This is a genomic window from Desulfovectis peckii (genome assembly GCF_055391705.1).
Genome location: NZ_AP042409.1, coordinates 2,245,950 through 2,303,620 on the forward strand (window position 1 = coordinate 2,245,950; position 57,671 = coordinate 2,303,620).

A 57,671-nucleotide genomic window follows, 5' to 3' on the forward strand; every position below is an offset into this window, starting at 1 on the left:
GCAATTTTCTCTACCAAGCGCGCCTTATTAACTTGGTAAGGTATTTCAGTGACAATAATGGCTTTTTTACCTTTACCGATCTCTTCAATCCGTGTTTTTGCCCTGATTATTACGGTCCCCCGGCCGGTTTTGTAGGCCGACCAAATTCCTTTGCGGCCCATAATTTTTGCGCCGGTTGGAAAATCCGGCCCTTTAATCACTTGCATTAACTCATCAATACCGACATTAGGGTTTTCAATCAGTAATTTTACTCCGTCAATAATCTCACCTAAATTATGGGGAGGAATATTTGTCGCCATGCCTACGGCAATACCGGCAGATCCGTTTACTAATAAATTAGGTATCTTAGAAGGCAATACAACAGGCTCTTTTGTTCGCCCGTCATAGTTTGGCATAAAGTCAACGGTTTCTTTATCAATATCTCTGAGCATTTCTAAGGCGATTTTAGCTAAGCGTGCCTCCGTGTAGCGCATTGCTGCAGCTGAATCGCCATCGACTGAACCAAAGTTGCCATGACCGTCTATTAATGGGTAGCGGATAGAAAAATCTTGAGCTAACCTAACTAAGGCGTCATAAATAGCAGCATCTCCATGGGGGTGAAAATCGGCCATCACTCTACCGACAATGTTAGCACATTTGCGATAACCCTTCTCCGGAGACAAGCCCAGTTCGTGCATGGCAAATAAAATACGGCGATGTACCGGTTTTAATCCGTCCCGCACATCCGGCAAAGCCCTGCCCACAATGACACTCATGGCATAGTCTAAATAAGACTGGCGCATTTCTTTATTAATGTCTATTGGTACAACTTTTCCTGTTAATTCAGGCATTTTTTCACCTCATACTAAGCAAGGTACAATTATTTAAATATCCAAATTTCTAACTTCTTTAGCGTTTTCATGAATAAACTCTCTTCTTGGTTCTACTTTGTCTCCCATTAACATGGTAAATATTTTATCTGCTTCCACTGCATCAACTAAATCCACTTGCAATAATGTACGAGTATCCGGATTCATTGTAGTTTCCCATAGTTGATCAGCATTCATTTCCCCTAATCCTTTATAGCGTTGAATGGTGATCCCTTCACGGCCAATTCGATTTAATAATTTTTCTAATTCTTGATCGGAATAACAATAATGTATATTCTTCCCTTTCTTCACCTGGTATAACGGAGGCTGGGCAATAAACAGGTAACCGTTTTCAATTACCGGCCTCATATATCTATAAAAGAAGGTTAATAAAAGAGTTCTAATATGAGCACCATCAACATCAGCATCCGTCATGATAATAATTTTATGGTAGCGTGCTTTTCGTATATCAAAATCATCACCTATGCCGGCACCCATAGCCGTAATCATAGATCTAATCTCTTCGTTGTTTAATATTTTATCCAGACGTGCTTTTTCAACATTTAAAATTTTCCCTCTTAAAGGCAATATAGCCTGAAAACGCCTGTCTCTTCCTTGTTTTGCCGATCCGCCGGCAGAGTCACCCTCAACGATATATAATTCAGAAACTGCCGGGTCCTTATCCGAACAATCGGCCAACTTTCCCGGTAACGAATTGCCTTCCAACGCACTTTTACGCCGCGTCAATTCCCTTGCCTTTCGCGCTGCTTCTCTTGCTCTGGCGGCAGCAATGGATTTTTCTAAAATTTTCCTGGAAACGGACGGATTTTCCTCTAAAAAAGTAGCTAAACTTTCAGCTGTAAAAGATTCAACTATGCCTCTTACTTCACTGTTTCCCAGTTTTGTTTTTGTTTGCCCATCAAATTGAGGTTCAGTAACCTTGACACTAATTACAGCAGTCATACCCTCTCTGATGTCTTCGCCTAACAGGTTACTTTGATTTGACTTTAAAATATTATGTTTACGTGCATAATCATTTAAAACCCTGGTTAAAGCGGCTTTAAGGCCAATTTCATGCGTACCGCCGTCAGTAGTTCTAATATTATTGGCATAAGAAAACAAGGTTTCTGTATAAGATTCGCTATACTGAATGGCTAATTCTACATGAACGTCATCTTTTATACCGTTAAAATAAATCGGTTTACTATGTATAACCTTCTTATTTTTATTTAGCTCTTTAACAAAATCAATAATACCGCCCTGATATTGAAACTTCATTTTTTTATCAGTGCGTTTATCGTGTAATACAATTTTGATACCTCGGTTAAGATATGAAAGTTCCCTTACCCGTTGGGCAATAGTAGCGGCATCAAATTCCAATTCCTCAAAAATAAGGTAATCAGGCTTAAAAGTTATCTTGGTTCCGGTATGCTTACTACTGCCAACTACTTCTAATTCTGTTACCGGCACTCCCCTTTTAAAGTGCTGCCGGTATGTCTTATTGTTTCGGTACACTTCTACTTCCAACCACTCGGAAAGAGCGTTGACCACTGATATACCGACGCCGTGTAGACCCCCGGAAACTTTATAACCTCCACTGCCAAATTTGCCACCGGCATGTAAGGTTGTTAACACAACTTCAACTGCCGGTTTACCAATTTTGGGATGAATATCAACCGGTATGCCACGACCGTTGTCAGTAACAGTAACTGAATTATCTTCATTTATTTCAACAAGAATATAGTCACAATATCCTGCTAATGCTTCATCAATACTGTTATCAATAATTTCATATACCAAATGATGTAGTCCCTTACTACTTGTGCTGCCAATATACATTCCGGGACGTCTTCTTACGGCTTCCAAGCCTTCTAAAACTTGTATTTCTCCTGCATCGTAACCAGTATTGATGTTAACTTGATCGTCCATATTACCCTCCATATAATCATTCAGAACCATATTATACCATAATAAAACTTATTATCTCAAGTTATACCCAGCCTGCATAAAAATAACCGTGATATACACGGTTCTATTTATCATCACTAATCGTCGCCAGTGACTGTTCGGAGCGCTTCTTTAATGTGTTACATGAAATTGGTGAAAGATATATTTCGTTAGAAGTAATTACAAAAGTTTTTTCCTTTTCATCACCGGTAATAGATTTAACAATCCCCTCATCATCGGCAATCTCTAAAAATTTCCTAGTTGATACTGCCTGCTTAGTACTATAATCCATAATGGCAATAATATCTTTTTTTAACACCATAACATCCCCACCCAAATGGAGAAACATCTAATCACCTTCTTTATTTTCTTGGTCGTTATTAATTATTAAACCTTCTTTTATTCTTATCAACTGATAATCATGATCCTGTAATATTTGGCTATTTAAGTTATTGGTTGTAATAAATGTTTGAATACCTTGTTTAGTTATATTTAAAAGCATCTTTTGTCTTTTTTGATCTAATTCAAATAATACATCATCCAGTAAAACTATTGGCTGCATGTTAAATTCTGTCAGATAAAGTGTCATTAATGCCAGTTTTAAACTCAACACTATAGTGCGCTGTTGACCTTGCGAGCCATAAGCTCTGGCATCTTTACCGTTTATTAAAAAGTTTATATCGTCCCGGTGCGGACCGACAAGCGTTTGGCAACGTCTTACTTCTTGTGGATGCATTTGTTTTAAGACTTGATAAAACCTTTTTTTTAAGGAATCTTCTTCCATGCGCCCATCAATTTTTAAAGAGGACAAGTACTTAATATCCAGCATTTCATAACCGTCAGTCAAGTGATAATAACATTTTTTTGCAATCGGGGCAAGTTTTTTTAGCATGGCCAATCTTAATAATAGGACACTTGTCCCGTTATCCACTAGCTGTTGATTCCACAGCTCAAGCATATCCGTACTTTCTTTAGATGCTTTAATACTTTTCAATAAGTGATTGCGCTGAGCAAGTATTTTGTTATATTTTCCAATAAAATGGGTATAAGGACTGTAAAAAGAACCAAGTTCATGATCTATAAACTTCCGCCTTACTGCCGGAGAGCTTTTTATCAGTTCTAAGTCATCGGGAGTAAACAAAATTACTCCTACTTGGGAAAAATCCCTTCTCTTTTTTTCTACGCCGTTAATTAAATACTTTTTTAAACCGGCTTTATTTAATGCTACCGATTGTTGCCATTTTCGACCTTTGTTTTCCAGTAAGCAAGTAACATTGCAATAATCGTTCTGCCAATTAATTACTTCTTTATCATCATTTGTTCGGTATGAATAGCCTTTTAAGTTAAAAAATATAGCTTCCAGTAAATTTGTTTTTCCCTGGGCGTTCGGGCCGATAATTATATTCAAATTATTATGGGGTGAAAATTCTAAATGCCGGTAATTTCTAAACATATCCGCCCTGATTTTTAAAATTTGCAATCAGGACACCTCTTAACTTATTACTTTAAATTGGCCTACATTTTCAACTTCTATTAAATCGCCCGGTACAATTTCCCTACTCCGCCGCGTTTCAACCTTTCCATTCACTTTTACCTTATGATTTTGTATTAATATTTTACTCTGTCCTCCGGTTGCGGTTATTCCCGCCCACTTTAAAAACTGATCCAGTTTAATAGTATCTTTAATCGCCACTTTATTAAGCAAAAGATTCACCTCTAGGCACTGCGTACCGGCAGTATCAGCGATAAATAGTCATCTTGTTCAATAGGTTTAATTACACCGGGACTTAGCGGTCCGTTTAGCTCAAAATAAATCTCTTCTTGCTCCAGCGCCCGTAATACATCTGTTAAATATCGGGCATTAAAAGCAATTTGTATCGGCTCGCCTTCAAAATATACTTTAATTTCCTCATGAATACCTCCTATTTCCGTACTGGCATTAATTGACAATAGATCCTGCTGTACGTTAAGTTTAATAACCTGGCTTCCAGTTTTTGTAAGTAACGCTGCTCTTTCAGTAGAATCTAACAGTTCCTTAACTTTAATTCTAAACCTGGACTTGTATTTATTGGGAATAACTTGTTCGTAAGCGGGAAACTGTCCTTCAATTAATCTGGATACGATCGTAGTATCTTGTAGTTTAAATAAGGCCTGATTACTGCCAATTGTAATTTTTATAACCTCATCATCATTAGCACTGATAATGCGTGTTAACTCGTTTAACGTGCGTCCTGGGATTATAACATTTGTTGAAGGTAATACCTGATTTAAAGTTAGTTTTTTTAATGCCAAGCGATGCGTATCTGTTGCTACCAGGGTTAACATATTTTCTTTGATTTCAAATAATACGCCCGTAAAAATCGGCCTGTTTTCATCAACACTGGTAGCATACGTTACTTGTTTTAATGTTTCTCGCAATACTTGTGTAGAAATTTCAAATGTAACATCACTTTCTACAGTAGGAAAAGAAGGATAGTCATTGGGACTGAATCCGTTTAGCTTAACTTCTGAGGTATTGTAATTAATTGTTACTATATTGGTGGTATCATCAGAACCCAAATCAATGGGTACGTCCGGCAGCTTGCGAACGATTTCTGTAATGTATTTTGCCGGAATTACCACTGCCCCTTCTTCAATAGTAGTAACCGGAACATAACATTCTATACCTATTTCTAAGTCAGTGGCAGTCATTTTTAGCACATTGCCTTCAGTTTTAAACAGTATGCCGGTTAACACCGGCAAAGGGTTTTTTGCCGATACCGCTTTTTGAACTGTCTGCACACCGTATAATAGATTTTCTTTTACAGTCGTTATTTTCATAAAAGAAAACTCCCTAACAATAAATATTAGTTAATTTGGTAGTAGTAGCAGTAGGGCCTGTGATTATGTGGAAACAGCCCTTAATTCTAGATACTGAACAAAAATTTGTTGTTATTGTTGTTGGTGATAATTTTTTAATACGTTCTAATTAAGTTGTAATTTAAAAAAATTTTTATACGATAATTTTTTAAATATCCCCACCATAAACATACAATTCATTCCGTAACATGTTAATTATATGAATAACTTAATTTTTAATTTTTTTGATAATTTGATTAATTGTATTTTGTAATGTTAAATCCTGCTTTAACTCATTATTAATTTTTTCGCAGGCGTGCAGCACGGTAGTATGATCTCTTCCGCCAAATTCCTCGCCAATTTTAGGAAGTGACAAGTCTGTTAACTCCCGGCAAAGGTACATGGCGATTTGTCTGGGAAAGGCAATTGCCCTGGTTCTTTTTTTAGCTTTCAAATCTTCTAGCTTAATTTTATAGTGATTAGCCACTGTTTCTTGAATTAATTTAATGGTAATTGGCTTTGGCTTACTGGGCGGTAAAATGTCTTTTAAAACATCGGCAGCCATTTCTGCAGTGATCGCACTTTTGGTTAATGATGCGTAAGCAATCACCCTAATTAAGGCACCTTCCAATTCACGTATATTGGTGTCAATTTTATCTGCTATATAGGTTATAGCTTCATCCGGTACTTCCAATCCCTCTAATTGGGCTTTTTTTCTTAGAATTGCTATCCTTGTTTCATAGTCAGGGGGTTGAATATCCGTTATTAATCCCCATTCAAAACGCGAGCGTAAACGGTCTTCTAATGTGGGAATGCTCTTAGGCGGACGGTCACTGGAAATAATAATTTGCTTATTGGCCTCATATAAGGTATTAAAAGTATGGAAAAATTCTTCTTGAGTACTTTCTTTACCGGCTAAAAACTGAATATCGTCAATTAGCAAAACATCAATCTTTCTGTATTTGTTTCTAAATGCTGCCGGATTATCATCTCGGATGGAATTAATTAGTTCGTTAGTGAACTTTTCTGAAGTTACGTAACATACATTGGCACTTCTGTTATTTTGTATAATATAATGACCTATCGCATGCATTAAGTGAGTTTTGCCCAGGCCTACCCCACCATAGATAAATAATGGGTTATATGCTTTTGCCGGTGTTTCGGCAACGGCAAGGGAAGCCGCGTGGGCAAATCTGTTACTGTTACCGACCACAAATGAATCAAAAGTATACTTGGGATTTAGTGGGCTGGATTCAAAATCGATATTAGAATTATCCACAGGTTGTGGACTGCGATTTAATTTTTCCGGAACTTCACTGGATAAAATCAATTGAATATTTACTTCTTTTTGCAAAACTTCTTCAAAAGCCTGTTTAATTAATGGGTTATAGCGTTCATCTAACCAGTCTTTGGAAAAATGATTAGGAACTTCAATTAATATAGTGCCACTGTACCATCCAAGGGGTGTCAGTGATGAAACCCATGTTTCAAAGGAGTTTTTATTTAGTCTTTTTTCTAGTATAGCTAGCACCTGCTGCCAGCTATCCACAACCTCTTGCTTAAGCATACCAACCTCCGGTAGATAATTTAGATATAATTAATAACGCTAAAAAAGCCTCAATTTAGAGGCGTCAAAACAGTTAATCACAAAATTACTCACAGGTTTATACACAGGCTGTTTATAACTTTAAGAAATTACTTGTGAATTATTCATAATACGTAAAGTAATAATAACAAAATTGCCAATAGTTATCAACAACATCTTTAATCCTCTATAAAGTTATTCACAGAACTACTGTGATTCTTGACCTTTTAATTGGTCTTAATATATAATTTATGTGTGTGTGTCTGGAAATTGGAAAATTTCGAGAATTGTATTTGGTAGACCTTACTTGAGGAGGTGTCAGAATGCCTAAGCGTACTTATCAGCCCAAGAAACTTAAACGTAAAAAATTACATGGTTTTTTAAAACGAATGTCCACAAGAAGTGGTCGTAACGTATTAAAGCGGAGAAGAACAAAGGGGAGAAAAAGATTGTCAGCATAAGGCCGCATAAAGTGGCCTTTTCCAATTTATTTTGGTAACCTATTTTAAAAAGCTTATAAAAGTATATAATATTGGGTATGGAAAAAACAAACAGTAAAAAATTTATTTCTTTAAAAAAAAATAAAGATTTTCAAAGGGTTTATCAACATGGTTTTTCTGCCGCAGATCGTAACCTGGTCATCTACAAGCTAAAAACAAGTAATAATGAAACACGTATTGGATTTTCCGTCAGTAAGAAATTCGGAAATGCCGTAAAAAGAAACAGAGCGAAAAGAATATTGAGAGAAATATGCCGGCTAAATTTAGATGTTTTTGAGGATTACCATGATTATATCATAATAGTTCGCATGGCTGCAAAAGACCAGGGTTATCATGAATTGAAATCCAGCGTGTTAAATGTGTTGAAAAAGCTAAACAATTTTAGGGGAAAGAATAATGATTAAAAACCTACTGCTCGCTTTGTTATGGATATACAGAAAAATAATTTCGCCGTTAAAGCCGCCTACTTGTAGATTTTATCCTACTTGTTCAGAGTATGCGCTATTGGCAATTAAAAAATATGGAGCAGCCAAGGGTACAGTTTTAACTCTTAAACGTTTACTGAAATGCCATCCGTTTCATCCCGGTGGGTACGACCCTATTTAGTCCAAGCAGTTATCGGCCATTTAATTTAAGGAGGCGTCTAGTTTGTGGGAAGCGCTTAGAGACGGCATGACTGCCGTTATCGATCTTTTGTATAACTTAACTACAGTAATTGGGTTACCGAGTTACGCTCTAGCAATTATTCTATTGACTGTTATAATTAAAGTTGTATTGTATCCATTAACCAAAAAACAAATGAGATCAATGGTTATGATGCAAAAATTAGCTCCTGAGATTGAAAAAATACAGAAAAAGTATAAAAATAAAGATCCTCAAAAAATGCAGCAAAAAATCATGGAGCTTTATAAAGAACATGATGTAAATCCAATGTCCGGATGCCTACCTATATTAATCCAATTGCCAATTTTAATCGCTTTATATCGGGCACTATTACATTATGAATTTATTAATCCTGCCCATGCGCACTTTATATGGATTGAAACCTTAAAGCATCCTGATCCGTTCTACATATTGCCGGTATTAGCAGCATTGACCACATTCATGCAATCGAAGTTAGTTTCAAATACTTCAAGTCAATTAAATCCTTCTGCTGCCCAAACCCAGAAAATAATGATGTACCTTATGCCCTTAATGATCGGATGGATTGCGACAACGCTGCCGGCTGGTTTATCTTTATACTGGGTTGTATATAATATTGTTAGTGCTGCACAACAATATTATATCAACAGGCAAATCTTGGCTACGGATAAGGGGGTAGCTGAGAATTGAAATCATATGAATTTACGGGAAAAACCGTTGAAGAAGCGCTTCAAGCCGCTGTTAATGAGCTTGGTGTGAGTAAGGAAGAACTCGAGTATGAGATTTTAGAAGAGCCTTCAAAAGGCTTCCTTGGAATTTTTGGCGGTAAACCGGCTAAGATCGCAGTGACCGTTAAGGAGAATCATGTTCAAAAGACGGTAAATTTGATTAATGCTATTGTTAATGCTATGGATTTGCCAGTTGAAACCCAGGTAGAAGACGATGGTCAAGTGATTAAAGTAAACATTCAAGGTGAAGATTTAGGTGTATTAATTGGCCGTCGGGGTGACACACTGGATGCATTGCAGTACCTAGTTAACTTGGCTGTTAATAAAAACACAGAGAAGAGAAGAAAAATTATTATAGATGTTGAAGGATATCGTAAGCGCAGAGAAGATACCCTACAGAAACTAGCTTTTAAATTAGCTGATAAAGCAAAAAAACGTGGTAAAAGTATAATATTAGAACCAATGAACTCTCACGAAAGACGTATAATACACACCGCACTACAAGTTCGCGATGATATTTATACATTTAGTGAAGGAGAAGAACCTTATCGTAAAATAGTAATTGCCCCTAAGAAATAAATAATTTGCCCAGCAGCATTAGCTGCTGGGTTTTTTAAAAAATAATGATATTAATAATAAAAAATTCTAGGAGGCTTTTTAGTGGTTGATGACACAATTGCAGCTATTGCTACCCCATTAGGAGAAGGTGGAATTGGTATTGTCCGGATTAGTGGACCTGAGGCTATAAATATTGGAAAAACTGTCTTTAAAGCCAAATATAATCATAATTGGTTTGACGGTCCCGGCTTTAGGATGGTATACGGACATATTATCAACCCTAAAACTAACGAGACAGTAGATGAAGTAATTCTTTCGTTAATGCGCAAACCGAAAAGTTTTACCGGTGAAGACGTGGTAGAAATTAATTGTCATGGTGGAATTCTACCATTAAGAAAAATACTGGAAGTAGTTTTAAACTGTGGGGCAAGATTAGCAGAGCCCGGTGAATTCAGTAAAAGGGCTTTTTTAAACGGCAGATTAGATTTGGCCCAGGCAGAGTCTATTATTGATATTATTAGAGCAAAAACGGATACCGGTTTAAAAATATCTGTAAATCACTTACAAGGGCAATTATCATCTATTGTTAATAATATTCAACATGATATATTGGGTATATTGGCTCAAATAGAGGCAAATATAGATTTTCCGGAAGATGAAGTAGATGAAGTATCTTACAACAATATTTTAAAGCAAACTAAGAACATAAAGGACCAAGTAGAAAAATTAATTGCTAGTGCAGATACTGGAAGAATTTATCGTGACGGTGTACAAACTATAATTATCGGCCGGCCAAATGTCGGTAAGTCATCTTTATTAAATGCCTTATTAAAAGAAAATCGGGCGATAGTTACTGATATTCCGGGCACAACAAGGGATATTATTGAAGAAATTATTAATATAGGTGGGATTCCGCTAAAAATTATTGATACCGCAGGGTTAAGAGAAACTGACGATATTGTAGAAAAGATAGGTGTAGAAAAATCTAAGGAACTGATAAAAAAGGCGGATTTAATATTATTTATTATTGATGCAGCTGACGGATTTAAGCCGGAAGATCAAGAAATACTGAAAATGATTTGCCAGAACAAAGTAATATTAATTATAAATAAAATAGATCTCCACTATGATCATGATATACAGGATGAAATCGCTAAAAACTTCCCGGAAATTCCCCAAATTGAAGTATCTGCATTATACGGAACCGGAATAGAACTATTGGAACAAAAAATTTCTGAAATGGTGCTGCAGGGACAGGTTAGTGTTGATGATCAGGTATTGGTAACTAAATTAAGACATAAGCAAGCCTTGCAAAAAGCTTTAAGACATCTGGAAGATGTAATTTTAGGTATTGAAGCAAATATACCCCTTGATCTAATTTCTATTGACTTAAAGGCAGCATGGGAAGCCATCGGAGAAATTACCGGTACAACCGTAAGTGAAGATTTAATAGATCGGATATTTAATGATTTTTGCATAGGTAAATGAGGTGTTGAACGTTGTATTATAACGCAGGGACATATGATGTTATAGTTATCGGTGCCGGTCATTCAGGTTGCGAAGCGGCATTAGCTTCGGCAAGAATGGGTTGTCGTACTTTAGTCCTTACTTTAAATATGGATAATATAGCCTTAATGCCCTGCAATCCGGCAGTCGGCGGCCCGGCTAAATCACACCTGGTTAAAGAAATAGATGCTCTTGGCGGCGAAATGGCCCTCAATACCGATCGCAATGCTATCCAAATGAGAATGTTGAATACCGGCAAAGGACCTGCAGTCCATGCCTTAAGGGCCCAGTGTGATAAATTAAGCTATCAAAAAAATATGAAAGCGGTGCTGGAAAAACAGCCTAATTTAGACATTAAGCAACTTATGGCAGAACGTATAGTTCTTGAAGGGGGTAAAATAGCCGGTGTTGTTACTCATACCGGCGCAAAATTCTCTGCCCCTGCGGTAGTAATTACTACCGGCACATATCTTAGGGGTCGCATCATTATTGGAGAAGTGCAATACACCGGAGGACCGAATAATCAATTTGCTTCAATTACCCTGTCAGATAGCCTAAAAGAATTAGGGTTAAAACTTTTGCGTTTTAAAACCGGCACACCGGCGCGGGTAAATAAAAGAAGCTTAGATTTTTCCAAAATGATAGAACAACCGGGGGACAAAACCGTTCATAATTTTTCCTTTATGTCTCCAATCAAAGAAAGAGAGCAAATCTCTTGCTGGTTGACTTATACAAATGAGAAAACTCATGAAATAATAAGAGCTAATTTGCACCGTTCACCTTTATATTCCGGGGAAATGGAGAGTGTTGGCCCGCGCTATTGCCCTTCAATAGAAGAAAAAGTTATTCGCTTTGCTGATAAACCTCAGCACCAAATATTTATTGAGCCCGAAGGCCGTAATACATATGAAATGTATGTGCAAGGTATGTCTACCAGTTTACCTGAAGATGTACAATATGAAATGCTGAGAACCATAAAAGGTTTAGAGCATGTAGAAATAATGCGACCTGCTTATGCTATTGAATACGATTGTATCGATCCCACTCAGCTGAAACCGTCTTTAGAATTAAAAGCAATTCCCGGTTTGTTTTTTGCCGGTCAAGTAAACGGCACTTCCGGTTATGAAGAAGCCGCCGCTCAGGGTTTAATTGCCGGAATTAACGCGGTCCGGTACGTTAAAGATAAACCTCCTTTGATAATCAGTCGTTCAGATGCCTATATCGGAGTGTTAATCGATGATTTGGTTACCAAAGGGACAAATGAACCCTATCGCTTGTTAACTTCCCGTGCGGAATATCGGTTGTTGCTGCGGCAAGATAACGCAGATATGAGATTGACTGAAATAGGACGAAAAATCGGCCTGGTAGATGACAGAAGATGGGCTGCTTTTAATAATAAAAAACAATTGATTGAAGAAGAGATACAGTGGTTAAAAACAACGTCACTGCCCTGCAGTGAGGAAGTTAATAACATTTTATCTTCCGCCGGAACAACACCAATCGAACAAAAAACACCTATTTACACATTACTGAAAAGACCGGAAGTTACATATGATTTAATTTCTAAGATGCCGATAAACCGAGAAAAGGACATACCTCAGGATGTAAAAAAAGAAGTAGAAATATTAGTTAAGTATGAAGGTTATATTAAAAAACAGATTGCTCAGGTAGAGAGATTTAAAAAAATGGAAAATAAGTACTTAGATGAAGATATAGATTATAATTTAATTACCGGATTGCGCAATGAGGCCAAACAAAAATTAAATGCTATCAAGCCGCGATCAGTTGGACAGGCTGCACGTATTTCCGGTGTCAGTCCGGCTGATATTTCGGTATTATTGGTTTGGCTCGAACAGCAGCGTCGGAAAAAAACAGAGGGTTTTGCCGATGAAAAATAACTGCGATATTTTAATTAAAACCTTAATTGAAGGCGGTAAAGAATTAGGATTTGTTTTTTCTGATTTACAGCTGCAACAGTTTAAACAGTACTATGAATTTTTAATAGAAACTAATGCTCACATTAATTTGACGAACATTACCGAACCCCAGGAAGTTGCCCTGAAACATTTTTTAGACTCATTAATATGTTTTAAGGCTTTTGATTTTAAAGGCAGTAAAAAAGTTATTGACGTAGGCAGCGGTGCGGGGTTTCCCGGTATGGTGTTAAAAATATTTAACAACGATTTAGATTTAGTTTTGTTGGATTCGTTACAAAAAAGAGTTGATTTTTTAAACAAACTTATCGCTAAGCTGAAACTGCCCAATATAAAAGCCATCCATGGCCGGGCTGAAGAAGTGGGAAAAAACAATGAACATCGTGAAAAATACGATATTGTTATATCAAGAGCAGTGGCTAATCTTTCTGTACTGGCAGAATACTGCTTACCGCTCGCCGGAATAAGCGGCAGTTTTATTGCCATGAAAGGCCCAAATGTGGAAGATGAAATAAAAGCGGCACATAAAGCAATAACTTTGCTGGGAGGAGAAGTAACTGCAATTAAGGAGTTTTCCTTACCCATTATAAATGATCAAAGAACTATCTTAATTATAAATAAGGTCACCCCTACTCCGAATAAATACCCAAGGAGAGCGGGAATGCCGGCTAAAAAACCCTTATAATAAATAAATATAAAAAAATAGATGCTCAGCATCTATTTTTTTATATAGGTTCACATTCTTGCAGTAATTTTAAAGCAGGAACTAATATAAATAATGTGGAATAGAAGAAAATTAAATCATATTATTTTTAAATTCAGGTTTGCCCTTTAGGTGGTGATTGATTGGCTAAAATAATTGCTGTTGCCAACCAAAAAGGTGGCGTCGGAAAAACTACCACGTCGGTAAATTTGTCTGCCTGCCTGGCTATGGAAGGTAAAAAAACACTGTTGGTAGATATCGACCCTCAAGGTAACAGTACCAGTGGATTGGGGATTGAAAAAGAGAAATTAGAGAAGTGCATTTATAACGTGTTAATTGACGGGATAACCATTTTAGAAGTCAGAAAAAATACAGAAATAAAAGGATTGGATATTATTCCGGCCACTATTCAATTGGCCGGGGCAGAGATTGAAATGGTGGGAAGACTCAGTCGGGAGTACATTTTGCGAAAATCGCTGGTACCGGTAAATGAAATTTATGACTATATTATCATTGATTGTCCGCCTTCATTGGGCCTATTAACCATTAATGCTTTAACGGCAGCAAATAGTTTATTGATCCCTATTCAGTGCGAATATTATGCTTTAGAGGGATTGGGACAATTATTAAATACATTTCAATTAGTTAAAGAAAATTTAAACCCTCACTTAGAAATTGAGGGTGTGCTGTTAACAATGTTTGATGCCCGCACAAACTTATCTATTCAAGTGGTTGATGAAGTAAAAAAATATTTTAAAAATAAAGTTTATAAGTCAATTATTCCAAGAAATGTCCGCTTAAGTGAAGCGCCCAGTCATGGTAAACCGGCAGTGATATATGCTTCTAGATCCAAGGGAGCCGAGCTTTATCGTGACTTGGCAAAGGAAGTGATCGGAATTGCCTAAAAAAATGGGTTTAGGAAAAGGCCTGGCTGCGTTAATACCTGACTATAGTGAAGAGAATAAGAATTTATTAAAAGAAATTAATATTGATGAAATTACTCCCAACCCAAACCAGCCCCGAATAGACATGGATCAAGAAAAATTAAATGAACTGGCTGATTCAATAAAAGAACATGGTGTTATCCAGCCAATTATAGTCAGAAGAATAAAGAAAGGCAGTTATCAAATTATTGCCGGTGAGAGGCGTTGGCGCGCCTGTAAAATGTTGGATTTAAAAACCATACCGGCTATCATTACAGAATACAGTGATCTTAAGTCTACCGAAGTTGCTTTAATTGAAAATTTACAAAGAGTAGATTTAAACCCATTGGAGGAAGCTTTAGCTTACCAAAGCTTAATAAACGAATTTGGCATTACTCAAGAAAAGTTAGCAAAACGGGTAGGTAAAAGCAGATCAGCAGTAGCAAATACCTTAAGGTTATTATCTTTGCCCGATGACATTTTACAAATGCTGAAAAACGGTGATTTAACGAGCGGACATGCTCGGGCATTATTAGCATTAGACGAGGCAAGAAAACAAATAGCGGTGGCCAAAGAAGTTGTAAATAAGCAGCTTTCGGTACGGCAAACAGAGCGACTGGTTAAAAAACTAACTGAACAAAAACAAACAGGCAATGAAAAAAATCAGCCGCAAGCTAACCCGGAATTATTATACTTACAGGATAAATTACAAAATATTTTCAGTACTAAGGTACAAATTAAAACTAATAAAAAAGGCAAAGGTAAATTGGAAATTGAATTTTATAATCAAGATGATTTAAATAGAATAATCGATATTGTACTTAAGATGCAATCAGGTTAAAATGTTTCACGTGAAACAATGTAAGTTTGTTTCACGTGAAACATTTTTATTATCTTAATTAATTACATAATTTGGAGTGAACAATATGCTGGGGACAATAGTAAACGTAGGGGCAATTACAGCAGGGGCAACACTAGGGATGTTTTTTAAAAAAGGTATTTCTGAAAAAATGCAGGATACCATCACAATGGGTATGGGCTTAGTTGTTGTACTCATTGGGTTGAAAACTGCATGGCAAACGCAAAACGAGGTAATTTTAATTATAAGTATTGCGGTAGGAACGCTAGTGGGCGAGTTACTAAAAATAGAAGAAGGATTAGCAAAAGTCGGTTTGTGGTTAGAATCTAAGGTAGGTGGACATGAGGGCAGTGTAGCCAAAGCATTTGTATCCACCAGTTTAATTTACTGCGTTGGCGCAATGGCCATCATGGGAGCTATTGAAGACGGATTGACCGGCAATCCCCAGATACTGTTTGCTAAATCTGCAATAGACGGCATAATGGCCATAGTATTTGCCTCTACCTTGGGAATAGGAGTATTGTTTTCAACAATTCCGGTGTTTATCTATCAAGGTTTAATTACCCTTTTTGCCGGGTATTTAAAAACAATTCTATCTGAAGCAATGATTGCTGAAATGAATGCCGTTGGCGGTTTGTTGATACTGGCAATAGGGATAAATATTTTAGGTTTAAAAAAAATAAAGGTTGGTAATATGTTGCCGGCTATTGTATTTGCAGTTTTGTTTGTTTGGATTAAAGCAAATTATATGTAAAATATATATATTATTGTGGGAGGCATTAACCGATATGTTTCAGCAAATAGATCAATATGCCGATATTTTATTGTTGGCTGCCGGCGGGTTGCTGCTATTATCTATAACTAGTCAAATAATACTGTTTTTTAAATTTAACCAAATAAACCGCAATTATAAAAGACTTACCCGCGGTGTTACTAAAAAAAATCTAGAAGAAGTTGTTTTACAATTAATAGATAAAGTAGCAGAAAATAATGATAATCTGGAAATAATTAATAACAAACAAAAAGAAATCTTGGCTCAATTAAATAAATGTTTAAAAACACCGGAAATAACCCGCTATAATGCCTTTGAGCAAATGGGCAGTGACTTAAGTTTTACAGCAGCTTTTTTAGATAACGAACTTAACGGCTTGATATTAACCAGTATTTATGGGCGGAATGAGTCAAGAATTTATGCCAAGCCAATTAATAAAGGAAAATCGGAATATCTTCTTACACCGGAGGAACAGGCGGTTATAGATGGTTTTATGCAAAAAAAAAATCTACAAAACTAAAAAAGGGGCGTGTCTAGTGCGGCACGCCCCTTTTTTTAACCGAAATCGCAACATGTAACAGTGAGGAGAACTTTTACATTATTTTGCTTGCTGCGAAATAGCCTCCTTAGTTTGTTTAAATTCCGATATAGTGGCTAACAAACCGTCTTTAATTAAATCCGCCAGCTTCATTACCAAGCTCAACCGAGTATTTTGTAAAACTAAATATTCCATAAAACCGCCTACGTTAACAATGCCGGTGATGTGTATGTCTCCGAAACTGGGCAAACTTTTTTGTACACCTGCCCCTGGTTTAAGTGCCCCGGTGGCAATATTTATGTAACCTACACTTTCCAACTGACCAAGACAGGCGTCAATAGCGATAATTATCGCGTCTTTATGAGTTTTCATAATTAGTTCTAACTTTTCTTCTAAATTTCTGGCGTGCACCGGGTCTTCTAAAGTGCCATATACATGGTAAAAATCTTGCTCCACCTCATTTAATTTACTTCCGACTAGCGGCCCCAAGCAGTCTCCGGTTGATCTGTCAGTACCAATACAGATCACAACCAAAGGACGTTCATAATTAAACCCCAATTTTAATAATCTATATGTTAAATCCCAACTAAACTTATTTATAATTTGAGGATCTTGGTAGTAAATTTTTGTCTTTGGTGTAGCGGTATACTTCTCTAACTGATTAACAACGGACATAATTAGTTTCCCCCTCAAATAAATCAACTACTATATTTATGCCCGAAACAGCGGTGAAATATTCCTCTAACTTTTTTTGGTCAGTGGGAGGTGTAAAATGACAAATAACCTCGTGATGTTTTTAAAAATATTTGCACTATATATCGGTGCAGTCATCGGTGCCGGGTTTGCGTCCGGCCAAGAAATTATGCAGTTCTTTATCGGCTATGGAATTAAAGGTATCGGTGGGGTAGTGGTGGCTGGTTTACTGTTTGGCTATCTAGGAATGGTAATTATGTATCTGGCTACAAAATTGCAAGCAACAAACTATCAGCATGTACTTCCCTTATTAATGGGAAAGGGTGCGGTAATATTTGATGTTTTAAGTTTATTGATGCTGATTGGCGGGCTGGGAGTAATGTTTGCCGGCAGCGGTGCCGTTCTGAATCAATTTATCGGCGTGCCCAACTATATTGGCGTGACTGCCGCACTGATCATAACCTGTGTGGTAATTTACGGCGGTGTAAACAGAGTGCTCTCGGCAAACTTGCTGTTAGTGCCTATTAAATTATCGGTGGTAATATTTATATCTGCTTTAGCGTTAATTAAAAGCGGCGTAAAGCCGGATCCGGCAGTAATTAATTTTAATCATTCCGCGGTAGCGGCAAATTGGTTATGGGCCAGTATACTATATGTTTCTTACAATATGGTAGTGCCGCTGGCGGTTTTATCTACCACCGGAAGAATTGTATCTGTAAAAGTCGGCGTTTTGGCCGGCTTATGGGGCGGCTTGGTTTTAGGTTTAGCCATTGGTTTGGTTACTACTGCCGGTTTATCATTTTATCCGGAAATTTTTCATTATTCAGTTCCCATGCTGTATCTTGTTAGCTGTGTAGCTCCTTATTTTGAAACTTTCTTTGCCTTGCTGATTTGGCTGGCCATGTTGACAACGGCCATTGCCGATGCTCATGGTTTTGCCAGTCGTGTAGCACCCCAAGGAGGTAAATATTACAAAATTTGTGGGATTGGAATTTGCTTTGCCGTTTTACCCTTAACTCAATTTGGATTTGCTCCTTTAGTGCAAAAACTTTATCCTCTTTTTGGATACTTAGGATTGATTTTAACGGTTACCTTGTTGATTACACCTTTTATCAAGGCAAAAAAATTAATACCATAAGATAAATCTAGGCAGGACTTTACTGCGGTTAGGGATAATGTATAATTGTTATAATATACCAATTACAAAGTTTAAAAGGAGTGAAAATTCATAAGCTGGCTGGATACAGTTATTATATTAATTATTGCTTTTTCCGCTCTGCGCGGTTTTTTTACGGGCTTTATTCTTTCATTGACTAAATTAATAGCTTTTATTATTGGTTTGTATGTCGCTTTTAAATTCTATAAAGTATTTGCCGACTACTTAATTGTTGTTTGGAATTTAGACGGTATGATGCAGCCGTTGGTAAAACCGGCACTGTCTTTTTTGCATCCCGCAAGGGAAAGTAATACAATAATGTTAAACAGTGACAATATCAATATTTATATATCCCATCACTTAATTGGTATCATTTCCTTTATACTGTTATTTTTGGCAACCTATTTTTTTATTAAATTATGCGGCAGGCTGTTAAACGGAATTTTTAACGGGGGAATTCTTGCTCCCGCCAATCGCCTGGGCGGGTTTATAATAGGTGCTGTCCGTGGCTTGCTGCTGGTTTTACTGCTTATGATCATACTGATACCGCTACAGGCACCAATTGGTTTAGTGGGCGGTGAAACGGCACTAATGCAGGCTGTTAATCAATCGTCACTGGGTAAGTTTTTGTGGCAAATCATTTCTTCAGCAGAACTGAAATTAAATTAACTTAATACATTAACTTTTCTATACAATAGGTAATAATAATTACAAATTTAGATATATGGAGGTAAAAAATGCAGATAAAACACCCGGCAGAACAATTGACATATCGCCGGCAAAATGCCTGGCAGAAAATTAACGGTAACTTAAAAGATGAAATTTTAACTTTTAATGAAGGCTACAAAAAGTTTCTTGATTTTTCAAAAACTGAAAGAGAGACAGCCTTACAAATAACTGCCGAGGCGCAAAGCAGGGGCTTTATACCGCTAAATGAAACCGGCAGACTGCAGCCCGGCAGCAAAGTAATGTTAAATTATCGCGATAAAGCTGTCATGTTGGCAGTGGTAGGGACAGATCCAATCGATTTAGGAGCAAATATCATCGGTTCACATACTGATGCCCCCCGATTAGATTTAAAACCACACCCTCTGTATGAAAAAAGCGGTTTAGCACTGCTTAAAACCCATTACTACGGAGGAATTAAAAAATATCAATGGTTGGGGATACCGCTGGCATTACACGGAGTAGTAGTGCGGAAAGACGGTATAACAGTATCGGTAGTCATTGGTGAGAGTAGCGAAGATCCGGTATTTACCATTACAGACCTGTTACCCCATTTAGCCAAAGATCAAATGAGTAAAAAAATTACAGAGGCTATTACCGGTGAAGGTCTAAATGTTATTATCGGCGGCATTCCGTTAGCAAATGAGGATGTTAATAATCCCATCAAGTTAGCGGTATTGGACACATTATATAAAAAATTCGGTATGAACGAAGAAGATTTTGTAAGCGCCGAATTTGAAGTTGTGCCGGCCTGGAAGGCAAGAGATGTCGGTATTGATCGCAGCATGGTGGGAGCTTACGGCCAGGATGACAGAGTTTGTGTTTACACATCTTTGCAGGCTATTATGAACACCAATATGCCAAAGACAACTGCGGTAACCATATTTATGGATAAAGAAGAAATCGGCTCCAGCGGAAACACCGGTATGGCGTCGCGAACTTTTGAAAACTTTATGGCTGAATTAACAGCCAGGCTGTTGCCCCAGTACAGTGAACTGGCGCTGCGCAGGTGTCTGGCTAATTCCAAAGCATTATCCGCTGATGTAAATGCCGCTCTTGACCCGAATTATGAGGAAGTAATGGAGAAAAATAACGCGGCAGTATTAAGTCATGGTGTAGTATTAACCAAGTATACCGGTTCAAGAGGAAAATCCCAAGCCAACGATGCCCACGCTGAATTTATGGGATACGTCAGAAATCTTTTAAATGCCAACAATATACCTTGGCAGACCGGTGAATTAGGTAAAGTTGATCAGGGCGGCGGCGGAACTATTGCTTATTTAATGGCGGCATACGGAATGGACGTGTTGGATTGCGGTGTGGCACTGCTGGGAATGCATTCCCCCTTTGAAGTAGCCAGCAAAATAGATGTTTATGCTGCCTACCAAGCATACCATGCTTTCTTAAATAATTAATTTAAGGAAGATGTGGGGAGAGGGAGATAGATGATTCGTTACCAAGTCGGAGATATTGTGAAAATGCGCAAAACACACCCCTGCGGCGGAGATCAGTGGGAAGTGATGCGCGTTGGCATAGATTTTCGCCTTAAATGCACAACCTGCGGCAGGGTGATTATGATTCCGCGCAGTAAATTTGAAAAAAGTGTAAAAAGCATTGTTGTCAAAAAAGAAGAAGAATAATCGAATTTTAAGAGATCTTGCCAATTAGGCAGGATCTCTTCTTGCCTTTGCATTTGCTCTATGATATACTCTAAAAGTTAAATGATTTATCCCCCGCTCCATCACCAGAGATGGGGCCATAGTCCAAGGGAGGAGGTGAGAGGTTTGCGTAGTTACGAATTGGTTATGGTTATCCGTCCCAACCTGGAAGAAGAAGCTTATGAAGCAATTACCGCTAAATTTACCGACCTCATCCAAAACAACGGTGGAGAATTGGTAAAGGTAGATAAATGGGGCAAAAGACGTTTAGCTTACGATATTAAAAAGTTTAAAGAAGGCTATTACGTAGTTGTTGAGTTCAATGCTCAATCTGAAGTAGCCCGTGAGCTGGACCGTGTTTTAAAGATTACTGACGATATTATTCGCCACATAGTAGTGCGCAAAGATAAGTAAATCGGGGTGAGAAAATGTTAAATAAAATAATTTTAATCGGTAGATTAACACGTGACCCCGAACCTCGTTACACTACCAGCGGAGTGGCGGTTACCAGGTTTACTCTTGCAGTAGACCGCCCTTATACTAACCGTCAAGGAGAAAGAGAAACTGATTTTATTGATATAGTTACTTGGCGTAAACTGGCAGAAATTGTAGCAAATAACCTCAGTAAAGGTCGCTTGGTAGCGGTAGAAGGGTCTTTGCAGATCAGATCATATGATGACAGCCAAGGGATTAGGAGAAAAGCAGCTGAGGTAATAGCGGATAACGTTCGGTTTTTAGACAGTCCTAAAGATCGGGATGTTCAACAAAATCAATTTAACGAAGACACTGCTGGTGGATACGCCAGTGAAATAAGTTTTTCTGACGACGACGATGATCTTCCGTTTTAAAAAGGAGGGATAACATGGCCAAGGATCGCCGCAGAGGCAAAAAGCGCGTCTGCAGCTTTTGCGAAGATAAAATTGAAGTAATTGATTTTAAAGATGTGCCGCGGCTTAAAAAATACATCACTGAACGGGGTAAGATTTTACCTCGGCGCATTTCAGGGAACTGTGCCAAGCACCAACGTATGCTGACACTGGCTATTAAAAGAGCCCGCAACGTTGCACTATTACCATATACCGTAGAATAAAAAGGGAGCATGCCGCTCCCTTTTTTGATACCCTAAGACTTACACCACTCATGTTTGATTTTACATATAAATAATAAACCTTACATTCGGGGTAACAAATAACAAAAATGCCGGGCAGGAAAAACTAACAGCCGGCTAGAATAAAGACTCTTTTAGGGAAACAATTATTATAAGGTTCTGTCTCTTTTGTCAGGGGGTGTAAAAAATGTTTCCGTCACCCAATCATGACAGTAGTATTGCTAAAGGCATTAAGATTATTGAGTGGTTGAAAGCCGATATGTTAGCTTCCCTGGCCGCATTATTTAAATCTATGGTTAGGGGAAGCGAAGAAAGAATATTAGATGCACTTTCCAGCTTAATTATTACCTCTTATGTTTTAGGCAGGCGGCTGGGAATTAACTTTTCTCGCATAGATATAAGAATTGAATCTAAATTAAGAGAAGAAATTGATGACGGTCATGAAGTGGAAAAATGGTATGGCGATCTCTCCGAGTTACTGCGCTATATGGTAGATAAGAAGAGGTGACTTTGTTGGCGGATTCCAATGAAACTCGTTCGCTGATAGAAGGTGCATTATTTGCAGTTCTTACACTGCTGATTATAGCTATTGGTCTATACATACCGATGCTGTTTTTTATTACCAGTATGTTAATTCCTGTTCCAACGATTGTAATGGTATGCCGGCATGGATTTAAAAAGGCACTGATGTCATTAATAGTGGCCTTCACTCTTCTTTTTATGCTTTACGCAGATCCCATTATTATTTCCATGCTGTTTATTCAATTTGGCCCAATCGGATTACTTCTTGGTTTGCTTTTTAAAAACCAAGTCAGTGCCGGCAAAACCGTAATTGCCGGTACAATAACCGCAGCCTTAATAACCGTTGTAGTATTGCTGCTTACTTCAACAATTACCGGCATAAATTTATTGAGTATTGAAAATCAGTTAAATGATGCTTTTGAAGAAAGCATTAAGCTTTATCAAGATGCCGGTTTAATTAAAGATGAAGCAACTTTAAACGAGATGAAACAGAATATGGAAACAACATCGCGTACCGTTGCTCTGTTGTTACCCGGTACTTTGGTGCTTAGTGCAATGTTTTCTACACTAATAACTTACTTTTTGGCGCGGGCGGTTTTAATTCGCTTGAAATATTCGGTGACAGCCGTACCTGCTTTCAGTGAATGGATGTTTCCTTGGTATACTCTTTGGGGTATTGTCATTGGCTTGGCATTAATGCTGTTTGGAGATCGCTTTGCTTACGATGTTATTGCCGCCATCGGAAAGAACATACTTTATGTTTTTGGAATGTGTTTTTTGGTGTTGGGCATATCAGTAGCGGCATATTACTACAAGCGATTGCCGATCCACAATGTTATCAAAATAATACTGGTAGTGGTATTAATACTTTGGCCCTTTACCCCGTTATTATTATTGATTGTCGGTATAATGGATCCCCTTGTTGATTTGCGACGTTTAAACAGCAAGACCTCATAGATAAACAACCTTTGAATTGATTGACTTTTCAGGGAGGGTTTCATATTGAAAGTTATTTTGTTACAAGATGTTGCCAAATTAGGTAAAAAAGGAGACGTAATTGATGTTGCCGAAGGATACGGCAGAAACTATTTGCTGCCTCGTGGTCTTGCGGTGGAAGCATCTAAATCTAAGCTAAAAGAATTGGCTGAAATAAAGAAGGCTGATGAACGCAAAAAGAAACAAATTGAGCAAGAAGCCAGGGAACTGGCTGAAAAATTAGATAAAATCAGTATTACCATTGCTGTCAAAACGGGTGAAGGCGGAAAGTTATTTGGGGCCATCAGCAATAAAGATATCGCAGAGCACTTAAATAAGCAGCACGGAATTAAAATCGATAAGAAAAAAATAGTGCTGAAATCCCCAATAAAAAATTTAGGTGAATACCAAATAGCTGTCAAACTTCATCCGAAAGTACAAACGGAATTAAAAGTGATAGTTACACCAATATAAGCCCGGTTTTTAATAATTAACCGGCAAAATGACAACACGTTAATTGACATCCTCCGGCATTGTCGGTTGTGAAAGGAGTAAAACCGGTGAAAAATACAATTTTAAAAAGATTTGTAAAAACTGATATAGAACAAAACGATGACCAATTAGCCAGACAGACTGATATCCTTTATGAGTTAATTTCTAATCTATATGGTGCAGATAAATTGATTTTAAGAGCCGGAAAACTAGATGCCCTCCAACTAATGCGTTCAGACAAGTTGGAGGATAGAGTTTTGGCTTTACAAAGACTGGTTTTTGAAGATCCCACCATTGATGTAATGCCTGAAAGAGAGCAAATTCCGGAAATACTGGATCAGATCAAAGATAATATTGCAGATATAATTGCCCGTCGCACAGTAGAAGAAGATCTGGAAAAAAAGATCAGCGATAAACTGCAAGAGCGTCATGAAGAATACCTGCGCGAAATTAAAATGCAAGTAATTAAAGACAATACCGGGCCGGAAAACGCTCAAACCTTAAAAAAACTGGCCTTGTTAGAAAAAATGGATCAGCAAAAACTGGCTGCCTCGGCAATGAAAGTGTTGCAGCCAACGAACTTAAATGAAATCATCGGTCAAGAACGGCCGATTAAGTCATTGATTTCAAAATTAGCCTCATCATTACCCCAGCATATAATTATTTACGGGCCTCCCGGTGTAGGCAAAACATCCGCTGCCCGTTTAGCCTTGGAAGTAGCCAAAAAAATAAAATGCAGTACCTTCAGTAAAGACGCAAAGTTTGTAGAAGTAGACGGGACAACCCTGCGTTGGGATCCGCGGGAAATTACTAATCCGCTGTTAGGGTCAGTTCATGATCCGATTTACCAAGGTGCCCGACGCGACTTAGCTGAAGGCGGTGTGCCTGAGCCAAAGTTAGGCTTGGTGAGTGAAGCCCATGGTGGGGTTCTTTTTATTGATGAAATCGGGGAACTGGACCCTTTGCTGCAAAACAAATTGTTAAAAGTACTGGAAGATAAAAGGGTATTTTTCGAATCATCATACTATGATCCCCTTGATCCGAATATACCGAAATACATTAAAAAATTATTTGAAGAGGGTGCTCCGGCTGACTTTGTGTTAATTGCCGCTACCACCAGGGAGCCGGAATACATTAATCCTGCACTGCGTTCCCGCTGTGCAGAAATATATTTTGAGCCGTTAACACCAAAGGATATTAAGAAAATAATTATTCAGGCGGCAAAGAAGCTTAACGTGCAGTTAGCCGATCAAGTACCGGAGTTGATTAGTGACTATACCATAGAAGGTCGAAAAGCAACAAACATTCTCTGTGATGCTTATGCTTTAGCAGCATACCGCCATTTACAGGAGGGCAATGAAGAAAACATTACTATTGAGTTAACTGACGTACATGAAGTTGTACAAATCAGCAGGTTAATACCCACGGTAACACAAAAAGCCAGTGCCCATACAGAAGTGGGCAGAATACTGGGCTTGGGAGTTGCCGGCTTTTTGGGGTCGGTGATAGAAATCGAAGCCGTGGCCTTTCCTGCCCGCATTGCCGGCCAAGGCAGTATCAGGTTTAATGAAACTGCCGGCAGTATGGCGAAGGATTCCGTATTTAATGCCGCATCAGTAATTAGAAAAATTACCGATGAAGATATTGCCAACTACGATTTGCACATCAATGTTGTCGGCGGCGGGCGTATCGACGGACCTTCTGCCGGTGCTGCCATAACTTTGGCTTTATTAAGTGCCATTAAAGGCTATCCTATACCCCAAAACATTGCCGTTACCGGTGAAATATCCATTCAAGGGAAAATTCGCGCCGTTGGCGGAATACCGGAGAAAATTTACGGTGCCCGTCAAGCCGGGGTGAAGAAAATCTACGTTCCGCAAGAAAACGAAAAAGACGTGCCGACCGATCTTGAAGGGATAATTGTTACACCGGTCAAAACAATAGAAGAGATCATGGAATATGTCTTCAAACAAGATTTAAATAGCATGGTAAGTTAATTAAAGGCGTTGTTGAGGTAATTTTTTTATTGGTACGCAGCTGCGGGTTTTTAAAAACTCGCAGTTTGTATTTTAAAGCCAAAAGACTGAAGTATTGCAAATGCAACAGCCCTTTTTCATTCGCCTAAAATGATAACTGTTTGTAATTTAGCAGGATTTAATCCTTAAAAAGCCAAATACTTAGTGGCCGGCTTATGTATATACAAACCTCGTAGGGAGAGTTACTAATGATTAATAAGATACCACCGCAAAATATTGATGCTGAACAGTCTGTATTAGGAGCAATGCTCATCGATAAGGAAGCGGTATATAAAGTAATGGAAATCTTAAATCCGCAGGACTTTTACCGCGACAGCCACAAGTTAATCTATGAGGCTATTTTACAACTGGTAGATAAAGATACTCCGCTGGATTTGATCACGGTATGCGAGCAACTAAGACAGAATGGCACCTTGGAACAAGTTGGCGGTGTATCTTATATTGCTACATTGGCAACATTAGTGCCTACTGCTGCAAACGTAGAATATTACGCGCGCATTGTAGAAGAAAAATCTTTACTGCGCACTTTAATCCAGCTTTCTAACCGGGTATCTACCATGGGGTACCAAGGCAACGAAGATGTGCAAAGTATGATGAGCATCGTTGAAGAATCTTTAAACGAGCTGTCCCGGCGTCGGCATTCATCAGATTTTACGCCGATTAGCGAAGTATTGATGACCACCTTTGATCAAATTGAACAAATGGAAAAAAATAAAGGAAGTTTAACCGGTTTATCTACCGGATTTATAGACTTAGACAAAATTACCTGCGGTTTACAAAAAAGTGACTTGATCATTCTTGCGGCCAGACCCAGCATGGGAAAAACTACATTAGGGTTAATGATTGCTTTAAACGTGGGCATGCGGTCTAAAGTACCGGTGGCTATTTTCAGTTTGGAGATGTCTAAAGAACAGTTGGTGCAGCGCATGTTGTGTGCTGAAGCTATGGTAGACCAGCATAAGCTCCGTACCGGCATGCTTGAGCAAGATGACTGGAATCGTTTAACTGAAGTTGCCGGCCACCTTTCCGCTGCCCCTATATATATTGACGATACCGCGTCGATTTCTGTCCGTGAGCTGCGGGCCAAAGCTCGCCGCTTACAAGGGGAAAAGGGCCTGGGCTTGATTGTTGTCGATTACCTACAGCTGATGCAGAGTAACAGACGAACAGAAAGCCGCCAACAGGAAATTGCTGAAATATCAAGGGCATTAAAAGGTATTGCTAAAGAATTAAATATCCCGGTTATTGCCATATCCCAGTTAAGCCGGGCGGTAGAACAAAGGCAGGATAAAAAGCCGATCATGTCTGACTTGCGGGAAAGCGGTAGTATTGAACAAGATGCTGACCTGATTATGTTTATATACCGTGACGAATACTACAACCCTGACTCCGAAAAAAAGGGGATTGCTGAAATTATTATTGCTAAACAGCGTAATGGGCCGGTTGGCACGGTAGAACTTGGATTTTTTAAGGAATACACAAAGTTTGTTAATTTAGAGAGACAAGCAAATTAATTTCTTTACTAAACACGTAATATTTGGTATAATTTATTTGTTTTATTAATCACATATTAGATGACAGTTATTGCACAAGTTCTTATTAAGCTTTCTACTAACTCAAATAGCAACTCTATGGTTTGCTTTTGAGTTATTTTTATGTCATTGGGTAAAATACCGGAATAATGGAGCAAACAATAGACAATTTAAATAAATTGATTTATCAGGGGGTTAGGGAATGTCTACCGTAGTTTTAATTGGTGCCCAGTGGGGTGACGAAGGAAAGGGAAAGATAACCGATTTTTTAGCAAAAAAAGCGGATATTGTTGTTCGCTTTCAAGGCGGAAATAATGCTGGGCACACAGTAGTTGTAGATAATGAAGAATTTAAACTGCATTTAATTCCCTCGGGAATTCTTTATCCGGATAAACTTTGCATTATTGGAAACGGTGTGGTCGTAGATCCGGCAGTTTTAGCAAAAGAAATGCAGTCACTGAAAGACCGGGGCGTAGCTACCGCAAAGTTATTGATAGATAATCGGGCACACGTAATTATGCCTTACCATCGCCTGCTTGATGAAGCGGAGGAAGAGCGCAAAGGGGCAGACAAAATCGGTACTACTAAACGGGGTATCGGGCCGGCTTATACCGATAAATCATCACGGGTTGGCTTGCGCGTAATAGATGTAATTGATGAAGAAGATTTTCCGGTTAAGCTGAAAAATAATCTACATAATAAAAACGAGTTATTTGAAAAGTATTACCATAAAACACCGCTAGATTATCAAGAAATGTATCAAGAATACTCGAACTATGCGCAGATGCTGAGAGACTATGCTGCCGACTGCCACGAGATTATAAATGATGCTATAGAACAAGGACAAAACATATTATTTGAAGGTGCACAGGGGACACTGTTAGATTTAGATTTCGGTACATACCCTTATGTAACATCATCCCATCCGGTTGCTGCCGGGGCTTGCCTGGGTGCCGGTGTAGGACCCACTAAAATCGATAAAGTTATAGGCGTGGTTAAGTCATATACCACCAGAGTAGGGGAAGGACCCTTTCCTACCGAATTGCATGATCAATTGGGAGAACTAATTCGCAAGCAAGGCCATGAATTTGGAACAACAACCGGTCGGCCGCGTCGCTGTGGTTGGTTTGATGCCGTAATTGCCCGCTATTCTGCCCGAATTAACGGTCTGAACTATTTTGCCCTTACCAAGCTCGATGTATTGACCGGACTGCCGGAAGTTAAGATTTGTACCGGCTATAATTTAAACGGTGAGATAATTAAAACTTTTCCTGCATCTTTAAAAACTTTGGCAAAATGCGAACCAATTTATGAAACCCTTCCCGGCTGGCAGGAAGATATCAGTAATGCTAAAACTGTAGCTGACCTGCCTAAAAACGCACAAAATTATATACAGCGCATTACTGAATTAACCAAAGTGCCCATTGCTTTAATCAGTGTAGGGCCGAAACGTTCACAAACTATAGTTAACCATGACATTTTTTAAATGCTAAAATGGCGCGCAGTGCTAATACTGCGTGCCAATAAAATATATGCAATAAATAACCAATAGAAAAATTATATAAAATCTATTGCATTAAATGATTAGTTGTGTTATCATATCACTTGTCGTTGATAAAATAACACTAAAGGAATTGAGCCATTAGCTCAGTTGGTAGAGCACCTGACTTTTAATCAGGGTGTCGCTGGTTCGAGTCCAGCATGGCTCACCAAATCGGCCCCTTGGTCAAGTGGTCTAAGACACCGCCCTTTCACGGCGGTAACACGGGTTCGAATCCCGTAGGGGTCACCAATAAAAAAAGCGTGCAAAACGCTTTTTTTCTTTCTTTTAAACTAATTTCTCAAATTTATAGTTTGCATTTTTAATTTGGATATATATAATAAATATTAGACAATGCGGATGTAGCTCAATGGTAGAGCATCAGCTTCCCAAGCTGGGGGTTGCGGGTTCGAGTCCCGTCATCCGCTCCATTTAATCTTAACCAAGGGGCCGTATCATCACGAACTAAAGGTTCGTAGTGATGCGGTTTTTTTAGTTGCTGTAGAGGCAGGAAAGCATGCCTGCCCGTTTTTCTCCTTTGCCAACATTTTGCTTTCTGTCTATTTATTAACAACCCCCTATTTAACTTATTAGGCAGGAACATTGGATTTATTATAGAAAATGGTTTTATAAAAAGTATTAAAAATATTTAGATAATATTTGGGGGTTGACAAAATGCAGGGTTTCGATGCGTGTCCCAAGTGCAGTTGTACAGAATCAGAAAATGCTGTTTACCGGTGCCATCAATGCGGTGAGCACTTTTGTGAACACTGTAAATCCAGAAAGCCCTTTGATTTTATGTTTTACCATTGCCCGCATTGCGGCAGTACAAGCTATAAGTTAGTTGATAAAATAGCGCGCGTAGAAAAAATATAGTGATGTTCATAAACTACAAGGCCTTTCTGAAAACTTGGAAAGGCCTTTATTTTTTTTACCTTTGTTGGCATATATTTGACTTTTAAATGTATTGCATGGACTTCCTTGGTTGCATTATAATGGATTACGGAAAGGGGATGAGTTACTTGGGAAAACACATAAAAACTTTAAATACTAAATCAATGGCTAACACCGTTAAAACCGGCGGTTGTGGCGAATGTCAAACATCTTGCCAATCAGCCTGTAAAACATCCTGTACCGTAGGTAACCAGAATTGCGCAAAGGAAACAAAATAACTTTTACATAACCCGATCCATCAACGGATTGGGTTCAATTTTGTTAAAGGAGATTTATTTATGCTGCATAAGTTTGAATTTGACGGAGACAAGTTGGTATTAGATGTCCACAGCGGGACATTACACCAAGTGGATACCTTGGCGTGGGAACTATTAGATGACATTAACCGGTTGTCTCATTCAGAACTGCTAAATAAATACCAAGCTCGCTATGACCTTACTGAAATTGAAGAGGCCGTTGCCGAAATAAAACAGCTAATTGCCCAAGGCCTGCTGTTTAGTGACGACCCGTTAAAGGGTACTTATGATAAACCTAAAGGGGTTGTCAAAGCCCTTTGTTTGCATGTTGCTCATGACTGTAACTTGCGCTGCCAATATTGCTTTGCCGGACAGGGTCCTTTTGGCGGTGACCGCAGCTTAATGAGTGAAGAAGTTGGCAGAGCGGCCATTGATTTTCTGATTAAAAAAAGCGAAAATCGCCGTCATATTGAGGTAGACTTTTTTGGCGGTGAGCCTACCTTAAACTTTAATGTCGTGCAAAAACTAGTAGATTACGGACGGCAAAAAGCAGCTGAGGCCGATAAAGAAATAAAATTTACTCTTACCACCAATGCTGTGCTTTTGGATGAAGAAAAACAGCAATATCTGCTGGATAACAACATTAATGTAATTTTAAGCTTAGACGGCCGCCCGGAAGTGCATGACAAAGTGCGTGCCAATGCGGCCGGCTGCGGCTCTTACCGTCAGGTAATCAAAAATATTCAAAGTATGGTGCAAAAAAAACCACCGGCCGGTTATTATGTAAGGGGTACTTTTACCAGGCATAACCTAGATTTTAGTAAAGATATCATGCATATGGTAGAAAAAGGCTTTACTGATATTTCCGTTGAGCCGGTGGTGGCAGATCCAAAAGAAGAATATGCTTTAAAAACTGAAGACCTGCCGGTAATTAAAGAGGAGTACCGCTTTTTAACCCGCAAGTTTTTGCAGTTATACAAACAAGGTAAACCGGTTAACTTTTTTCACTTTAATATTGATCTTGACGGTGGCCCTTGTTTGCCTAAACGCCTTACCGGCTGCGGAGCAGGTAATGAATATCTTGCAGTGACACCAAACGGTGATTTATACCCCTGTCACCAATTTGTCGGTATATCGCAGTTTAAAGTGGGAAACGTTTTTAATGACGAATTAAATGAAGCGGTAACTGAGCAGTTTCGACAGGCACACATTTATACCAAGCAGGGCTGCAGTGACTGTTGGGCAAAATACTACTGCAGCGGCGGTTGCAATGCTAATGCTTATTTCTCAAACCATGACATATTAAAGCCTTACCGATTGGGGTGTGAACTGGCTAAAATTAGATTGGAATGTGCTCTTTATCTGCAAGCAAAAAAGCTTGAATTAAATTTATAAAAAACTTTATAACATATTAGCTTGTCGATAGCCGCCGTTTGGCGGCTATGCTTGTCATAAAACCAATTTACCTGCCGTTTTTTTTATGTTATAATAAATTTGTTTTTCCATAGAATTACTGCTCTGGTTGTTGCATACCATAAACAAAGAGAGACTATTTTTTACATTTTAGACATGGCACCGCAAAAACCGAAAGGGGTTGTAATTTTGGCAGACAAGGCACAAGTCGGCGCAAATAAGCTTAAGCCATTAATGCAATTACCTATGAAATGGCGCCTGACGATAGTGTTTGTAATGATAATGGCTGTTTTTTTCGCGTTAAAGGTTTCAAGTAACTCTGTATATGCCGTCAGTGTTGACGGTAAAGTGGTAGCACATGTAGAAAGCAAGGGGAAAGCAGAAAAACTGATTAATCAGCTGATTGACGAACAAACCGCTAAATACCGACAACCGGTAGAACTGATGCAGGATATCGTTATCAGCAAAGAAAGGGCCAAGCTACATAAACTAAGTAGTATTGACGAGCTGCGGGCTATTTTAGAGAATGTATTGGCTTATGAGTTGCAAGGAGCGGCGGTTAAGGTAGACGGCAAAGTATTATTTGCCTTTGAAAGCAAAAAAGTTGCGCAAGATTTTCTGGATGAATTAAAGAAACATTATCAAGTAAAAGAAAATGCCAAGGTAAGCTTTGAAGAAGATGTAAGCATAGAAGAAATGCCGGTGCGTACCGATGAAATTATACCGGTAAAGAAGGCACTGGACAAAGTTATAGAATCGGGTACCAATAATTATTACATAGTTAAAGAAGGAGACACTATCTGGGATATTGCCCTTGCTAATGATTTGACTGAAAAAGAGTTATTGGCTTATAATCCCGGTTTTGAACCGGAATTAATGCAAATCGGTCAAAAAATTAAACTTACTGATAAAGAACCTTTAATCAACGTTGTCAGCATTTTTGAACAGACAGAAGAAGAAAAAATAGCTGCCCCGGTAGAAATAAGGCGTAACAGTTCTATGCTGCAAGGTAAAAGCAAAGTAATTCAAGAAGGTGCAGACGGATTAAAGGAAGTAAAGTATAAAGTAGTAGCTAAAAACGGTGTTGAAACTGAAAAAGTAGTGTTAGCAGAGAAAATAAAAAAGGAAGCGGTAGCCAAAATAGTAGAAAAGGGAACCAGAACGCTGGTTGCTTCCCGTAACTATGGTGGCGGTCGTTTGGCGAAGCCCGCCGGTGGTTATATTTCTTCCGCATTTGGCCCCCGTTGGGGACGTATGCACGAAGGTGTGGATATTGTAGCCGCCTATGGCAGCCCGGTAGTGGCAGCTGAAGCGGGAACTGTTATTCGGGCCGGTTGGTATTCAGGTTACGGTAAATGTATAGATGTTTCTCATGGCAACGGGCTGGTAACCCGTTATGCCCACCTTTCTAAAATTAGCGTTTCTGCCGGTCAAAGGGTGCAGCGCGGACAGATTATTGGTGCGATAGGCAACACCGGTCGCTCTACAGGCCCACACCTGCATTTTGAAGTGCTAATTAACGGCAGACCACAAAACCCGATAAATTATTGGTAATTGAATACTCTACCCCCGGTGAGAACCGGGGGTTTTCATTTTAAATAGAAATGCCTTTCTAAGACCTGTTGTAAATGTTATAATAATAGAGGTTTGAGCCGACTAAAAGGAGGAGGTTTAGTTGTTTTTAAATCGCCGAAAATTAAAAAAGCATACCAGAATAATATTTATAGTATTAGTATTTATTTTATCCGCGGGTTTAATTTTTAGCTCAATGTCGTGGATTGGCTTGCCGGCTCCCACTGTAAATACCGCGGATAGCGATACCGAAAAGACGCAAATGACCCAAGAGGAAATAGAAAAGCTTTTCCAAGAGGAGATTGATAAAAAGCTAAAAGAGCTTGAAGCTAACCCGAAAGATACCGAAAAGATGACAGAATTAGCTAACTTGTACATGTATAAAGGCGATCTCGATAAAGCAATTGAAACTATGCAGAAGTTACTGCAAATAGATCCTGATAATACCAATGCCCGCATTGATTTAGCATCACTGTACTACTCGAACCAAAATAAAGACAAAGCTGTAGAGCAGTTAAATATTGTGTTGGAAAAGCATCCGGAACATGAAACTGCTTTGTTGAACTTAGCTTATATTAATTTTGCTGCAGAGGAATACGGGCAAGCGGAAGAAAATGTAAAGAAAGTATTGGCTAAAAACCCGAAAAACATGCAGGCAACCCAGCTTTATGCCCATATTTTAGCCAACGGGAAAAAAGACTATCAAGCTGCTATTGAGCAGATGGAGAAATTTTTAGAATTAAACGGTTCACAAGGTATGGCTGCCGAACAGGCCAAACAAATTATTGCTGAATGGAAAAAAGAATTGGATAAATAAGCTAACAGGGGCGTGTTGCTAACTACTAAAAAGTGGTTTTGCGACACGCCTTTATTTGTTTATTAATACCGGCTAAGCCTTAGGTTGTATATACCATAGGAATAACGCCAAGGCATTTACGCTCAACAAACATGCCGGCACATATAATTGAACGGGCTCCGCCGCCTCCGGGTGCCTGCAAAACTCGCTAACGCTCAAACAGTCCTCGGCACTTATCCTCCGGCGGCGTCGCTCTTTGAATGCGCCGGCTAAGACAACCTCACCTTTTATTACCACTGGCACTGCTTCTTACTTACCGTTATAATTTTAATTGGTTAAATAGGAGGTGATCATGTGCCGGTAAACAACTTAAACAGCGAATATTCGCCGGTTATCAGCCCAACTGCTTTAGTGTTGCTAGTTATATTTATAATAGCCGCTCTTTTTATTTGGTATTGGCATGGTCACCGTTTTATTGCCGTCATCGGCAGAGAACTGGCTCAAATAAGTACTTCCATTCAAACTGCAAACCAGCCGCAATTAGAAGGGCAGCATTTTATAGTGAAATATCAGCCGGGTGATCAAGAACAGGCACAGTTGGTATTAGATGCAGCAGAAAACTTTATTAAACCTGTAGCTGATAAATTGGCCTATAAACCTAAAGATAAAACTTTAATTGTGGTTTACCCTAATCGAGAGCAATTAAACGATTACTTTGGCTGGCCGGCCAATGAAAGTGCCATGGGGGTATATTGGGCCGGCACAATTCGCGTGTTAGCTCCCCGGGAATGGATTGATGCAAATGATCAACAAGAACTGAGAAAAATTTTTTTTGAATCCGGTCCAATGGCACATGAGATCGCTCATTTAGTAGTTGATTATCAAACCAAAGGAAACTACAGCCGTTGGTTTACCGAAGGGGTAGCTCAGTATGTGGAAATGGAATTAACCGGTTTTAGATTTAAAGACCCGGCCGGTAACTTGAATAAAGAACGCTATTCTATTGAAGAGTTGACAAAAAAATTTGATTACTTACCTAACCAATCATTGGCATATAAACAATCACTGGCTGCCGTTTATTATCTTGCTGATCAATACGGCGAACAATCAATAATAGATATCATGACTTTCTTAAGCTATGGCCTTAGCTTTGACCAAGCGCTGCAAAAGGCATGCGGATTAGATCTACGGAAGTTTGAAAATCAACTAAATAATTGGCTAAATGACAACTGGGAGATATTGGCTTAAAAAACAGACTTGGATTATTAATACTCAAGTCTGTTTTTTGTATTATTGGCAGGAATATAGCGTAACATTAGAGAATAATGGATTGTTTGGCAATAACAAGGAGGGCATAAAACCATTGAAAAAATTAGTTATTAATGGGGGGAAAAGACTGCAGGGCCGGGTTACAATCAGCGGAGCTAAAAATGCTTCCCTGGCCATCATCTGTGCATCACTAATGGCCGACAACCCGGTGCTTTTAGAAAACGTACCGAATATCAGTGATGTTCAGGTTTTGTGCGAAATAATCGGCACTATGGGTGCAAAAGTTAGCTGGCAGTCATCAGATTGTTTATATGTTGAACCCCCTAAAAGCATAGATACAGAAGCACCATACGAGCAGGTAAAAAAGCTGCGGGCCTCAAATTTGCTGCTTGGTCCTCTGTTGGCCAAGTTTGGGGAAAGCAGAGTAGCTTTACCGGGTGGCTGTAATATCGGTGTTAGACCAATGGATCTGCACTTTAAAGGATTGTCAGGTTTAGGTGCTGATATATCCTTAGAACGGGGCTCCATTATCGGTAAGGCTGGGAAACTTATCGGTAACAGAATATACTTGGATTTTCCCAGTGTGGGTGCAACCGAAAATATTATGATGGCTGCCTGTTTGGCCGAAGGACAAACAATTATTGAGAACGTAGCTAAAGAACCTGAAATTGTAGATCTGGCAAACTTTCTAAATGCTATGGGGGCCAAAGTACGCGGCGCCGGTACCGATGTAATTAAAATTGAAGGTGTAAAGCGGCTTTCCGGTTGTGAACGTTACACCATTATTCCCGATCGGATTGAAGCCGGTACATACATGGTGGCCGCTGCCGCTACCCGTGGTGATGTATTGATTGAAAACGTTATTCCCAAACACCTAGAACCGCTGATCGCTAAACTTTGCGAAGCCAATGTCCAGGTGACGGTAGGTGAAGACACTGTTCGGGTGACAGCAAATCAAAGTTTTCGCCCGGTAGATATTAAAACTTTGCCCTATCCCGGCTTCCCGACAGACATGCAGTCGCAAATGATTGCATTCTTATCTACCGTTCCCGGAAACAGTGTAGTTATTGAAAATATATTTGAAAACCGCTTTCAAGTTGCTGACGAACTGAAACGCTTAGGGGCAAAAATTAAAATAGAAGGCCGGATGGCTTTAATTGAGGGAGTGGAATCCCTACACGGTGCTAATGTTAAAGCTACAGACTTAAGGGCCGGTGCTGCTTTGGTAATTGCCGGGCTTATGGCCGAAGGGGAAACGCAAATCAGTAACCCCGAGTATATCTATCGCGGATACCAAAATATCGAGCAAAAGCTGCGTTCATTAGGGGCAGATATCAAGAGTATAGAAGTGGAATAGTATTTTACAAATAGTTAAATAATAATTTACCGGAAACTAAGGGCGCGTAAACTTCGCGCCCTAATTAGCTATGAGGTGAAACCCCTTGCATTTTACCGTTATTGCCGTAGGAAAAATAAAAGAAAAATATTTAAAACTCGGAATACAGGAATACTTAAAACGACTGCAACCTTATGCCAAGCTGGAAATTATTGAAGTTCCCGATGAGCCTCATGCAGAAGGTATATCACCACAAGCTGCAGAACAAATCAAAGAAAAAGAAGCCGTTAAGATAAATCAACGCATCAAACCCGGTACATTTTTAATTTGCCTGGATGCAAAAGGCAAACAATTTACCTCAGAAGAGTTGGCTTCTTATTTAAATAACCTCATGCTAACAGGGAAAAGCAACATAACTATGGTAATCGGCGGTTCACTGGGTTTAAGCAAAGAACTGCTAAAAAAAAGCGACCTGATACTTTCTTTTTCCAAGCAAACCTTCCCACACCAACTAATGCGCCTAATTTTGTTGGAGCAAATTTATCGCTGTTTTAAAATCATTCGGGACGAGCCCTATCATAAGTAAGGGTTTACTATCCTACATGGGAGGGATATGTCAATGCTTCACAAGATACACATCCAAACGGCATACCGCGACCAATTTATTGATATTACAGATAAAGTAGCAGAAGTAATTCAGGAGGAAAAACTGAAGGATGGCGCGGTGATTGTCTATTGTCCGCACACCACGGCCGGTATTACCATTAACGAAAATGCCGATCCTGATGTAACCCGTGACCTGTTGATGCGCTTAGATGAGATTTATCCGCGGAGGCATCCAAAATACCGGCATGCTGAAGGCAACTCGGCCGCTCATCTAAAGGCAAGTACCGTAGGGGCTTCCCAATCCATTCCGGTTGAAAACGGCCAGCTTGTTTTAGGCACGTGGCAGGGAATTTATTTTTGTGAGTTTGACGGCCCACGCAAGCGGACTTTATATGTTAAAGTGCTACCGGGGCTGTAGTAGGCCTCTAACTACTAAACTACTGGCCCCCCGCTAAGAAACATTGCGTATACGAGAACGGGACTATAGGACGCCAAGGCATTTGACCTTATGCTTTCGATTAGCCGGCGCATTCAAAGAGCGACGCCGCCGGAGGATAAGTGCCGGGGACTGTTTGAGCGTTAGCGAGTTCCGCAGGCATCCAAAGGCGGCGGAGCTCGTACAATTTTATGTGCCGGCGTGTTTGCGGAAGGTAGATGCCTTGGCGGCTCTTAAGAAACGTCACATTTACGAAAACGGGCAGGGGAGGGCCCCCTGCCCTTACAGAGCAAAAGGTTAAATGATCGAAAAAAACTGGCCATCTACATGGGAGGGACAAGTATACTTGTCTCCTTTTTTGGTTCGGCGGTATCCGCCGGGGGCAGTCATTGGAGCACAGATTGGCTCTTATGTAAATGCTCATTTCCCAAACCGCATATCTAAGAGCAGTTCTTGGGTTGCTGATCGCAGCCGTTAGCATTGCTTGTAATCGCAGCATCTATAAAATTAGCAGATAAGCATTTTCTGCGGCACTGTTACGAGGAGGACATCACACAGTTGGACTTGCCTTTATTTATCCTAATTATACTACTGGCATCTGTTTTACAAACTGCTACCGGCTTTGGCTTTGCAATAATAGCCACTCCGCTTCTTCTTTTAATCTATGAGCCATTAGAAGCTGTGCAAATCAATTTGATTTTGTCTTTAGTCATCTCTATTGCGATTGCAAACAAAATTAAAAAAGATGTAGATTTTTGCATCCTAAAACGCTTTATATTGGGCAGTGCAGTTGGCTTACCCTTTGGCATAATGTTTTTTTTGTTTTTAGATATAAATAAGTTGAAGTTGGCAGTGGCTTTAATTATTTTACTGTTAACAGCCATGCTGGTGCTCAATTTTCGCATAAAACAAACCAAAGGCAGAGACCTGTTGGTTGGAGGTTTGTCCGGTTATCTAACAAGCAGCATGGGCATGCCCGGACCACCGCTATTACTGTATTTTTCAGGAACGGATACGCTAAAAGAAAAGCTGCGCGGCACTACACTTGTTTATAATTTATTTGCCATTTCAATGAGTTTAATAATGCAATTGATTTTTGCCGGAACCAATAAAACCGTTTGGCTTTCCTGCGGTTTTGCCTTACCTTTAGTGTTATTGGGTTTGTATTTCGGGCAGCTATTATTTACCCGCATTAACCAAAAATTTTTCCGCATACTTACATATTTTATTTTGCTGTTTATCGGAGTATATTTGTTAACCGAAAGCTTAGTATGATAAAATTACACATCAAGGGAGTAAATTCTAATCTAGTGAGGGGTTTAGGTAATGGAAAATAAAATTAGAATTGGTATTGTCGGTTACGGCAACTTAGGCAAAGGAGTAAAAGCAGCTATTAAACAAAATCCGGATATGGAACTAAAGGCAATATTCAGCAGGAGGCCGGCTGCATCTCTGGGCATTACTGATAAAGATATAGCCGTACTAAATGTGGATATGGCCGAAAAATGTATTGACAAAATTGACGTAATGATTTTATGCGGTGGTTCCGCTAAAGATCTTCCTGAGCAAACTCCACACTTTGCGAAAATGTATAACATTGTAGACAGTTTTGATACCCATGCCAAAATTCCCGAGCACTTTAAAGCAGTAGACGAAGCGGCAAAAAGCGCTGGAAAAACAGCGGCTATTTCTATCGGCTGGGATCCGGGGTTGTTCTCATTGAACCGGATGCTTGCAGAAGCGATATTGCCGGAAGGAAAAGGCTATACCTTTTGGGGTCCCGGAGTCAGCCAAGGCCACTCTGATGCTATTAGAAGAGTACCGGGGGTTAAGGCCGGAATCCAGTACACTATTCCGATTGAACAAGCGCTGGAAAGAATCAGAAAAGGGGAAACACCGGATTTGACCACTAGAGAAAAACATTTGCGGGATTGTTACGTAGTGGCTGAACCGGGGGCAGATCAAAAGCAAATTGCCGAGACGATTAAATCAATGCCAAACTATTTTGCCGATTACGATACCAGGGTTACCTTTATTACCGAGGAAGAATTAAAGCAGAAACATTCAAAAATGCCCCATGGCGGCTTTGTCATCCATAGCGGCCGCACCGGTGAAAACAAAGAAAACACCCAAATTATTGAGTTTTCACTCAAACTGGACAGCAACCCGCAGTTTACCGCCAGTGTATTGGTGGCCTTTGCCCGGGCGGTATATCGCTTAAACCGTGAGGGGCACATCGGTGCCAAAACAATTTTTGATATTCCGCTGGGCTACTTGTCAAGCAAGTCTGCGGAAGAATTGCGCCGCAGTTTGCTGTAAATTAAAGTTTAATTTTACGCAACCTGGCTAAAAAACCGTTCTAAACATCATGGGATATTTTACCGGGAGGAATTTATGTCGGTTCAGGCTGTTAAAGAATTTTTTAATCAACGAAAGAAACCAGTAAAAATATTAACCTTTGAAGATACCAGTACCGTGGCCAAGGCGGCAGAATCACTGGGAGTAACTCATGGTGAAATTGCCAAGTCATTGCTTTTAAAGGTTAAAGACGAGTATATAATGATTGTGATGGCCGGGGATAAGCGTTTAGATAATCGGAAATTTAAAGATTTTTTTAAAGCCAAGGCAAAAATGCCGACAACTGATGAAGTGATGGCCGTGACCGGGCACCCCGCAGGCGGGGTATGCCCCTTTGGCTTAAAACAACCGATACCGATATATTTAGACCGTTCCTTACAGTCGTATCAACGTGTCTTTCCCGCCGCGGGGGATATAAATGCGGCAGTAGAGTTAAAAGTGGATGAACTGCAGGAAATAACTGCCGGCCAATGGATTGATGTAGCAAAAGGCCGGTAATTAACCTGATTGGAAAAGCAATTACCTAGCCACTATCAATGCAAAAAACTAATGAGGCTATTGCACAACGAACTATAAGGTTCGTAGTGCTTCGGCCTCTTTTTGTGTGGGTCAGTTCCTGTTCTAGCCTGCCAAGAAGCATTGCAGTATATTGCAACTGCGATAGAGGCTGCCAAGGCATTTACGCTACGTAAACACGCCGGCACATAAAAATAAACGAGCTCACGGTACTCGAAAAAATGTAGGGCACAGTCTTGACTGTGCCGTCGCTTATCGTAAACGGAGCGGTCAAGACTGTTTCTTACGCTTATTTACAAGCGTTTATAGATATATTTTCAAGACTATTACTGCAGGCGGTGCTATAAATGGCAGTTGGAGACAAAATCGGCACATACGGCATTTGGAAAGGCGAAAAAAGAGGCAAGTATGATATCCGCAATCGGTTAAATAACCTAACAGGCAGAGAGTGGATCAGGCTTACCGCCAGCGTTTGGGAATTTGAAGAAAACCATATTGCCGGCGTGTGCGCCAACATTGTTAAAATGTTTACCAGTAAGCTAAATAATCATGATGTGCTTGTTTGGGGCGACCGCTTTGACTTTTTTAATGATCAAACGGTAAAAAAGGCTTATGCCGAGATAGAAGAAAGCGCGCCAACTTTTAAAGTGCAAAAAACATTAGATATGCCGAGCAACTTTAATAAAAAATATCAACTGACCGTTGCGTTTTTAAACCAATCTATACTGCAAGAAGCAGCAAATTTAACTTATGCCGAACAATTGGCGGCCTATAAAAAGTGGTTAAAAAACGATGCCCAACAATTAGCCAACTGTATGTATCAGTTAACAGAGTCGGGCCGGTACTCAATTGTCATTTTAAATGAATTCAGCATTCAGGGCAGAAAACTTAACTTAGCCAATAACATTATACATTACTATTTAAAAGCGGGTTTTGAGTACAAAGGTAAAATAACCGGCTTTGACCGAAAGACATTGGCCAAACTGCCGGAAACCGTTATCTATGAGTGCGAGCAAATTATCGACATCCATACTTATATTCTGGTATTTTACCGGGGGGCAGCTAAGGCACCAAAGTTGTATCACCAAATTCATCTTCCGGACAGGCAAATTTGCAATCAAGTAAATAAGTCTACTCCCCTGAAGAGCGTTCTTTATTCTAAAACCAAGTTAGACGATATTGGTAAAAAACACCCCGCTACATACAGCTATATTGACATTCAGTATTTAATAAAAAAATTTGTGGGTGAAAACAAAAAAGCGGTGATATTTGATCCCTTTTTAGGGGTGGCATCAACAATCATTGCCGCCGAGCTAACCGGAAACATCGCTATTGGCTGTGATTTAAACAAAGAGTATATTGAATTATCCCAAATCCGGCTGCAAAATTTTAACATATTAAACTTCCGCACCGTTTATGCAAACGGCGTCATAGAGAATTATTCCAAAAACAATCATTACATTATTCAAGGAGATTCAACGGTGCGCATTCAAAGGGATGATCTGCCAAACTTTGATTACTGTGTGACCTCCCCGCCCTATCATAATATTTTGCGCAATGACGGAAAAGGCGTGCGCAATGATAACAGTCAATTTAGGCAAGGGATACAATATTATTCCGAACAGGCAAATGATTTAGGCAATCAACCGTCATTTGAACAATTTATTGCTTTATTTTCACAAGTAATGACCAATGTTTATCAAAAGTTAAACAATCACCGTTACTGCTCCATAGTAATTAGCGATTTTACCGTAGATAAAAAAGAAATGGATGTCACCGGCGAAACCATTAGAATGATGGAAAGTATCGGGTACATATATATAGGAACTATTATTCTCAACCAATCACAAAAGGTTTTATATCCCTTTGGCTATCCATATAAGTTTATTTTAAATCATGTCAATCAATATATTTTGAACTTCAAAAAAGAAGAGGTCGGAACATGATTATTCCACTGGATAAATACCGAGATCAACTAATGAAAGAAATATCTGCCGCTATTAACGGGCAGACGGCCGCCCTTTCTCAGCAGGAAAAAAATGACATGTCTTTTCGCACCACGTTGACTTTAATTTATCGCCTAATCACCGTACGCATGTTAATAGAAACTAAGAGGTTAAATATCGCCGACGATGTGGCCAAAGAAATAATTTTGGGGCAGAAAGATTTTAAAGACAGTGATTTATTAAAATTACTGCCTGTTAATGAAGTTTTGCCTGCAAACTGCCTAAAAAGCATTGATTTGCTGTATGAGCAGCTTAAAAAAATTAACGTCAACTCCATATTGCACCGCATTATCGGTGAGTTGTATCAATCCAGCCAAAACAAACAGGTGCGCAGCTCCTTGGGGCAATATTTTACGGAAAAGAAATACGTTGATTTAATATTAGAGCGCATTCCTCTCAAAGAAGACAGCAAAATATTAGAGCCTTCTATCGGCGGCGGCAGCTTTTTGGTGGAAATAATTAAGCGCATTAATAAAAACGCTAGCGCTGCTGAGAGTGAAGAATTATTTAATAAAATTACCCGAAATATATATGGCTTGGATATAGATAATTTTTGTGTGCACCTGTCTGCATTAAACATCCACTTCAGTCAAAACATGGTATCCTTAAAACCTTTAAATTTAATTAATGCTGATTTCCTTACATATCAATTTTCCGAAAAATTTGATGTAATTATCGGTAACCCACCTTATAATGCGCGACTGGATAGAAGTGTTAGAGAATTGATGAAGAAGCGCTATCCGGAAATTACCGCCTCCGGGGACGGTTCGGCAGGTACATTAAATACTGCCGCCTTATTTTTAAGGAAATCAATCGATCTGCTTAAAGCAAACGGTTGGTTAGGTTTTGTCATTCCCAATTCAATATTAAGAGTTAACGGTTACAAAAAGCTGCGCCGGTACCTTTTGCGGCATTGCACCGTTAAGTCGATTATTAATATAGGCAAAGCTTTTAAAGACGCCGGCTTAGAAATGGTAATCATCATTTTGCAGAAGAAAGCCGCCGATGATGGGCAAACGGTAGAAATTATCAGCAAGTTTACCGAAACAAAAACATGTGTTCATCATATGCGTTATGAATATTTAACCCGCTGGGATATTTTCCCGATTTATATTAATGATTCACTGGGGCAAATTGCCACCCAAATAGAAAAAGAAACCGTTCCCTTGGGCGAGCTGTGTACCATGCCCAGAGGCTTGGGGTTAAGTTCAAAATCAAGCCTTTTGTCTAACAATCCTTTTGATTTACAAAGGGGAAACATCCCGGTGTTGAGAGGGCAGGATATCGGACAGTATATCATCCATCCGCCGGAGTTGTCAGTCAATGAGGAGCAAAAAGCTGCTCTTTTTAATAGCAAATTACCGTTATATCAAAGTTCAAAGATCTTGGTGCAAAACGTTGCCAAAAGAGTGGTGGCTGCTTATGATCACACCGGTTACTGTGTGCTGGATACCATTAACATGCTGATTTTGCAGCCGCAGTATGGCAATAAATTCAGTTATTATTATTTGTTGGCTATTTTAAACTCCGAGCTGATTAACTTTTATTTTCAAAATACCATTAATAACCGCTCTAAACTCACCATTCATATGGATAAACCGTATTTAGGAAGAATACCGATTAAAGTACCGCCAGATCAAACCGTTTATATTAAAAAGGTAAAACGGTTATTACAACTTCATCAACGGTTAAACGATTATCATCCGCGGCAAATCTTGTTTGAGAGTTTTAACAACGCTGCGGAATTGCAGCAAACAATTGCGGCATATACAGCGATCAGAGAAGAAATTAAAAAACAAATTAACAAAGAAAACAAAGAGCTAAACCAATTCATTTATCAACTTTATCAGATAACCAGAAAGCAGCAAGCAGAAATTAAGGCTAATTTAGGAACCAATCCGATTCGGGAATTCAGCTTCATTACCCAGTTTAAAAGCTTAATTAAACAATACGGCCAATACCTGGACAGAGAAAAGTTAGCAGTAATTAACAAAACCATTAATAAATAAGTTCAGAGCATTTTTGCTAAAATTAATAATAAATGGCAACTATTTACTTAAATAACTGACTGTAGTAAAATTATAAATAAACAAAATTGCCCAATAATTCAGAATAATCTATAGGAGTGAAATAAATGGCCGTTAATCATATACCAAAAGCAATTGCCAAAAGACTGCCTTTATATCGGCAGAGTTTGTCAAGGCTTAGGGAAGACGGTAAAACTTCGGTATCTTCTAAAGAGTTAAGCGAATTAATGGGTATTGAAGCTACAATGATAAGAAAGGATTTAGCATTTTTTGGTGAGCTGGGAAAACGAGGTGTAGGTTATAATGTTGAACTGCTTTACCGCACGATTGGGCGAGTGATGAATTTAGAGCAGCATTGGGAGGTAGTACTTGTCGGTAGCGGAAAAATGGCATCGGCCTTAGTAGAGCACTATACTATATACGGGCAAAATTTTCGCATTGTTGGGGTATTTGCTCCGGAACCGGAAGAAGGCAGTGCTGTAGAACACTTGCCGATAAAACCGCTGTCGGAGTTAAAAAAGTTTGTTCATGATCATGACATTAAATTAGGCATACTGGCCACCCCGCTTGCAGAAACGCAAAAAGCTGCGGATGCCTTGGTGGATGCAGGCATTAAAGCCATTTTAAGTTTTGCGCCTGTAGATGTAAAAGTACCGTTAGAAGTTAAAATTTCAAACAACGTATTAAATGTGGAAATACAAATGCTAACCTGTTATTTAGACAGTAATTAAAAACCAAAATATTAATAAAACAGGTGGGATATACCCACCCGTTACTCACCGACAATTCCCTTTTGTATTGCTTTATTAACATCGATAACCAAGTCATAAAATTTTTGGGTTTTATCATACCACTCTTTAATCTTGGGGTTTGCCATTGCCTTTTCTTCGGCGGCTTTTAATTGGGCGTGGTTCTTTTCGGTTAAAGGATGCCCCAATTTTTCCATGCGATCATAAGAATTTTTTAGTTCTTGAAATTCTTTAACCAGCTTTATGGCTTCCGGGTCCTCTCCTAATTTAGCTTGGGCTTCTTCTTTTTCAATAAATTCTTTTGTTTCTGCCAAAGCTGTACCTATTTCTTGAGCCAGTTTCTTAATATAATCAATATCCGTTGACAAAATTTTCACCTCCGACACTTTATTTTCTACAAAAGCAAGCCGGTTCCTACTTGATTTTATAACATTAACACTAAAAACGCCAATTTAACAGAGCAATATAAATAATTTATAAAACTTAACATTTGAATTTGATGAAACTTAGTGATAATATTTTACTTAGGTCGGGGAAAGGTAAGTATTTTCTGAAAAAGTATTTTTCATGAGCAGGAATAATTAAAGAGATAACGAATATTGCTTATACAAAAGTGAGTTTGTGGGTTATTTTTATGTTATAATTTATAGTTAGTTGATTAATTATTAGTAAATGCTTTAAACTTGGTGCCGGTTTGCGTAAATAAGGGGCTAATCCCATTTAAGGGATGATTAGTTAATAAATTAAAAAATTATTAAAGGAGGTCTTGTTACATGTACATGGTATCCATTAACGCTGACCTGTGCGAAGGTTGCGGCGAATGCGTAGATGCTTGTCCGGCTGCTATTTTAGAAATGGTTGACGGCAAAGCAGTTGTAACCGGCAACGAAACCGATTGCATGGGTTGCGAAACCTGCGTAGTCACCTGTCCAAATGGCGCTCCGACTGTTACAGAACTGTAATCATACCTGTAAAAAACATTTTTAACTTCAAGGCAGGTGATGTCAGATTATCGGGCGTCGCCTGCTGCATTTAAAATAATCGGGGATACCCCAAGGAGGTGTGCCTGTGTCCTTCTTTATAGTTCAAATATTACCGTATATTACTATATTAACATTTGTAATTGGAATTTTTTATCGTCTTGGCAGATGGGCAAGTGCTAGAATTGTCCACAACATCGTTTTAACACCTGCCCCGGCAACCGTCGGTGGTGCTGCGGTAAACTATGCCGCTGAAGTTGCACTGTTCCGCAGCCTATGGAAAGGCGATAAGAGTCTGTGGGCCGGTGCATGGATTATGCACTTTGCATTGCTGAATATTCTCGGTGGTCACATTGTCGGTTTTGCTTTCCTGGGTGAGCAATTTAAGTATATTGGAACCTCACCTGAACTTAGCAGGCATTTATCCGAACTGTTAGGTACTTCTTTTGGGTTAATAATTTGGGTTTGTCTGCTTTACTTGCTGTACAGACGGATAGCAATTGAACAGGTAAAATTGGTTTCATATCCGGCAGATTATCTCCACTTGATTCTGCTGCTTTCAATTGTTACCTTAGGAAATATTATGCGTTTGTTCCCGGAATTCAGCACTGACTATGAAGTTGCGCAAACCTATGTTGTTCAACTGGCCACATTCCAGGCAGTGGACATGTCACAGATCAACGTTATCTTTGTTTTACACCTGTTGTTTGTACAGATACTGCTGATGGTTTTCCCGTTTAGTAAACTGCTGCACTCTGTGGGCATGTTTGCTGAACGCTGGATTATTAACCGTCCGTATCGCGAGCCTGCTCCCGGACTTCCGGGTGCTAAAGTACCGGTTGCTACCGACGCCGCCAGTGTATCCGGCGGAGAAACTGTTTCGGGGGGGGTGTAGTGCATGTCAGAAGCTAGTAATCCGCATCAATACCAATCTCCTTACAAAGCACCAAACATGGCAACCGTTAAGGAGATGCGTGATATTTATATAGATCCTGTTCCAGATGATCGCAAGGTTGAAGAGGCATTAAAGCACTTAAAGCATCTGGTGGAAAAGTTTCGTCCGCTGATGTTGGCCATGGAAAGTTGCACACGTTGTGGTCACTGTGCGGAAAACTGTCACACCTATTTGGGTACCCGCGATCCGAACAATATTCCTACTATGCGTGCGGACTTATTCCGTAAAGCCTGGAAAGCCGCTGCCACTTTGGAAGGAAAATTGTTTGGCAGTATGGTGGGTGCTGAGCCGTTAACCTTGGATACCATTTACAAAATGTACTCCTACTTTTATCAATGCAATGAGTGTCGCCGTTGTGCATTGGTTTGCCCGTTCGGTATTGACACCTGTGAAGTAACTTTTGCCGGCCGTCAATTGTTGCACTGGCTGGGTATGGTGCCTAAACTTCAGGCAAATACCGGTGCGGCTATGTACAAAACCGGTAACCACACGGCAATGCCAAAGCCTGGCTTGGTAGACACTTGCGAGTTTTTGGAAGAAGAAATGCTGGAAGATACGGGAGTAGAAATTAAAATCCCTATTGACAAACCTAACTCTGATGTCTTGTATATTCCGTCTTCCGCTGACTTTATGCTTAACCCGAATACCATGATGGGTGCGGCCAAGTTCTTCCATTATTTAGATGTTAACTGGACTATAAGCAGTGAAATTGCCGAGGCCGGTAACTTTGGTTTGCTGTTTGACCAACGCTATACTTTGCGCCACAACATTATGCGTCTGCTAAATGAAGCTGTTAAGCTGGGCGTGAAGAAAATTGTTTGGGGCGAATGCGGTCATGGTTGGCGTGCAGGTAAATTGTATACACCTAGCATGGCGGACCGCCCAATTCCGGTGCCGATTATCCACATACACGATGAAGTTGCCTACTATATTCGCACAGGTCAATTAGAACTCCATCCGGAGGCTAACAACCATCCGACAACTTTACACGATCCCTGTAACTTTGGTCGGGCTTGTAACCTCAGTGAGACACTGCGTGAAGTCCTAAGACCGTGCGTTGAAGATTTCAGAGAAATGACACCGAACCGTGAACGTAACTTCTGCTGCGGCGGTGGTTCCGCTATTCTGTATGATGATCCGGTTATGTATGATCTGCGCATTAAGTTTTCAGCTAAAAAAGCTGAACAAGTGCGGGCAACAAAAGTAGGCGAACACGGCGACGGTTACTTGGTTGCACCTTGCTCAATTTGTAAAGCCCAGCTATATCCGATGGTAGAAGAGCATGAATTGGGCGTAGAAGTTAAAGGTTTAATTGATTTGGTTGGTACCGCCTTATATCCGCCAATAAATAAGTAAATGGGACTAGCGTATTTGGATAAAATATATTAAAATAATAAAAGCATTCTATTTATGCTAGTATGCAGGTGTGCCTATAAACGTGTACCCTGCGGAAATAAAAATTATGGAGGTGTCCGCTGAATGCCTTTTATCGAGGTTGATGGGCAACAAATTGAAATTGATGAGGACGGTTTTCTTGTAAACACCGACCAATGGTCCGAAGCTTGCGCTCACTATTTTGCAAAGCAAGAAGGTATCGAGGAGCTGACCGAGGATCACTGGAAAGTAATTAACTATCTGCGTGATTACTTCTTCCAGTTCGGTATTGCTCCGATGATCCGTAAACTTTGCAAGGAGACTGGCTTTAGCCTCAAGCAGATTTACCAGTTGTTCCCAACCGGTCCTGCTAAAGGCGCTTGCAAAATTGCTGGTCTGCCCAAGCCTACCGGCTGCGTATAATACCGGCGAAAAAACCGTTCACCCTCACCAATTTGGTGAGGGTGAACTTTTCTACAGCCTTGGTGGCAACGGCTTCCATACTTTTGCCCGTAAAGGCGGGGTTCAGCCCTGCCCGTTCTTTGTCAGGATGCCAAGGCATTTGACTATGTAAACAATTAGCCGGCAAATTCAAAGGGCATTGCTAACGGAGGATTAGTGCCAGTTTCGCATAAGGTTAAACAACCGTCTTGGTGAGCCAGCTTCAGACCGTATCACAGCATTAATTTAACAGAAAGGCAGGAGAGGGTATGAAAGAATTTAAAAATGTACCGAGATTGTTAATTGCGGCCCCGCAAGGCCGATCCGGTAAAACAACAATCACTGTAGGATTATTAGCTGCCCTTACTGCTCGCGGTCTTAAAGTACAACCTTTTAAAAAAGGCCCTGACTTTATAGATCCAAGCTGGCTAACCAGGGTGGCTGGTAGAACTTGCCGTAATTTAGATAGTTATTTAATGAGTGAAGAAGCAATCCAGGCGTCCTTTGTCACCCATAGTCAGGGCGCTGATATAAGCATTATTGAGGGTGCAATGGGACTATATGACGGGGTAGATTTAGAGGGCAGCGGCAGCGCGGCGCAAATTGCTAAGATAACAAAAACACCGGTTATTTTGGTATTAAACTGTACCAGAATGACTCGCAGTGCTGCAGCAATGGTATTGGGTTTCAAAATGTTTGATCCCGATATCAACCTCGCCGGTGTGATTTTAAACAACGTTGCCCGCAGCCGTCATATTAATATTCTGACTTCAGCGATAGAAAAATATTGTGGGGTACCGGTATTAGGTGCCATGCCCAAAGGAACACAGTACACTATCCCCGACAGACACTTGGGGTTGGTGCCCGCCGGTGAAGATGAATCACTGCATCAAGCATTAAAACGTTTAGCGGAGGCGGCCGAGCAACATCTGAATTTAGACCGGCTGTTGGCGTTGGCTAAAGATGCTCCCGTTCTTGATGTCGGACCGGGGGTGCCGCCTGCACTGCCAACAATTAAACGGCCGCAAGACCTTAAAACCTACTCCCAACGCCCGGTAGTGGGAGTAATTATGGATCGCTCATTTTCATTTTACTATCCGGAAAACTTGGAAGCATTAGCAGATGCCGGTGCAGAATTGGTAGCCATTGATGCCCTTAATGACTCTAAACTGCCCGATATAGACGCGCTCTTTATTGGCGGCGGATTTCCGGAAATAATGGCTGCGCAATTAGAAAAAAATGCATCTATTCGTGCCCAAATTAAAACCGCTATAGAAGAAGGCTTGCCGGTTTATGCAGAATGCGGCGGCTTGATATATCTGGGGCGTACCGTCAATTGGAATAATCAAGTGCACCAAATGGTCGGTGCCCTGCCCTTCGATGTCGAACTGACTAAAAAGCCCCAGGGTCACGGTTATATGGAAGTGGAAGTTTGCGGAGATAATCCCTACTTTGCCCAAGGGATGAAGATAACCGGGCATGAGTTTCATCACTCTAAAGTAGTTAATTTAGAACAAGATAAAGTTAATTTTGCCTACCGAGTAAAACGGGGATGGGGTATAGACGGTCAGTGGGATGGTTTGGTTTATAAAAACGTGCTGGCAACATACAACCATCTACATGCCCTGGCTGTACCTGCATGGGCGGAAGGCATAATAAAACAAGCTAAAAAGTATAAGGCAGCAAAAACTAATACCGCGGTAGTTTAACCGCGGTATTTTTTTGTTTATCCGTCAAAGATTTTTACTGCATAAAATACACCCCACAAAAGACAAAATAAGTTAAGAAAATGATGATGGGGTGAGAGTATATGCTTGACTTTTTTAAAACAAAATGGAAACCGCTGGTGGGTATCGTGGCAATAATTGTACTGTTGGTTGGGGTATCAGTAAAGTTAAACGACGCCGACGCGCAAAACAAAGTCTTATACTGGGGTGTTCAAGGGGAAGATGTCATTAAAGTACAAACCAAACTTAAACAATGGGGCTATTATGACGGCCCGATAGACGGAAATTACGGAGCAGATACCTTTGCCGCGGTTAAGAAGTTTCAGGCTAAAAATGGCCTTAACCCCGACGGGGTAGTTGGCAGACAAACTTGGGCGGCCTTAGGCTACACTATGGCCGAAGGGCAGGGCAACCAAAATACTGTCGATAAAAGAGAAACGGCGCGAAGTGATACTGTGTCCCGAAGCAATGTCAATCGCGGTGACTTGTGGCTGCTGGCTAAGGTGGTGATGGGGGAAGCGGCGGATGAACCGTATATCGGTAAAGTGGCGGTAGCCGCCGTATTGCTAAACCGAGTGGAAAGCCCTGAATTTCCCAATACCTTAGCGGGGGTAGTTTACCAACCGATGGCCTTTGAATCAGTAAGCAACGGTCAGTATAACCGCGAAGTAAGTGAGGAGGCTTTGCGGGCGGCTCAGGATGCAATGAATGGTTGGGACCCGACCGGCGGTGCACTGTTCTTTTGGAATCCCTACAAACCGGTATCTCAATGGATTTGGTCAAGAACTATTGTTACCCAAATTGGCAACCACGTATTTGCAATATAAAGGAGGATACAAATGAAGAAGCGATGGGGTGCTGCAGCACTATTCGGCTTGGCCTTACTGATGGCTGTGGGATTTTGGGGTTACCGCCAGTACCAGCTCAAAGAGGATTTAGAAGTGTTTCTGAACAACAAATACCAAATGGCCTTCTTTAATCTCAATACCCACGTACAGAACCTAGAAACCGCGTTAGCTAAAGCATTGACAGCTACCGGTGACGGAGAAGATGTTGCTATCTTTTCTGAAATATGGTTAAGAGCAGACGCGGCACAGGCAGACCTGAACCAATTGCCGATATCGGCGGCATTAACCGAAAGAACATCTAAGTTTCTTTCCCAAACCGGCGACTATGCCTACACCATTTCCAGAGACATCATGGATCAACAAAAGCTAAGCGAAGAGCATTGGAATACCCTTAGACGTTTGTATCAACAAGCGGCAGATTTGAATAAAGAATTAACCGCGATACAAGAAAACCTGGTAGACGGTAAACTTACCTTATCTGAACTGCGAGCCGGCGGTAAAAATCAACTTGATAAAGAGCAAAGTGGCGAAGGCAGTTTTGAGTCCGTTAACAGGAGTATGCAGACATACCCTACCCTGATATATGATGGGCCCTTTTCTGACCATCTGGCAAAAAGAGAGCCTCAAGGGTTAAAGGGTGGCAATATAACTTCAGAGCAAGCCCGTGATATTGCCATGAAGTTTGTAGATAAAGAGGGAGATAATTACACCGCCCGTGTCGTCGGTAAAAACAAAGGGCGTATTAAAGCTTATACAGTGGAATTACTGCCGCGCAATAACCAAGACGCCAACAAAGCAAGATATACCTGTGATGTCAGCATTAAAGGGGGTCAGGTAGTTTGGTATCTCGGTAACAGAGAAATTGGCAAAGCTAAACTAACGGTAGATCAAGCAATTGATAAGGCGCAGGCATTTCTGAAAGAAAAAGGCTTTAAGAATATGACCCACACTTATTATAGTAAGCATGGCAATTTGCTTACCGTTCAATTTGTGGCCAAAGAAAATGATATATACATTTACCCCGATCAAATAAAATGCGCAGTAGCGTTAGATGACGGCAGAGTGCTTGCCTTTGAGGCAACACAGTACTTAATGGCTAATAAAAAACGCGATATTCCTCAACCTAAAATAAGCCAAGAGGAAGCTAAGAAAAAAGTAAATGAACACATGGAGATACAGTCAGTAAGATTGGCGGTAATTCCCTTGGCAAACTATGAAGAAGTACTTGCCTGGGAATTTACCGGTCAAATCGAAGGCAATACTCATTTGATCTACATCAACGCGGAAACAGGTAAAAAAGAAAAAGTTTTAATGCTGGTAGATACACCAAACGGCAAACTGATCATGTAATGACAAAAATTTTTATTTACCCCTTGGCAGGATTCAGCATATGCCTTAGAGAATAAGTTACACTTAAGGAGCAGGGTGGCAGAACGGAAGGGGGTTTTACCGGCATTAATTTTACTAAAAATAAAAAAGCAGTACGGGAGGACGGTCAGGGTGAATGAAGTGCATTATAGAGCCACTTTTTAGGTCTAAGCATTGTCAAAGGGCTGTTTAGAAATACATTATGCAACGTTAAATTATACGCAATATAACTCTTTCAGCAAATAACATGACCAGGCCTCGCACATTCGGCACTGGTCTTTTTGTTTTGTTGCGGACAAACCATACTAAGCTAGAAGGAAATTATCAGCGAGGGAGAGGGGATCTTAATGATTTGGGATATTGAACATGAAACGATGGACAGAAAACGCCTGCAAGAGCTTCAACTGTCCAGACTGCAGCAAACTTTGCACAATGTCTATCAGAACGTACCTTTTTACCGTCAAAAATTTGATCAATACGGAGTTAAACCTGAAGATTGCAAAACGCTAAAAGATATTACCCGTTTTCCCTTTACCGAGAAAGACGATTTACGAAAAAATTATCCGTTTAACATGTTTGCAGTACCCAGAAAAAAGATTGTGCGCATTCATGCTTCATCAGGCACCACCGGTACGCCTACAGTGGTGGGCTACACCAAGAACGACATTAATACTTGGGCCGAACTGGTAGCTCGTATGGTGACAATGGTTGGCGTGACCGATGAAGACACCGCCCAAGTTTGTTTCGGCTACGGCCTTTTTACCGGTGCTTTTGGCTTACATTACGGTTTAGAGCGGGTAGGGGCAATGGTAGTACCTACTTCTACCGGAAATACCGAGCGGCAGGTTAGGCTGATGAAAGATTTTGGTACCACTGCCATTATCAGCACCCCTTCTTACGCCATGCATATTGCTGAAACTGCAAAATCTATGGGGATTGACCCGGCAGAACTAAAAGTTAAAGTAGGTTTGTTTGGCTCAGAGGTTTGGAGCGAAAGTATGAGGGAAGAACTGGAAAAGACTTGGAAGCTTAAAGCCACCGATAATTATGGGTTAAGTGAAATTATCGGCCCGGGGGTGGCCGGTGAATGCTTGGAAACTTGCGGTATGCACATTGCCGAAGATCATTTCTTAGTGGAAGTAATTGATCCGGAAACCGGAGAGCCGCTAGATTATGGGCAGGAAGGAGAGCTGGTTATTACCACCCTGACCAAGGAAGCTTTGCCGATGATTCGTTATCGCACCAAAGATCTTACCGTTTTAAATCCGGAGCCCTGCAAATGTGGACGAACAACCACCCGTATGCGTAAAGTTACCGGGCGCACCGACGATATGCTGATTATTTCAGGGGTTAATGTATTCCCCTCACAAATTGAGAGCGTGCTGCTGGAAATAGACGGCATAGCTCCCCACTACCAAATTATTATTACCAAAAAAGGTTACTTGGATGCTTTGGAAGTACAGGTTGAACCCACAGAAAGCGCATTTACCGGTAGCTATAGAGATTTAGAAAAGCTAGAAGCAACTGTGAGAAATAGGCTGAGCAGTGTCCTGTCTCTCCGGGCAAAAGTTAAATTACTCGAGCCCGGTTCGCTGGAGCGTTTTGTTGGCAAAGCCAAACGAGTAATTGACAAAAGAAAACTCTAAAAACTAACAAACTAACAACTACCAAACTATAAATGCAGGTTTTTATATCCTAGAAGTAGAACTAAATAAAATAACTGCAATAGCAGACGGAGGTGTATTTCTTGAAAGAGTTAATGTCCGGTAACGAGGCCATTGCCCGCGGAGCATACGAAGCCGGCGTGAAAGTGGGTGTAGGCTATCCCGGAACGCCCAGTACTGAAATACTGGAAAACTTCGTAAAATATCCTGACATCTACGCGGAATGGGCACCAAATGAAAAAGTGGCATTAGAAGTCGGTGCCGGGGCATCTATAGCCGGTGCCCGAGTAATAATAACCATGAAACACGTAGGGGTTAATGTAGCGGCAGACCCGTTATTTACCCTTTCCTATACAGGCGTAAACGGAGGTTTGATCCTGCTGTCGGCAGACGATCCCAGTTTACACAGCTCACAAAACGAGCAGGATAACCGTTATTATGCCTTAAGTGCCAAAATACCTTGCCTGGAACCGTCAAACAGCCAGGAAGCAAAAGATATGGTAGCTAAAGCACTGGAAATAAGTGAACAATTTGATACACCGGTGATGCTGCGCACTACCACCAGAGTCAGTCATTCCCAATCAATGGTTGAACTTGGCGAGCGACAAGAAATTGCCTTAAAAGAGTATCGTAAAAACCCTAAAAAATATGTGGCCGTGCCCGCACATGCCAAAATGCGCCGCATTGAGGTAGAAAAAAGAATGCAGCGGCTGTTAGATTACAGCAACAACTGCGATTTAAACCAAATAACCTGGGCTGATAAAGAAGTGGGGGTAATAACCAGCGGAATTAGCTATCATTATGTGAAGGAAGTGCTGCCGCAGGCATCAGTACTAAAATTGGGTCTGACTAACCCGCTGCCTGTAGATTTAATAAAACAGTTTGCCTCGCAAGTTAATCAACTGTTTGTTGTTGAAGAACTGGAGCCTTTCCTGGAAAGCCAAATTAAAGCAATGGGCATTAAGGTTGTGGGCAAAGAAATTATTCCTAATATGGGCGAATTAAACCCGGATATTGTTGCCCAGGCATTTAAAAAAATAGGCATCAAAGTGGCGGATAGGTACCAAGCGGATTCTGTCCCCCTGTTGGATGAAAGCGCCCCTGAACTGCCCGGACGCCCCCCGGTATTATGTGCTGGCTGTCCTCACCGTGCTTCATTTTACGTGCTAAGCAAACTTAAGCTTACCGTAACCGGTGACATCGGCTGTTACACCCTAGGTGCACAACCCCCGCTGTCAGCAATGGACACCTGTATCTGTATGGGTGCAAGTATCGGTATGGCACACGGTATGGAGCTGGCCAACCCGGACACGCGCGGAAAAACCGTTGCTGTTATCGGTGATTCTACCTTCCTCCATTCCGGTATCACCGGGTTGATGGATATAGTGTATAATGGCGGCAGTTCTACCGTGATTATTTTAGACAACCGCATCACGGCAATGACCGGTCATCAGGACAACCCGGCTACCGGGAAAACATTAATGGGTAAGCCGGCCCCGGCAGTAGACTTGGCAGCTTTGGTGAAAGCAATCGGTGTCAAGCGGGTGCAGGTAGTTGACCCGGTAGAAATTGAACGGTTTGAACAAACGATAAAAGAAGAAATAAATGCCCCCGAACCGTCAGTGATCATCGCCCGCCGTCCTTGCGCTTTACTAAATAAAGAAGTTAAACAAGCGGTAGAAGTAGATCAAGATAAATGTATCGGCTGCAAACTATGCCTCCGCTTAGGCTGCCCAGCCATCTCATACGACGGAAAGACAGTAGCAATTGACGCTATTCAATGCACCGGCTGTGGTTTATGTGCAGCGGTATGTAAACAAGCTGCGATTGACAAAGGGGGTCAGAAATAATCATGCTTAAACCTATTGACATTATGCTGGTGGGTGTGGGCGGTCAAGGAACTATCTTAGCGACTAAGGTACTGTCTGCAGCCGCTGCCGCTATCGGCTATGACATTAAGGTATCAGAAATTAAAGGCATGGCCCAACGCGGCGGCAGTGTTGTCACCCAAGTGCGGCTGGCTCATGAGGTACAGTCGCCTTTAATTCCCGTTGGCGGGGCAGATGTAATTTTGTCCTTTGAAAAACTGGAGGCCTTGCGCTCTTTGGACTATCTTAAACCCGACGGCACGTTGATTATAAACAACCAATCAATTGAACCGGTACCGGTATTAACCGGTGCTGCTGCATACCCGGATAACGTGCTTGATTACATTAAGAGCAAAGTGCCCAAAACAAAGGTAATAGATGCACTGAATATAGCAATACAGTGCGGTAATGCCCGTACCGCAAACGTTGTTTTATTGGGTGTGTTGGCCAAACACATGCCGATTGAAAAACGGGTCTGGGAAGAAGCTTTGTTGGCTAAAGTACCGCAGAAGTTTCGCAATGTGAATATTTTGGCTTTTAATCAAGGATTTAACAGCTAAAGAGTTATAGCTAACAAAATAAATAAACAAATATCAAAAAAACCTAAGTTAGAATTAAGAAAATTCAAACGTATACAGATTTTACATCAATATATGCTTGGTTTGCCAGTTGACAGAATGATGTGATTAATGATAAACTTTGAACATGCAGGCCTGTCAGCTGACAAAGACATGCTTAAATTATGAATCACTTTATGTTAGTCAATCAATTAAGTAGTACGCTGTGTCTGACAACCCATAATAAGAAAGCATGGCAGACGAGTTATTACAAAATAAAGTGATTAACTCGTCAT

At 40.2% G+C, this 57,671-nt stretch carries 59 protein-coding genes and 3 tRNA genes (1 of these 62 only partly in view); 53 read left to right on the forward strand and 9 right to left on the reverse strand.

The window, feature by feature from the left end:
* From gyrA to dnaA, 7 genes are all read right to left on the reverse strand, one after another.
* Nucleotides 1–830 carry the 5' end (the start) of a DNA gyrase subunit A gene (gene gyrA / locus ACZ5NG_RS11220; RefSeq protein WP_464251867.1) on the reverse strand. The gene continues 1,609 nt to the left of window position 1, outside the view, so the window shows 830 of its 2,439 coding nt (coding positions 1–830); the start codon lies at nt 828–830; its stop codon lies off the left edge, out of view.
* Between the two features lie 33 nt (nt 831–863).
* Nucleotides 864–2,777: a DNA topoisomerase (ATP-hydrolyzing) subunit B gene (gene gyrB / locus ACZ5NG_RS11225; protein WP_464251868.1), complete on the reverse strand. Its 1,914-nt coding sequence runs from the start codon at nt 2,775–2,777 to the stop codon at nt 864–866.
* A 103-nt stretch (nt 2,778–2,880) separates the two neighbouring features.
* Nucleotides 2,881–3,144 (reverse strand): extracellular matrix regulator RemB, encoded by a 264-nt coding sequence (gene remB, locus ACZ5NG_RS11230; RefSeq protein ID WP_464251869.1) that lies wholly within the window; start codon nt 3,142–3,144, stop codon nt 2,881–2,883.
* Nucleotides 3,145–4,275, reverse strand: coding sequence for a DNA replication/repair protein RecF (recF, locus tag ACZ5NG_RS11235; RefSeq protein WP_464251870.1), 1,131 nt, complete (start codon nt 4,273–4,275; stop codon nt 3,145–3,147).
* Between the two features lie 12 nt (nt 4,276–4,287).
* The gene (locus tag ACZ5NG_RS11240) at nt 4,288–4,509 is read right to left on the reverse strand and encodes an RNA-binding S4 domain-containing protein (RefSeq protein ID WP_464251871.1); all 222 of its coding nucleotides are present in this window, start codon (nt 4,507–4,509) and stop codon (nt 4,288–4,290) included.
* 2 nt (nt 4,510–4,511) lie between these two features.
* Nucleotides 4,512–5,615, reverse strand: coding sequence for a DNA polymerase III subunit beta (gene dnaN, locus ACZ5NG_RS11245; RefSeq protein ID WP_464251872.1), 1,104 nt, complete (start codon nt 5,613–5,615; stop codon nt 4,512–4,514).
* A gap of 247 nt (nt 5,616–5,862) precedes the next feature.
* The gene (dnaA, locus tag ACZ5NG_RS11250) at nt 5,863–7,200 is read right to left on the reverse strand and encodes a chromosomal replication initiator protein DnaA (protein WP_464251873.1); all 1,338 of its coding nucleotides are present in this window, start codon (nt 7,198–7,200) and stop codon (nt 5,863–5,865) included.
* 341 nt (nt 7,201–7,541) lie between these two features.
* Here dnaA and rpmH point away from each other — a divergent pair, with 341 nt between their 5' ends.
* The 12 genes from rpmH to ACZ5NG_RS11310 all read left to right on the forward strand — a co-directional run bounded on the left by rpmH (nt 7,542) and on the right by ACZ5NG_RS11310 (nt 16,863).
* The gene (gene rpmH / locus ACZ5NG_RS11255) at nt 7,542–7,679 is read left to right on the forward strand and encodes a 50S ribosomal protein L34 (protein WP_464251874.1); all 138 of its coding nucleotides are present in this window, start codon (nt 7,542–7,544) and stop codon (nt 7,677–7,679) included.
* Between the two features lie 77 nt (nt 7,680–7,756).
* The gene (gene rnpA, locus ACZ5NG_RS11260) at nt 7,757–8,122 is read left to right on the forward strand and encodes a ribonuclease P protein component (protein ID WP_464253165.1); all 366 of its coding nucleotides are present in this window, start codon (nt 7,757–7,759) and stop codon (nt 8,120–8,122) included.
* Entirely contained in the window at nt 8,115–8,324 is a 210-nt protein-coding gene (yidD, locus tag ACZ5NG_RS11265; protein WP_464251875.1) for a membrane protein insertion efficiency factor YidD, read from the forward strand. Before rnpA ends, yidD begins: the two co-directional genes overlap by 8 nt.
* A 42-nt stretch (nt 8,325–8,366) precedes the next feature.
* Complete coding sequence (locus tag ACZ5NG_RS11270) at nt 8,367–9,050, forward strand: YidC/Oxa1 family membrane protein insertase (protein WP_464251876.1); 684 nt, start codon at nt 8,367–8,369, stop codon at nt 9,048–9,050.
* On the forward strand, nt 9,047–9,667 hold the full coding sequence (jag, locus tag ACZ5NG_RS11275) for an RNA-binding cell elongation regulator Jag/EloR (RefSeq protein ID WP_464251877.1): 621 nt from the start codon (nt 9,047–9,049) through the stop codon (nt 9,665–9,667). Before ACZ5NG_RS11270 ends, jag begins: the two co-directional genes overlap by 4 nt.
* Before the next feature lie 81 nt (nt 9,668–9,748).
* Nucleotides 9,749–11,134: a tRNA uridine-5-carboxymethylaminomethyl(34) synthesis GTPase MnmE gene (mnmE, locus tag ACZ5NG_RS11280; RefSeq protein ID WP_464251878.1), complete on the forward strand. Its 1,386-nt coding sequence runs from the start codon at nt 9,749–9,751 to the stop codon at nt 11,132–11,134.
* Nucleotides 11,135–11,145: 11 nt separating this feature from the next.
* Nucleotides 11,146–13,050 carry a tRNA uridine-5-carboxymethylaminomethyl(34) synthesis enzyme MnmG gene (gene mnmG / locus ACZ5NG_RS11285; RefSeq protein ID WP_464251879.1) on the forward strand — a complete coding sequence of 635 codons (1,905 nt, stop codon included), beginning with the start codon at nt 11,146–11,148 and terminating at the stop codon, nt 13,048–13,050.
* Nucleotides 13,040–13,771: a 16S rRNA (guanine(527)-N(7))-methyltransferase RsmG gene (gene rsmG, locus ACZ5NG_RS11290; RefSeq protein WP_464251880.1), complete on the forward strand. Its 732-nt coding sequence runs from the start codon at nt 13,040–13,042 to the stop codon at nt 13,769–13,771. The genes mnmG and rsmG overlap by 11 nt, the downstream gene beginning before the upstream one ends.
* 161 nt (nt 13,772–13,932) lie before the next feature.
* Nucleotides 13,933–14,694: a ParA family protein gene (locus ACZ5NG_RS11295; protein WP_464251881.1), complete on the forward strand. Its 762-nt coding sequence runs from the start codon at nt 13,933–13,935 to the stop codon at nt 14,692–14,694.
* Nucleotides 14,687–15,553 (forward strand): ParB/RepB/Spo0J family partition protein, encoded by an 867-nt coding sequence (locus ACZ5NG_RS11300; protein WP_464251882.1) that lies wholly within the window; start codon nt 14,687–14,689, stop codon nt 15,551–15,553. Before ACZ5NG_RS11295 ends, ACZ5NG_RS11300 begins: the two co-directional genes overlap by 8 nt.
* Before the next feature lie 139 nt (nt 15,554–15,692).
* Nucleotides 15,693–16,325 carry a DUF554 domain-containing protein gene (locus tag ACZ5NG_RS11305; protein WP_464251883.1) on the forward strand — a complete coding sequence of 211 codons (633 nt, stop codon included), beginning with the start codon at nt 15,693–15,695 and terminating at the stop codon, nt 16,323–16,325.
* A 34-nt stretch (nt 16,326–16,359) separates the two neighbouring features.
* Nucleotides 16,360–16,863, forward strand: a complete 504-nt coding sequence (locus ACZ5NG_RS11310; RefSeq protein WP_464251884.1) for a DUF4446 family protein — start codon at nt 16,360–16,362, stop codon at nt 16,861–16,863.
* Nucleotides 16,864–16,941: 78 nt separating this feature from the next.
* Here the strand turns inward: ACZ5NG_RS11310 and yyaC are convergent, their stop codons facing one another.
* Nucleotides 16,942–17,556 carry a spore protease YyaC gene (gene yyaC, locus ACZ5NG_RS11315; protein ID WP_464251885.1) on the reverse strand — a complete coding sequence of 205 codons (615 nt, stop codon included), beginning with the start codon at nt 17,554–17,556 and terminating at the stop codon, nt 16,942–16,944.
* 97 nt (nt 17,557–17,653) lie between these two features.
* Here yyaC and ACZ5NG_RS11320 point away from each other — a divergent pair, with 97 nt between their 5' ends.
* From ACZ5NG_RS11320 to ACZ5NG_RS11470, 31 genes are all read left to right on the forward strand, one after another.
* Entirely contained in the window at nt 17,654–18,712 is a 1,059-nt protein-coding gene (locus tag ACZ5NG_RS11320; protein ID WP_464251886.1) for a YkvI family membrane protein, read from the forward strand.
* A gap of 111 nt (nt 18,713–18,823) precedes the next feature.
* A complete protein-coding gene (locus ACZ5NG_RS11325; protein WP_464253166.1) occupies nt 18,824–19,399 on the forward strand; it encodes a CvpA family protein in 576 nt (191 codons plus the stop codon).
* 68 nt (nt 19,400–19,467) lie between these two features.
* The gene (locus ACZ5NG_RS11330; protein ID WP_464251887.1) at nt 19,468–20,871 is read left to right on the forward strand and encodes an aminopeptidase; all 1,404 of its coding nucleotides are present in this window, start codon (nt 19,468–19,470) and stop codon (nt 20,869–20,871) included.
* A gap of 30 nt (nt 20,872–20,901) precedes the next feature.
* Nucleotides 20,902–21,096 (forward strand): DUF951 domain-containing protein, encoded by a 195-nt coding sequence (locus ACZ5NG_RS11335; RefSeq protein ID WP_464251888.1) that lies wholly within the window; start codon nt 20,902–20,904, stop codon nt 21,094–21,096.
* Nucleotides 21,097–21,231: 135 nt separating this feature from the next.
* Nucleotides 21,232–21,528 (forward strand): 30S ribosomal protein S6, encoded by a 297-nt coding sequence (rpsF, locus tag ACZ5NG_RS11340; RefSeq protein ID WP_464251889.1) that lies wholly within the window; start codon nt 21,232–21,234, stop codon nt 21,526–21,528.
* Nucleotides 21,529–21,542: 14 nt separating this feature from the next.
* Nucleotides 21,543–21,962 carry a single-stranded DNA-binding protein gene (locus ACZ5NG_RS11345; RefSeq protein WP_464251890.1) on the forward strand — a complete coding sequence of 140 codons (420 nt, stop codon included), beginning with the start codon at nt 21,543–21,545 and terminating at the stop codon, nt 21,960–21,962.
* Between the two features lie 14 nt (nt 21,963–21,976).
* The gene (rpsR, locus tag ACZ5NG_RS11350) at nt 21,977–22,204 is read left to right on the forward strand and encodes a 30S ribosomal protein S18 (protein WP_464251891.1); all 228 of its coding nucleotides are present in this window, start codon (nt 21,977–21,979) and stop codon (nt 22,202–22,204) included.
* A 205-nt stretch (nt 22,205–22,409) separates the two neighbouring features.
* A complete protein-coding gene (locus tag ACZ5NG_RS11355) occupies nt 22,410–22,730 on the forward strand; it encodes a MazG-like family protein (RefSeq protein ID WP_464251892.1) in 321 nt (106 codons plus the stop codon).
* 5 nt (nt 22,731–22,735) lie between these two features.
* The gene (locus tag ACZ5NG_RS11360) at nt 22,736–23,701 is read left to right on the forward strand and encodes a YybS family protein (RefSeq protein ID WP_464251893.1); all 966 of its coding nucleotides are present in this window, start codon (nt 22,736–22,738) and stop codon (nt 23,699–23,701) included.
* A 45-nt stretch (nt 23,702–23,746) separates the two neighbouring features.
* Nucleotides 23,747–24,193 (forward strand): 50S ribosomal protein L9, encoded by a 447-nt coding sequence (gene rplI, locus ACZ5NG_RS11365; RefSeq protein ID WP_464251894.1) that lies wholly within the window; start codon nt 23,747–23,749, stop codon nt 24,191–24,193.
* An 86-nt stretch (nt 24,194–24,279) separates the two neighbouring features.
* Nucleotides 24,280–26,208, forward strand: a complete 1,929-nt coding sequence (gene lonC / locus ACZ5NG_RS11370) for a Lon family ATP-dependent protease (RefSeq protein ID WP_464251895.1) — start codon at nt 24,280–24,282, stop codon at nt 26,206–26,208.
* 227 nt (nt 26,209–26,435) lie between these two features.
* On the forward strand, nt 26,436–27,761 hold the full coding sequence (dnaB, locus tag ACZ5NG_RS11375) for a replicative DNA helicase (RefSeq protein ID WP_464251896.1): 1,326 nt from the start codon (nt 26,436–26,438) through the stop codon (nt 27,759–27,761).
* A gap of 220 nt (nt 27,762–27,981) precedes the next feature.
* Nucleotides 27,982–29,265, forward strand: a complete 1,284-nt coding sequence (locus tag ACZ5NG_RS11380; RefSeq protein WP_464251897.1) for an adenylosuccinate synthase — start codon at nt 27,982–27,984, stop codon at nt 29,263–29,265.
* Nucleotides 29,266–29,415: 150 nt separating this feature from the next.
* Nucleotides 29,416–29,491 (forward strand) — tRNA-Lys (locus ACZ5NG_RS11385).
* Between the two features lie 4 nt (nt 29,492–29,495).
* Nucleotides 29,496–29,571 (forward strand) — tRNA-Glu (locus tag ACZ5NG_RS11390).
* Between the two features lie 104 nt (nt 29,572–29,675).
* Nucleotides 29,676–29,750 (forward strand) — tRNA-Gly (locus ACZ5NG_RS11395).
* A 257-nt stretch (nt 29,751–30,007) separates the two neighbouring features.
* On the forward strand, nt 30,008–30,163 hold the full coding sequence (locus ACZ5NG_RS11400) for a hypothetical protein (RefSeq protein WP_464251898.1): 156 nt from the start codon (nt 30,008–30,010) through the stop codon (nt 30,161–30,163).
* 169 nt (nt 30,164–30,332) lie between these two features.
* Nucleotides 30,333–30,491, forward strand: a complete 159-nt coding sequence (gene scfA, locus ACZ5NG_RS11405) for a six-cysteine ranthipeptide SCIFF (protein WP_464253167.1) — start codon at nt 30,333–30,335, stop codon at nt 30,489–30,491.
* 60 nt (nt 30,492–30,551) lie between these two features.
* Nucleotides 30,552–31,904: a thioether cross-link-forming SCIFF peptide maturase gene (gene scfB / locus ACZ5NG_RS11410; RefSeq protein WP_464251899.1), complete on the forward strand. Its 1,353-nt coding sequence runs from the start codon at nt 30,552–30,554 to the stop codon at nt 31,902–31,904.
* Between the two features lie 207 nt (nt 31,905–32,111).
* A complete protein-coding gene (locus ACZ5NG_RS11415; protein ID WP_464251900.1) occupies nt 32,112–33,476 on the forward strand; it encodes a peptidoglycan DD-metalloendopeptidase family protein in 1,365 nt (454 codons plus the stop codon).
* A 121-nt stretch (nt 33,477–33,597) separates the two neighbouring features.
* Nucleotides 33,598–34,311 (forward strand): tetratricopeptide repeat protein, encoded by a 714-nt coding sequence (locus ACZ5NG_RS11420; protein ID WP_464251901.1) that lies wholly within the window; start codon nt 33,598–33,600, stop codon nt 34,309–34,311.
* Between the two features lie 333 nt (nt 34,312–34,644).
* Nucleotides 34,645–35,538 (forward strand): peptidase MA family metallohydrolase, encoded by an 894-nt coding sequence (locus ACZ5NG_RS11425; protein WP_464251902.1) that lies wholly within the window; start codon nt 34,645–34,647, stop codon nt 35,536–35,538.
* 115 nt (nt 35,539–35,653) lie between these two features.
* A complete protein-coding gene (locus ACZ5NG_RS11430; protein WP_464251903.1) occupies nt 35,654–36,916 on the forward strand; it encodes a UDP-N-acetylglucosamine 1-carboxyvinyltransferase in 1,263 nt (420 codons plus the stop codon).
* Nucleotides 36,917–37,001: 85 nt separating this feature from the next.
* The gene (gene rlmH, locus ACZ5NG_RS11435; protein WP_464251904.1) at nt 37,002–37,481 is read left to right on the forward strand and encodes a 23S rRNA (pseudouridine(1915)-N(3))-methyltransferase RlmH; all 480 of its coding nucleotides are present in this window, start codon (nt 37,002–37,004) and stop codon (nt 37,479–37,481) included.
* Between the two features lie 33 nt (nt 37,482–37,514).
* Nucleotides 37,515–37,919, forward strand: coding sequence for a secondary thiamine-phosphate synthase enzyme YjbQ (locus ACZ5NG_RS11440; RefSeq protein WP_464251905.1), 405 nt, complete (start codon nt 37,515–37,517; stop codon nt 37,917–37,919).
* Nucleotides 37,920–38,495: 576 nt separating this feature from the next.
* The gene (locus ACZ5NG_RS11445) at nt 38,496–39,212 is read left to right on the forward strand and encodes a sulfite exporter TauE/SafE family protein (RefSeq protein ID WP_464251906.1); all 717 of its coding nucleotides are present in this window, start codon (nt 38,496–38,498) and stop codon (nt 39,210–39,212) included.
* Between the two features lie 51 nt (nt 39,213–39,263).
* Nucleotides 39,264–40,256, forward strand: coding sequence for a diaminopimelate dehydrogenase (locus ACZ5NG_RS11450; protein ID WP_464251907.1), 993 nt, complete (start codon nt 39,264–39,266; stop codon nt 40,254–40,256).
* 75 nt (nt 40,257–40,331) lie between these two features.
* Complete coding sequence (locus ACZ5NG_RS11455; protein WP_464251908.1) at nt 40,332–40,793, forward strand: YbaK/EbsC family protein; 462 nt, start codon at nt 40,332–40,334, stop codon at nt 40,791–40,793.
* A 365-nt stretch (nt 40,794–41,158) separates the two neighbouring features.
* Nucleotides 41,159–42,757 (forward strand): DNA methyltransferase, encoded by a 1,599-nt coding sequence (locus tag ACZ5NG_RS11460; RefSeq protein ID WP_464251909.1) that lies wholly within the window; start codon nt 41,159–41,161, stop codon nt 42,755–42,757.
* Entirely contained in the window at nt 42,754–44,826 is a 2,073-nt protein-coding gene (locus ACZ5NG_RS11465) for an N-6 DNA methylase (protein ID WP_464251910.1), read from the forward strand. Before ACZ5NG_RS11460 ends, ACZ5NG_RS11465 begins: the two co-directional genes overlap by 4 nt.
* 125 nt (nt 44,827–44,951) lie before the next feature.
* Nucleotides 44,952–45,575 carry a redox-sensing transcriptional repressor Rex gene (locus tag ACZ5NG_RS11470; protein WP_464251911.1) on the forward strand — a complete coding sequence of 208 codons (624 nt, stop codon included), beginning with the start codon at nt 44,952–44,954 and terminating at the stop codon, nt 45,573–45,575.
* A 41-nt stretch (nt 45,576–45,616) separates the two neighbouring features.
* On the opposite strand, the gene ACZ5NG_RS11475 is transcribed toward ACZ5NG_RS11470, so the two are convergent.
* Complete coding sequence (locus ACZ5NG_RS11475; protein WP_464251912.1) at nt 45,617–45,961, reverse strand: YlbF/YmcA family competence regulator; 345 nt, start codon at nt 45,959–45,961, stop codon at nt 45,617–45,619.
* Between the two features lie 405 nt (nt 45,962–46,366).
* On the opposite strand from ACZ5NG_RS11475, the gene ACZ5NG_RS11480 reads away from it, so the two are divergent.
* The 10 genes from ACZ5NG_RS11480 (at nt 46,367) to ACZ5NG_RS11525 (ending at nt 57,378) form a co-directional block, all read left to right on the forward strand.
* A complete protein-coding gene (locus ACZ5NG_RS11480) occupies nt 46,367–46,555 on the forward strand; it encodes a 4Fe-4S binding protein (RefSeq protein ID WP_464251913.1) in 189 nt (62 codons plus the stop codon).
* 106 nt (nt 46,556–46,661) lie between these two features.
* Nucleotides 46,662–47,468 carry a respiratory nitrate reductase subunit gamma gene (locus ACZ5NG_RS11485; RefSeq protein WP_464251914.1) on the forward strand — a complete coding sequence of 269 codons (807 nt, stop codon included), beginning with the start codon at nt 46,662–46,664 and terminating at the stop codon, nt 47,466–47,468.
* A 3-nt stretch (nt 47,469–47,471) separates the two neighbouring features.
* Nucleotides 47,472–48,884, forward strand: a complete 1,413-nt coding sequence (locus tag ACZ5NG_RS11490) for a (Fe-S)-binding protein (RefSeq protein ID WP_464251915.1) — start codon at nt 47,472–47,474, stop codon at nt 48,882–48,884.
* 123 nt (nt 48,885–49,007) lie between these two features.
* Nucleotides 49,008–49,325, forward strand: a complete 318-nt coding sequence (locus ACZ5NG_RS11495; protein ID WP_464251916.1) for a TusE/DsrC/DsvC family sulfur relay protein — start codon at nt 49,008–49,010, stop codon at nt 49,323–49,325.
* Nucleotides 49,326–49,612: 287 nt separating this feature from the next.
* Complete coding sequence (locus tag ACZ5NG_RS11500; RefSeq protein ID WP_464251917.1) at nt 49,613–51,052, forward strand: cobyrinate a,c-diamide synthase; 1,440 nt, start codon at nt 49,613–49,615, stop codon at nt 51,050–51,052.
* A 101-nt stretch (nt 51,053–51,153) separates the two neighbouring features.
* On the forward strand, nt 51,154–51,897 hold the full coding sequence (gene sleB / locus ACZ5NG_RS11505) for a spore cortex-lytic enzyme (RefSeq protein WP_464251918.1): 744 nt from the start codon (nt 51,154–51,156) through the stop codon (nt 51,895–51,897).
* A gap of 12 nt (nt 51,898–51,909) precedes the next feature.
* A complete protein-coding gene (gene ypeB / locus ACZ5NG_RS11510) occupies nt 51,910–53,268 on the forward strand; it encodes a germination protein YpeB (RefSeq protein WP_464251919.1) in 1,359 nt (452 codons plus the stop codon).
* Nucleotides 53,269–53,633: 365 nt separating this feature from the next.
* Nucleotides 53,634–54,932 (forward strand): phenylacetate--CoA ligase family protein, encoded by a 1,299-nt coding sequence (locus ACZ5NG_RS11515; RefSeq protein ID WP_464251920.1) that lies wholly within the window; start codon nt 53,634–53,636, stop codon nt 54,930–54,932.
* Nucleotides 54,933–55,033: 101 nt separating this feature from the next.
* Complete coding sequence (iorA, locus tag ACZ5NG_RS11520; protein ID WP_464251921.1) at nt 55,034–56,800, forward strand: indolepyruvate ferredoxin oxidoreductase subunit alpha; 1,767 nt, start codon at nt 55,034–55,036, stop codon at nt 56,798–56,800.
* Between the two features lie 2 nt (nt 56,801–56,802).
* Complete coding sequence (locus tag ACZ5NG_RS11525) at nt 56,803–57,378, forward strand: indolepyruvate oxidoreductase subunit beta (protein ID WP_464251922.1); 576 nt, start codon at nt 56,803–56,805, stop codon at nt 57,376–57,378.
* Nucleotides 57,379–57,671: the final 293 nt, after the last annotated feature.

Bases quoted from the DNA above. Each gene is read 5' to 3' on its own strand.
- ACZ5NG_RS11440 (WP_464251905.1), top strand. From the start codon at position 37,515: ATGCTTCACAAGATACACATCCAAACGGCATACCGCGACCAATTTATT.
- yyaC (WP_464251885.1), bottom strand. From the start codon at position 17,556: ATGTCCGTTGTTAATCAGTTAGAGAAGTATACCGCTACACCAAAGACA.
- ACZ5NG_RS11500 (WP_464251917.1), top strand. From the start codon at position 49,613: ATGAAAGAATTTAAAAATGTACCGAGATTGTTAATTGCGGCCCCGCAA.
- ACZ5NG_RS11480 (WP_464251913.1), top strand. From the start codon at position 46,367: ATGTACATGGTATCCATTAACGCTGACCTGTGCGAAGGTTGCGGCGAA.
- ACZ5NG_RS11380 (WP_464251897.1), top strand. From the start codon at position 27,982: ATGTCTACCGTAGTTTTAATTGGTGCCCAGTGGGGTGACGAAGGAAAG.
- ACZ5NG_RS11345 (WP_464251890.1), top strand. From the start codon at position 21,543: ATGTTAAATAAAATAATTTTAATCGGTAGATTAACACGTGACCCCGAA.
- dnaA (WP_464251873.1), bottom strand. From the start codon at position 7,200: ATGCTTAAGCAAGAGGTTGTGGATAGCTGGCAGCAGGTGCTAGCTATA.
- ACZ5NG_RS11310 (WP_464251884.1), top strand. From the start codon at position 16,360: ATGTTTCAGCAAATAGATCAATATGCCGATATTTTATTGTTGGCTGCC.
- dnaB (WP_464251896.1), top strand. From the start codon at position 26,436: ATGATTAATAAGATACCACCGCAAAATATTGATGCTGAACAGTCTGTA.
- ACZ5NG_RS11400 (WP_464251898.1), top strand. From the start codon at position 30,008: ATGCGTGTCCCAAGTGCAGTTGTACAGAATCAGAAAATGCTGTTTACC.
- ACZ5NG_RS11450 (WP_464251907.1), top strand. From the start codon at position 39,264: ATGGAAAATAAAATTAGAATTGGTATTGTCGGTTACGGCAACTTAGGC.
- ACZ5NG_RS11355 (WP_464251892.1), top strand. From the start codon at position 22,410: ATGTTTCCGTCACCCAATCATGACAGTAGTATTGCTAAAGGCATTAAG.
- ACZ5NG_RS11330 (WP_464251887.1), top strand. From the start codon at position 19,468: ATGCAGATAAAACACCCGGCAGAACAATTGACATATCGCCGGCAAAAT.
- ACZ5NG_RS11470 (WP_464251911.1), top strand. From the start codon at position 44,952: ATGGCCGTTAATCATATACCAAAAGCAATTGCCAAAAGACTGCCTTTA.
- ACZ5NG_RS11495 (WP_464251916.1), top strand. From the start codon at position 49,008: ATGCCTTTTATCGAGGTTGATGGGCAACAAATTGAAATTGATGAGGAC.
- scfA (WP_464253167.1), top strand. From the start codon at position 30,333: ATGAGTTACTTGGGAAAACACATAAAAACTTTAAATACTAAATCAATG.
- ACZ5NG_RS11465 (WP_464251910.1), top strand. From the start codon at position 42,754: ATGATTATTCCACTGGATAAATACCGAGATCAACTAATGAAAGAAATA.
- ACZ5NG_RS11525 (WP_464251922.1), top strand. From the start codon at position 56,803: ATGCTTAAACCTATTGACATTATGCTGGTGGGTGTGGGCGGTCAAGGA.
- ACZ5NG_RS11335 (WP_464251888.1), top strand. From the start codon at position 20,902: ATGATTCGTTACCAAGTCGGAGATATTGTGAAAATGCGCAAAACACAC.
- ACZ5NG_RS11305 (WP_464251883.1), top strand. From the start codon at position 15,693: ATGTTTTTTAAAAAAGGTATTTCTGAAAAAATGCAGGATACCATCACA.
- ACZ5NG_RS11460 (WP_464251909.1), top strand. From the start codon at position 41,159: ATGGCAGTTGGAGACAAAATCGGCACATACGGCATTTGGAAAGGCGAA.
- dnaN (WP_464251872.1), bottom strand. From the start codon at position 5,615: ATGAAAATAACGACTGTAAAAGAAAATCTATTATACGGTGTGCAGACA.
- ypeB (WP_464251919.1), top strand. From the start codon at position 51,910: ATGAAGAAGCGATGGGGTGCTGCAGCACTATTCGGCTTGGCCTTACTG.
- yidD (WP_464251875.1), top strand. From the start codon at position 8,115: ATGATTAAAAACCTACTGCTCGCTTTGTTATGGATATACAGAAAAATA.
- rnpA (WP_464253165.1), top strand. From the start codon at position 7,757: ATGGAAAAAACAAACAGTAAAAAATTTATTTCTTTAAAAAAAAATAAA.
- gyrB (WP_464251868.1), bottom strand. From the start codon at position 2,777: ATGGACGATCAAGTTAACATCAATACTGGTTACGATGCAGGAGAAATA.
- rpmH (WP_464251874.1), top strand. From the start codon at position 7,542: ATGCCTAAGCGTACTTATCAGCCCAAGAAACTTAAACGTAAAAAATTA.
- rsmG (WP_464251880.1), top strand. From the start codon at position 13,040: ATGAAAAATAACTGCGATATTTTAATTAAAACCTTAATTGAAGGCGGT.
- ACZ5NG_RS11490 (WP_464251915.1), top strand. From the start codon at position 47,472: ATGTCAGAAGCTAGTAATCCGCATCAATACCAATCTCCTTACAAAGCA.
- ACZ5NG_RS11515 (WP_464251920.1), top strand. From the start codon at position 53,634: ATGATTTGGGATATTGAACATGAAACGATGGACAGAAAACGCCTGCAA.
- ACZ5NG_RS11320 (WP_464251886.1), top strand. From the start codon at position 17,654: ATGACAAATAACCTCGTGATGTTTTTAAAAATATTTGCACTATATATC.
- rpsR (WP_464251891.1), top strand. From the start codon at position 21,977: ATGGCCAAGGATCGCCGCAGAGGCAAAAAGCGCGTCTGCAGCTTTTGC.
- sleB (WP_464251918.1), top strand. From the start codon at position 51,154: ATGCTTGACTTTTTTAAAACAAAATGGAAACCGCTGGTGGGTATCGTG.
- scfB (WP_464251899.1), top strand. From the start codon at position 30,552: ATGCTGCATAAGTTTGAATTTGACGGAGACAAGTTGGTATTAGATGTC.
- ACZ5NG_RS11455 (WP_464251908.1), top strand. From the start codon at position 40,332: ATGTCGGTTCAGGCTGTTAAAGAATTTTTTAATCAACGAAAGAAACCA.
- remB (WP_464251869.1), bottom strand. From the start codon at position 3,144: ATGTTTCTCCATTTGGGTGGGGATGTTATGGTGTTAAAAAAAGATATT.